The 40,389-nt window shown below is 66.1% G+C and carries 43 protein-coding genes and 1 rRNA gene; 10 read left to right on the top strand and 34 right to left on the bottom strand.

From position 1 onward, the window contains the following. Positions 1–52: 52 nt before the first annotated feature. From ACQCVD_RS14180 to ACQCVD_RS14225, 10 genes are all read right to left on the bottom strand, one after another. On the bottom strand, positions 53–295 hold the full coding sequence (locus ACQCVD_RS14180; RefSeq protein WP_426824432.1) for a hypothetical protein: 243 nt from the start codon (positions 293–295) through the stop codon (positions 53–55). Beyond that, positions 292–696 carry a hypothetical protein gene (locus tag ACQCVD_RS14185; protein WP_426824433.1) on the bottom strand — a complete coding sequence of 135 codons (405 nt, stop codon included), beginning with the start codon at positions 694–696 and terminating at the stop codon, positions 292–294. The genes ACQCVD_RS14180 and ACQCVD_RS14185 overlap by 4 nt, the downstream gene beginning before the upstream one ends. A gap of 324 nt (positions 697–1,020) precedes the next feature. After that, positions 1,021–1,746, bottom strand: a complete 726-nt coding sequence (locus ACQCVD_RS14190; protein WP_426824434.1) for a hypothetical protein — start codon at positions 1,744–1,746, stop codon at positions 1,021–1,023. Positions 1,747–2,440: 694 nt separating this feature from the next. Beyond that, positions 2,441–2,947, bottom strand: a complete 507-nt coding sequence (locus ACQCVD_RS14195; protein WP_426824435.1) for a hypothetical protein — start codon at positions 2,945–2,947, stop codon at positions 2,441–2,443. After that, complete coding sequence (locus ACQCVD_RS14200) at positions 2,944–3,753, bottom strand: hypothetical protein (RefSeq protein WP_426824436.1); 810 nt, start codon at positions 3,751–3,753, stop codon at positions 2,944–2,946. Before ACQCVD_RS14200 ends, ACQCVD_RS14195 begins: the two co-directional genes overlap by 4 nt. 65 nt (positions 3,754–3,818) lie before the next feature. Next, positions 3,819–4,043 carry a hypothetical protein gene (locus ACQCVD_RS14205; RefSeq protein ID WP_426824437.1) on the bottom strand — a complete coding sequence of 75 codons (225 nt, stop codon included), beginning with the start codon at positions 4,041–4,043 and terminating at the stop codon, positions 3,819–3,821. Positions 4,044–4,127: 84 nt separating this feature from the next. After that, positions 4,128–4,343, bottom strand: coding sequence for a hypothetical protein (locus ACQCVD_RS14210; RefSeq protein ID WP_426824438.1), 216 nt, complete (start codon positions 4,341–4,343; stop codon positions 4,128–4,130). A gap of 903 nt (positions 4,344–5,246) precedes the next feature. Then, the gene (locus ACQCVD_RS14215) at positions 5,247–6,035 is read right to left on the bottom strand and encodes a BRO-N domain-containing protein (RefSeq protein ID WP_426824470.1); all 789 of its coding nucleotides are present in this window, start codon (positions 6,033–6,035) and stop codon (positions 5,247–5,249) included. A gap of 583 nt (positions 6,036–6,618) precedes the next feature. Further along, the gene (locus ACQCVD_RS14220; RefSeq protein ID WP_426824439.1) at positions 6,619–6,993 is read right to left on the bottom strand and encodes a hypothetical protein; all 375 of its coding nucleotides are present in this window, start codon (positions 6,991–6,993) and stop codon (positions 6,619–6,621) included. Between the two features lie 236 nt (positions 6,994–7,229). After that, complete coding sequence (locus tag ACQCVD_RS14225) at positions 7,230–7,730, bottom strand: hypothetical protein (RefSeq protein ID WP_426824440.1); 501 nt, start codon at positions 7,728–7,730, stop codon at positions 7,230–7,232. A 525-nt stretch (positions 7,731–8,255) separates the two neighbouring features. On the opposite strand from ACQCVD_RS14225, the gene ACQCVD_RS14230 reads away from it, so the two are divergent. The 4 genes from ACQCVD_RS14230 (at position 8,256) to ACQCVD_RS14245 (ending at position 10,825) form a co-directional block, all read left to right on the top strand. Beyond that, positions 8,256–8,648, top strand: coding sequence for a VOC family protein (locus ACQCVD_RS14230; protein ID WP_426824441.1), 393 nt, complete (start codon positions 8,256–8,258; stop codon positions 8,646–8,648). A 115-nt stretch (positions 8,649–8,763) separates the two neighbouring features. Next, on the top strand, positions 8,764–9,381 hold the full coding sequence (locus ACQCVD_RS14235) for a GNAT family N-acetyltransferase (protein WP_426824442.1): 618 nt from the start codon (positions 8,764–8,766) through the stop codon (positions 9,379–9,381). A gap of 47 nt (positions 9,382–9,428) precedes the next feature. Next, positions 9,429–10,415, top strand: coding sequence for a DNA topoisomerase IB (locus ACQCVD_RS14240; RefSeq protein WP_426824443.1), 987 nt, complete (start codon positions 9,429–9,431; stop codon positions 10,413–10,415). A gap of 56 nt (positions 10,416–10,471) precedes the next feature. Beyond that, on the top strand, positions 10,472–10,825 hold the full coding sequence (locus ACQCVD_RS14245) for a hypothetical protein (protein WP_426824444.1): 354 nt from the start codon (positions 10,472–10,474) through the stop codon (positions 10,823–10,825). Between the two features lie 52 nt (positions 10,826–10,877). Here the strand turns inward: ACQCVD_RS14245 and ACQCVD_RS14250 are convergent, their stop codons facing one another. Further along, complete coding sequence (locus ACQCVD_RS14250; RefSeq protein ID WP_426824445.1) at positions 10,878–11,339, bottom strand: hypothetical protein; 462 nt, start codon at positions 11,337–11,339, stop codon at positions 10,878–10,880. Positions 11,340–11,697: 358 nt separating this feature from the next. Between ACQCVD_RS14250 and ACQCVD_RS14255 the strand changes: the two genes are divergently transcribed. Further along, positions 11,698–12,477 (top strand): hypothetical protein, encoded by a 780-nt coding sequence (locus ACQCVD_RS14255; RefSeq protein WP_426824446.1) that lies wholly within the window; start codon positions 11,698–11,700, stop codon positions 12,475–12,477. A 13-nt stretch (positions 12,478–12,490) separates the two neighbouring features. On the opposite strand, the gene ACQCVD_RS14260 is transcribed toward ACQCVD_RS14255, so the two are convergent. The 5 genes from ACQCVD_RS14260 to ACQCVD_RS14280 all read right to left on the bottom strand — a co-directional run bounded on the left by ACQCVD_RS14260 (position 12,491) and on the right by ACQCVD_RS14280 (position 17,945). Beyond that, entirely contained in the window at positions 12,491–13,138 is a 648-nt protein-coding gene (locus ACQCVD_RS14260; RefSeq protein WP_426824447.1) for an MOSC domain-containing protein, read from the bottom strand. A 39-nt stretch (positions 13,139–13,177) separates the two neighbouring features. Continuing rightward, the gene (locus ACQCVD_RS14265) at positions 13,178–13,663 is read right to left on the bottom strand and encodes a GNAT family N-acetyltransferase (RefSeq protein WP_426824448.1); all 486 of its coding nucleotides are present in this window, start codon (positions 13,661–13,663) and stop codon (positions 13,178–13,180) included. 75 nt (positions 13,664–13,738) lie between these two features. After that, positions 13,739–14,695 (bottom strand): alpha/beta hydrolase family esterase, encoded by a 957-nt coding sequence (locus ACQCVD_RS14270; RefSeq protein ID WP_426824471.1) that lies wholly within the window; start codon positions 14,693–14,695, stop codon positions 13,739–13,741. A 32-nt stretch (positions 14,696–14,727) separates the two neighbouring features. After that, on the bottom strand, positions 14,728–16,494 hold the full coding sequence (locus tag ACQCVD_RS14275; RefSeq protein ID WP_426824449.1) for an ABC transporter ATP-binding protein: 1,767 nt from the start codon (positions 16,492–16,494) through the stop codon (positions 14,728–14,730). Continuing rightward, positions 16,491–17,945, bottom strand: a complete 1,455-nt coding sequence (locus tag ACQCVD_RS14280) for an ABC transporter transmembrane domain-containing protein (RefSeq protein WP_426824450.1) — start codon at positions 17,943–17,945, stop codon at positions 16,491–16,493. Before ACQCVD_RS14280 ends, ACQCVD_RS14275 begins: the two co-directional genes overlap by 4 nt. Positions 17,946–17,980: 35 nt before the next feature. On the opposite strand from ACQCVD_RS14280, the gene ACQCVD_RS14285 reads away from it, so the two are divergent. Next, the gene (locus tag ACQCVD_RS14285; protein WP_426824451.1) at positions 17,981–18,754 is read left to right on the top strand and encodes a class I SAM-dependent methyltransferase; all 774 of its coding nucleotides are present in this window, start codon (positions 17,981–17,983) and stop codon (positions 18,752–18,754) included. 178 nt (positions 18,755–18,932) lie between these two features. After that, a complete protein-coding gene (locus tag ACQCVD_RS14290; RefSeq protein ID WP_426824452.1) occupies positions 18,933–19,565 on the top strand; it encodes a vitamin K epoxide reductase family protein in 633 nt (210 codons plus the stop codon). A 171-nt stretch (positions 19,566–19,736) separates the two neighbouring features. Here the strand turns inward: ACQCVD_RS14290 and der are convergent, their stop codons facing one another. The 4 genes from der to scpB form a co-directional block, all read right to left on the bottom strand. Further along, positions 19,737–21,344, bottom strand: coding sequence for a ribosome biogenesis GTPase Der (der, locus tag ACQCVD_RS14295; RefSeq protein WP_426824453.1), 1,608 nt, complete (start codon positions 21,342–21,344; stop codon positions 19,737–19,739). Beyond that, positions 21,341–22,078 (bottom strand): (d)CMP kinase, encoded by a 738-nt coding sequence (cmk, locus tag ACQCVD_RS14300; protein WP_426824454.1) that lies wholly within the window; start codon positions 22,076–22,078, stop codon positions 21,341–21,343. Before cmk ends, der begins: the two co-directional genes overlap by 4 nt. Beyond that, on the bottom strand, positions 22,075–23,028 hold the full coding sequence (locus ACQCVD_RS14305; RefSeq protein ID WP_426824455.1) for a pseudouridine synthase: 954 nt from the start codon (positions 23,026–23,028) through the stop codon (positions 22,075–22,077). The genes cmk and ACQCVD_RS14305 overlap by 4 nt, the downstream gene beginning before the upstream one ends. A 69-nt stretch (positions 23,029–23,097) precedes the next feature. Then, on the bottom strand, positions 23,098–23,652 hold the full coding sequence (gene scpB / locus ACQCVD_RS14310) for an SMC-Scp complex subunit ScpB (protein ID WP_426824456.1): 555 nt from the start codon (positions 23,650–23,652) through the stop codon (positions 23,098–23,100). A 76-nt stretch (positions 23,653–23,728) separates the two neighbouring features. Between scpB and ACQCVD_RS14315 the strand changes: the two genes are divergently transcribed. Together ACQCVD_RS14315 and ACQCVD_RS14320 are read left to right on the top strand one after the other, a co-directional pair. Continuing rightward, the gene (locus ACQCVD_RS14315; protein WP_426824457.1) at positions 23,729–24,886 is read left to right on the top strand and encodes an ATP-binding protein; all 1,158 of its coding nucleotides are present in this window, start codon (positions 23,729–23,731) and stop codon (positions 24,884–24,886) included. A gap of 114 nt (positions 24,887–25,000) precedes the next feature. Then, a complete protein-coding gene (locus ACQCVD_RS14320; protein WP_426824458.1) occupies positions 25,001–25,564 on the top strand; it encodes a GNAT family N-acetyltransferase in 564 nt (187 codons plus the stop codon). Between the two features lie 116 nt (positions 25,565–25,680). On the opposite strand, the gene ACQCVD_RS14325 is transcribed toward ACQCVD_RS14320, so the two are convergent. Together ACQCVD_RS14325 and ACQCVD_RS14330 are read right to left on the bottom strand one after the other, a co-directional pair. Continuing rightward, the gene (locus ACQCVD_RS14325) at positions 25,681–26,448 is read right to left on the bottom strand and encodes a segregation and condensation protein A (RefSeq protein WP_426824472.1); all 768 of its coding nucleotides are present in this window, start codon (positions 26,446–26,448) and stop codon (positions 25,681–25,683) included. Between the two features lie 106 nt (positions 26,449–26,554). Then, positions 26,555–27,427 (bottom strand): ParA family protein, encoded by an 873-nt coding sequence (locus ACQCVD_RS14330; RefSeq protein WP_426824473.1) that lies wholly within the window; start codon positions 27,425–27,427, stop codon positions 26,555–26,557. A 369-nt stretch (positions 27,428–27,796) separates the two neighbouring features. Between ACQCVD_RS14330 and ACQCVD_RS14335 the strand changes: the two genes are divergently transcribed. Continuing rightward, positions 27,797–29,344, top strand: coding sequence for an ATP-binding cassette domain-containing protein (locus ACQCVD_RS14335; protein ID WP_426824459.1), 1,548 nt, complete (start codon positions 27,797–27,799; stop codon positions 29,342–29,344). A 32-nt stretch (positions 29,345–29,376) separates the two neighbouring features. Here the strand turns inward: ACQCVD_RS14335 and ACQCVD_RS14340 are convergent, their stop codons facing one another. The 12 genes from ACQCVD_RS14340 to rrf all read right to left on the bottom strand — a co-directional run. Beyond that, entirely contained in the window at positions 29,377–30,114 is a 738-nt protein-coding gene (locus ACQCVD_RS14340; RefSeq protein WP_426824460.1) for a helix-turn-helix domain-containing protein, read from the bottom strand. Between the two features lie 55 nt (positions 30,115–30,169). Then, positions 30,170–31,093 carry a site-specific tyrosine recombinase XerD gene (locus ACQCVD_RS14345; RefSeq protein WP_426824461.1) on the bottom strand — a complete coding sequence of 308 codons (924 nt, stop codon included), beginning with the start codon at positions 31,091–31,093 and terminating at the stop codon, positions 30,170–30,172. Beyond that, positions 31,090–31,746, bottom strand: a complete 657-nt coding sequence (locus ACQCVD_RS14350; RefSeq protein WP_426824462.1) for an NUDIX domain-containing protein — start codon at positions 31,744–31,746, stop codon at positions 31,090–31,092. Before ACQCVD_RS14350 ends, ACQCVD_RS14345 begins: the two co-directional genes overlap by 4 nt. Positions 31,747–31,823: 77 nt before the next feature. Next, the gene (locus ACQCVD_RS14355; RefSeq protein WP_426824463.1) at positions 31,824–32,768 is read right to left on the bottom strand and encodes a copper transporter; all 945 of its coding nucleotides are present in this window, start codon (positions 32,766–32,768) and stop codon (positions 31,824–31,826) included. Positions 32,769–32,787: 19 nt separating this feature from the next. Further along, the gene (steA, locus tag ACQCVD_RS14360) at positions 32,788–33,981 is read right to left on the bottom strand and encodes a putative cytokinetic ring protein SteA (protein ID WP_426824474.1); all 1,194 of its coding nucleotides are present in this window, start codon (positions 33,979–33,981) and stop codon (positions 32,788–32,790) included. A gap of 92 nt (positions 33,982–34,073) precedes the next feature. Next, on the bottom strand, positions 34,074–35,807 hold the full coding sequence (gene recN / locus ACQCVD_RS14365; RefSeq protein WP_426824464.1) for a DNA repair protein RecN: 1,734 nt from the start codon (positions 35,805–35,807) through the stop codon (positions 34,074–34,076). 65 nt (positions 35,808–35,872) lie between these two features. After that, a complete protein-coding gene (locus ACQCVD_RS14370; RefSeq protein WP_426824465.1) occupies positions 35,873–36,808 on the bottom strand; it encodes an NAD kinase in 936 nt (311 codons plus the stop codon). Further along, on the bottom strand, positions 36,805–37,626 hold the full coding sequence (locus ACQCVD_RS14375) for a TlyA family RNA methyltransferase (RefSeq protein ID WP_426824466.1): 822 nt from the start codon (positions 37,624–37,626) through the stop codon (positions 36,805–36,807). The genes ACQCVD_RS14370 and ACQCVD_RS14375 overlap by 4 nt, the downstream gene beginning before the upstream one ends. Positions 37,627–37,639: 13 nt before the next feature. Next, positions 37,640–37,804 carry a hypothetical protein gene (locus ACQCVD_RS14380; protein WP_426824467.1) on the bottom strand — a complete coding sequence of 55 codons (165 nt, stop codon included), beginning with the start codon at positions 37,802–37,804 and terminating at the stop codon, positions 37,640–37,642. Beyond that, the gene (locus ACQCVD_RS14385) at positions 37,795–38,778 is read right to left on the bottom strand and encodes an HAD-IIA family hydrolase (protein WP_426824468.1); all 984 of its coding nucleotides are present in this window, start codon (positions 38,776–38,778) and stop codon (positions 37,795–37,797) included. Before ACQCVD_RS14385 ends, ACQCVD_RS14380 begins: the two co-directional genes overlap by 10 nt. A 72-nt stretch (positions 38,779–38,850) precedes the next feature. Continuing rightward, on the bottom strand, positions 38,851–39,954 hold the full coding sequence (locus tag ACQCVD_RS14390; RefSeq protein WP_426824469.1) for a hypothetical protein: 1,104 nt from the start codon (positions 39,952–39,954) through the stop codon (positions 38,851–38,853). A gap of 359 nt (positions 39,955–40,313) precedes the next feature. Beyond that, positions 40,314–40,389: ribosomal RNA gene (gene rrf, locus ACQCVD_RS14395) — 5S ribosomal RNA — on the bottom strand; the annotation flags it as partial.

Consider the following 40,389-nt stretch of genomic DNA (forward strand, 5'->3'; position numbering starts at 1 on the left):
CTGGTGTGTGCAGATGGTTGTGTAGGAACTTTCATCTTCACACCGGGGACCCCTATATGTTGTGGTGACCCGCTGAACCTGCCGTGGCCTCCTTCACCCCGCTACGCACTCCGAAACCGGAAGAGCCCGTTATCCCGTGGTCATGCTGCCCGGTGATCTCCTCCACCTCCTCGGTCAATGCCCCGAAGTAGGACCGGTAATCCTCCGGCGGGAACATCTCCAGGGCTACAGCCGGAACAGCGGCTGCAATCCTCTCCGGACTGGTGGGAACCTTGCGGGTGCGTCGAACGGTCACTGCCGACCCCACCGTCCGGCAGCACCAGCCTTACCTGCCTTGGAACGGCGCTCCGCCTTTGCCGCCGTCTCCTCGTCAGACTCGGGAAGCCCCAGCGACTTCATGAGGCTGTTCAGGGAACCCCGCTGCTGTCTCAGCTCCTGGATGAACGGGTGAATAACTGCCTGCCCCATGCTGCCCTTGGCAGTCAGGGGTGCATCTTTCTTGGCTTCCTCCAGTGCCTCGATCTGGTCCACGGTGCGAGCTGCCTGCTCCAGGATCGCCAGCTTGCCGGGCTCGTCTGCGAAGTCGAACGTCGTGTTAATCCGCGTCCATAGCTCCAGGCCGGCATCTCCGAGATCTTCGGGCGATGCTGGAATCGTGTCCGGGGTGATGTCGGGGACACTCTCTAGATTGGTCATTGATTGGTTCCTCTTCTTGGTTTTATTGAAAAATGGGCAAAACTAATCGCATGCACCCTGGAGTACGCAGTCACCTCCGGTCTCACGGGTCGGGGCGGGGGCATACCCCCTGGGATGCACACACTCGCAGGAAAGTCAAATCCCACCCTCACCAGAGGGTGTTCAGCGGCCTCCAGTGGCCCTGTGCCGGCCTAGCAGGGACCACCTGGAGCAGAGGGTGGGCAAGCGTTCCCAAGCCCTCAGGAGGACACACAGAGCGCCCTGCCACCCCGCAGGGCTACCCCGAGAACCTCCTCTGCCCGGCAACCCCTCCCAGTGCAGGGGCTACTGGACCCAGGAGGTGGATGCCTCCCGGTTACGCTGGGTTGCTTCTTCCGGGGTGGACAGCTCGAACTCAGCGCCGTGCTCCAGGGCGTACCGAATCTCCGGAGCGATAGACACAAACGCTGCATCGGCCTCCTTGAAGTCCGGGGTGTACTGGACCGCGTTCCATGACTGGGCATCGCTGGATGCCAGGATCAGGTGGTTCAGGTTCCAGGTCTTGGAGTCGTACCGGATTCCCTGGATCAGGTTGGGCAGGTTCACGCTCCAGCCCCGGGAATCCTTGAGATCAAACACAGCTGCTCGCACATCCTGGAGCGCCTTGAACTCGGTCGGGGTGAAGTTCAGTACGTCCTCGTTGGTGAACTCGTCCGGCAGCTTGGCGACTGCGGCGGTGTACTTCTTAGCAGCCTGCTCGAACACGGTGCGCTGGAACCCGAGGTAGTGGTCCAGGTTGTTCCTGACAGCGTGGGTCAGCTTCCCCCGGATGCTGTTAGCCCCGGTCTCCTTGGCCTTGGCGGTAGCTTCCCCGGTGGTGGCGTTGAAGCGAACAAGCTCTTCCATCACCCGGTGGGTGTGCTCCGGGTTGGAGAGATTGGCAAGGCTCGGCGGCTGGTGATCGAAGCTGAGCAGCTGCTCGTACGCCTCCAGCAACGTGACAACCTCCTCCGGGTGGTCGCCGGACAGGTTACGGATCAGGTCGATGGTGAAGTGGGCATCGAAGTTCATGGTGTATTCCTCCTGGAATAAGTAGTGCCCGGTACCCCTAGGACCGGAACCTCTGTGAGGACCGGGTTGCTGGGTCCGGGCTGGTGAATGAAATGAGGCCGGCTGATGGGCCGGCTCTCGGTGAGTGGAAAGGGGGCTTAGAACCGGGAGCGGCTGTTCATGCTCCGGAGCCCCATGATCTGTTCCAACAGCGGATCTCGGTTCCGGCGTTTACGGGCCGGCCCTCCCGCTCCTTGCGATGGATCGGTTGCGGTTGCCCCTCGGGGAAAGGACTTGGTGGCCCCGTTGGTCCCGTCGGGAGCGGGGCGCTGAACCTGTTCGGTGCTGCCGGCCTCTCCTGCCAGGGCAGCACTCAGGGCTCCAGCAGCAGAGGGGCGGTGCTGGGCAGATTGCCCGCTGAGTGCCCGACTGACTGCGTTGGTCACCTGACGACCGTTAAGCGGCGTGTGATTGGTCATGGTTGATCTCCTTGCTGGTGTTGTGGGCCTCGGCGTTTCCGAGCCCCTCTCGGTGGGGGTGGGTATCGCGCCCGCTCAGGGCTAAATTCCCCAGAATTGGACGGGGGTGGAGCGAACACGATCCCTGTTGCATGATGGATGGTGGTGTGCATCTACCCCGGATGGTTGGTGATGGTGCTGTTCATCGAGTTGCACCGTGTTTGGGTTGACTTCTCGTGATGAAGCTGCATTACCCTTTACGTCACCCCCGCCAACTGTGGTGTTTGGCACTCGTACTCTTCTGGGCCTAGCTGCTCTGCGGTGATGGGTTCCAGGTTGTCCAGACAGAAACCCCGGGCCGGATCAACGAGATCCACCCCGATGACTTCGGGGCGGTTGCCCCAGTGCTCCCGGATCTCCTGGGCAGTGATGCGGTGTACCGGGACACCGGCTCGGCGGGCAGCACGGCGAGCACGGGATACAGCGCTGGGAAAGCCTCGCAGGCTCCCGCTCTTCGGCGGCGTTGCCCCGATCAGCTCAGACCAGGAATCGACCGGAGCAGTCTCCTCGGTACCCTCCCGGAGCCCTCGGGCCTCCAGACTCTCGCAGGCGAAGCATTCCCTGGACCAGTGCCGGGGCACTGCCGGCCCCTGGAGCGAGATCCTCCGGAACTGCCAGACCGGGCGCTCTGTCAGACACCCGGCACACAACAGCCGACCCTCGGTTAATCGCCGGATCTGGTGGTCAGCTTCTTCTACGCTCATTCTTCCTCCTTGTACTCGGCAACCGTGCGGGTGCTCTTGTCCAGGTTCGCTGCCACCGTGCAAGGAAACAGGTTGTCCAGGACGTGACCACCTCCCCGGCTGATCGGGGTGCCGTGGTCGATGCTGATGGTGGAACTGTTCAGCTCCTCTCCGGTGAAGTAGCACCGGGTGCTGTCGATGCCCACCGATTCCCAGTAGCTCAGGATCTCCTCGGTGGTGATGGACTCAGCCGGGTTGCCGGCCTTGATCGCTCGTTGATAGCCGGCGTACAACTTCTTCACCAGAGGCCGGCGCTCTCTGTGATCGCGGTGGTACTCCTGGACATACTCGGGGTGCTCAGCTGCCCAGGCCCGGGACCGCTCCCGGTGCTTCTCGGGATCTTCGGCGTACGCCTCCCGGCGACGCTGGAGGATCTCTTCCCGGTTGGCCTCCCGGTACTCGGCACCGCGCTTGGCAACGCACTCCTTGCAGTAGGAATCCCCGGAGTAGAACCCGGTCTCCCGGCTTAGTACCTCCAGGCAGTCGGGACAGGCTTTCGCCCCGTAGGTGCCCAGCATGGTCTGAACCCGCAGCGGCGGTTTCTGCTCACCCTGCTCAGTGAGTACGTCTTTCAGGTGCCGGGTGAACTGCTGGAGCTGTTCCGGCGTAGCCGGCTCCTGGGGCAGCTTGTTCTCTCGGTCCAGCTGCTTGATGCGGTCGTGTTCTACCTCCCGGCGAACCTTGGCGACCCAGCCGGGACGCTGGGACCAGGGGGTGATCCTGCTTCTCATGTCTTTGAGATCTGCGAGATCTTGCTTGATGGTCACGGTCTCTCCTTAGTGCGGGCATGAAAAAAGCCCCGGCCAATGTCGGGGCTGTGCTTCGGCGGTGGTTAGGTCAGCTGGTAGTTCTCGGCGTGATCGACGGCATCCACCAGATCCGCTGCCAGCTGTCGGATGCCTGCAAGGCTCAGCGTGTCTGCTCCCTCGACTCGGACAGCCTCTCGGTCGCCGTAGGCGTACACGGTGAATCGTCCACCGGCATCTTCTCGCTTGATCGTGAGAGTGGGGTCAGCGGCGGTGAGGGTCTCGGTAACGCTGCGGTCAAATTCGTTCATGGTGTGTTCTCCTTCTGGAATGTGAAACCCCGGCAACTTTCTGCTCCGGGGTGATGATTGATGTGTCTCGATAGGGTCATTGGTTCAGGGATCCGGCTGATCCCGGAGGATGGTGGCAACGAGATCAGCAGCCGGCGTAGCAGTAAGCTCCTCCCGGGTGATTCCGAGGAGGCCGGCTAGTTCGTCGCTCCAGTCCCGGAGGCGGGCCTGCCGTCGCCGGTAAGCGCGGGTTGCCTGCTGCTGGCTGGCTTTGAGCTTGCCGCTGTCGTACCGCTCCGGCTCGTGGTTGTGCATGGTCATAGTCAATCCTTATGAGTATGGCGTTATATGTGATAGGCAAATGAAAAGCCCTCCCAGCCAAGTCTTTTGGACTCGACCGGGAGGACTTCAGCACAAGGAGGAGGATCAGCAGATCCGGGGTTGCCGTATCGCTGTCTCATGAGACCACTTTCCGTTAACCCCTGCCCCGCGTGGTGAGCGCGTGGCAGTACCAGGAACCACCCTGGAGAGGTCTGCCAGAGCAGACCGCACAACGCACCTAGATCGAGGATGTTAAACCTAGATGCGCTCTGCTGGCCTGTTCCAGCTCAGTAGCTCATGCTCCTTGGTAAAGCTTGGACCACCACCAGGAGATCAACCGGAGCTTGGAGTGCTCCGGGATCTGCAACCGGTGGTAGTCGGTCTGTCGTGGGAGACCTGGAGGGGTCTCCTCGTACGTCGGGCTCACTACCCCGAGGCAACCGGTTAGCTTCATCTGGCAACGCCAGCTGTCTCTTCGGAGGATCGAGAGCCTCAGAACGTTCCAGTTCTGTGGCAGTCTCTGCCTCCGGTCGGATGTCTCCCACAAGGGAGACCTCCTTTCTTCGGAGGTTGAATCCTGTTAAGGACAGAACTAGACACCCGATCCCTCTTCGGGGATCGAGTTCTAGGACTGCCCTGTAGTGAGTGACCGAACTGGTGAGGTCACGAACAACCTTCACTCAGTGGCGGGCTTGGTGCCCGCCTACTCAATAACTCAGTAGGCCGGCTTGGGGCCGGCCTCTTAGTGAGAACGGAGTGAGCCGTTCGAGGCTCTCTTCGTTCGCCTCTCATATACTAGATACGTGTAACATGTCCACTTTTGTTACATCACCCCCTTCTTTTGTGTCATGGCTCACTGGTAAATACCCCTTACTGGGGGTGGCTCCTTCGATTCATCGACTTCTAACCCGTACACAGGAGGGTGGCGCGGGCCGTGAGCCTGCCACCGTAGCCGGTGATCCGGAGGAGGAAGTCCCTCACCCCCTCCCGGAACTTCGGATCTCCGGAGCAACGGCAAGGGGCAGGCGAACGAACAGAGCAGCCCGAGCAGAGCGAGGCCCTTTCGTGAGCCGCTGCAACCTCTGCCGTATTCATGTCTACTCCCAGACCATTCAGGATCTGGGACATACGAGTCAGGGTGATGAAGTCTTCTGAAGCCTCCACAGCTTCTGCCATGCGAACCTTCGGAGCGTCCAACTCTCGCTGCTGCTCCAGCTGCTTCCGCTTGGTCTGTTCATCCTTCAGGTTCTGGGCCAGGTTAATCAGAAGATCAGGATCAAACAGAACCTCTTCCAGCTTCTGCTCGGTCAGGTATCCGCCGTGCTTGCGGATGGTCGGGATCACCTCGGAGGTGACCCAGCGACGGAACCTCTTTGCCTGCGGCTTGCGGCTGTCCAGGATCACATCGTAGAGACCGGACTCGTTGACGACAGTCTTGTTCGGGTTGCCAATACCCCCTGCCATATAGTGGGTATCCACATCGTCGCTGTTCATCCTGGGTTTTACGTTATCGGTTCGCAGTCCCAGAACCTTGCACACATCTGCGAGGACGAACCAAATCTCATTGTCGATAGTGACGGTGCGGACGTTCTGCCCCTCGAAATCGAAGGGGATGGTCTGGTCGTTCGCATCCTCTTCTCGTACAGGGAGATCAACGCTCTTAGCGCTCTCCAGAGCGTCGTATGCGTCGATGTGTACCGGCTTGGTGTAGGTGTAGACCTCTTCCCGGAGGAAGTTAGCGAACTCCTGGCTCTTCCGCTTCCGGGTCTTGGGAGTTGGGAACCTTTCCTACCTCCTCGGTATCAGAGCCATTGCACCTCCCCCGATTCGTCACTGTGACTCTTTGCTTCGGAGTCCCTCCCTGCCCCACGGTGGAGGGTGGTAACCCTGGGCAAGGACATAAGGAACAAAGATCTCCCTGCTTGGTGACCCCCCACTGCGGTTTCCCACTTTTGTCCGCTTTCCGTCGTCACCCCACGGCGAGTAGCCCCGTGTCCCTTGAGCGGACGCGGGGCTCCCACTATGCACCTAGTCAAAGTTGATCGGACTTCGGTAGGTGGCTCCAGACCGGTCTACTGGAGCGCTTGAATTGCATTGAAAGCACTGTCACCGGGCACCGTTTGGGAATCGTATTGTGGCTGGAACTGGTGCGACTAAACAGCCGGGGTGGTTAATGGTTGTGGGAGGAGTACGTTCCTCCCGTGGCGTATCAGCGAAGCAGAACACCATCACGCCCCACGACGCGGAAACGGTCATGGGACACGAAAGTGCGCTGCTACAGCCGCGCGTAAACCTCGACCCTTGAACCGTTGTCCAGCTCGTCCAACACCTCGGCGTAGTAGTCACCGGCAGTGAGGAACTCGTCCAGTTCCGGTGTCCGCTGCTCGTCAAACACGAGTACGCGATCCTTGGTCATGGTGATCCCTGGCGTGGCAGCAATCTCCCACTCGTCCGAGGAACCGGGTGCCTGAACCCAGAGGGCACCGTCAACAACACGGACGGGGCGGCTGTCGCCAGAATCGAACACCGCCACGGCCTCACCGTTGCGGGTTTCGAGCACTGCGGACGCCCTCAATCCGGGTTCCACGCTCACGACGTAGAGCCGGGCTCCGGAGAGGGAATCAGCAGGGGTAGAAACGGGGGTAAACACTTCGGAATCTTCCTGTGGCACGTATGTGGCACGTGCCGGTGTAGGATCACATCCAGAGCTAAGTGTTTTGCATATCCCCTGGTAGTGGATCTGAACTTCTCCGGAATCGGGGGTTCGTTCAAATCCTGTCAGTCCGACCGGTAATCAAGGCCAGAAGGTTTCTCTTTCTGGTCTTTTATTTTTTGGCCAGGCAGGGTCCAGGCGCACACACGTCGTGCTCTCCAATCTTCTCTTGTTTAACGGGAGCACTGCTTGAACTCGTCCATCGGGACAACTTTACTGTCGCTCGTGATAATCACCATGCCAGGTTGAAGCTGTTGAATGTCTCCGATAGTTGCCGAGACCTGAGATGCTTCAGCATCCTCACCTTGAACGCGGGTGCCGGCTATTAAGAGATGATTGGGATCGTCAGGAATCTCGTACTGCGATTCAATCTGCCAGTCCTCTTCAACGTGCTCAAGATCAACGGAGAATAAGTCTGGGTGCCCCTGCTGAGAAGTAAGGCTTAGGTACACCGGGTTTTCCGAGTAATCACCGCGGTCTTCCAGCGGTCCTACTACATAGACTTGATCTATCGGGAGCCCGCAGGGCTGAACCAGAACTGAAATATCCCCGGCTTCCGAGAGGCTGAACGCCGTGTGTCCGCGAAGATCGGTCTGGATATTATTCCCACACCCCACCAGCACACCCGCGCTCAAATACGCGCAGCCGAGGGCCAGGAAGAAGCGACTAATCATGTGGCCAGCATAAGCTGCTGGGCCCGGAGTTTTAACGCTGCAGGATCTTCCGGAGCATCTGCGGGCCCCAGAGATCCGGGTCTTTGCCGGCACGGTTTTCCGGGTACACGACCCACGCTGCGGTCGCCCCGGAGGTGGGGCGCATGGTCGGACGTACAGGCCCATAAAAGATTAAACCAGCGGTTCACCCCATCCGGCGCTCCCAGGGCCGCGGAAAACATCCCCTGAACAACGCGAACTTCCTGGTCTAAGTGTCAAGAGCCAGTTTCCTTCTTCACTCCCTTCACAAGAAGATTGTTGTCCGCTGGGGAAGACAACAACCGGGCCGGGCGGGGTTTTCGCGGAGGGCGCAGTCGCTAAAATGAGGACGTGAGGACGGAAGAACCCCTACCGTGAGGAGATTTCCTCCGGCCAGGGGAAACAACCGCTTTTTCCTGCGTCACTGCAGCAGCTGGAAAAAGCCCTTCAGACGACCGAGGCCTGACTCTCAGTAGACTGACTACCTGAAAGCGAGAGGTTGACAACATGGACAACTGGAAGCCTGCCTCCTACCCGTCGATGAGCCCGTACTTAATTTGCCGCGACGCGGAAAGACTCATTTCTTTCCTTGAGGCCGCATTCGACGGGGAGGTGCAGCGGCGATTCGAACGGCCTGATGGATCGCTGATGCACGCCGAAGTAAAGATCGACGACAGCATCGTGATGATCGGCGGCGGTGCCACCGAGACCACAGCTGCACTCACCCACATACATCTCTACGTCGAGGACGCTGTGGCGGTCTTCACACGGGCGGTCGAGGCTGGGGCAAAGATAATCCAGGAACCTATGCGCAAAACCGAGGATGACGATCTGCGCGGCGGCGTGCAAGACCCCTGGGGCACGATCTGGTGGATCGCAACGCAGTATCAGGTGCAATAACCACGAGGAAATGACCACCCGTGAGGACCTCCCGATATGTGAGGTGATCTTAGGAAAGAGCTATCCCCTAGTCCAGAAAACACTGACCCCGCCCGTCGCGCCTATCCTGGGCACGGTGAGCATTTCCATCAGAGCGGCAACACAACAGGACATTGCGCCGGTGACCGAGATCCTCGTCGAGGCCTTCCGCCAGGATCCGGCCTTCTGGCGCATCGTCGGCAACCAACCGAACTCCAGTGAACTCCTGCGTAAGCTTTTCACGCTGCAGATCGAGAAGTTCTATCTGTCGTCCGGGGTCGTGGATCTCGCCGTATCAGACGATGCCGGCATCGTGGCGGCCGCGCTCTGGGAGAAGCCTGATGCGATTGTCCCCCTGTCGCAGCGGGTCTCGAAGGCTGCCGGCTTGGTGCGGTTACTGGGCGCCTCGACGGCCCGTGCCCTACGGCGGGAACTGCAGGTTGACGCCTATCATCCAAAGTTTGCGCACTGGTACCTCTACGCCATCGGCACCGGCTCCAGTGCACGCGGGAAGGGGGCGGGATCGGCGCTCCTGCGTCACGGTATCGCCAGGGCCGGGGATGACCCCATCTATCTGGAGTCCTCCGCTCCGCGGTCGGCCTCGCTCTATGAGCGCCACGGCTTTGTTCCACTGGGTCGCATACCGAACAATGATGATCTGCCGGCGGAGCTGGCGATGTGGCGGCCCGGGGTGTTTGCTGCCCAGGGCCGGTGAAACCTTAGCTCCGGCACGACCGCCCAGAGACGCATAAGCTTTTAGCCATGTCTGCTTCTCGAGTTCGACTCCGCCGCAGCGATACCGCCAAGCCCGGTATCACCCGGCGTCGCCGCGGCAAAGGTTTTTCTTACCACCTCCCCGATGGCACGAAGATTGACGACGCCGAAGAGGTTGAGCGGTTGAAGAGCCTGGCCATTCCACCGGCCTGGCAGGAGGTCTGGATCTGCCAGTATCCGAACGGGCACATCCAGGCCACCGGCGTCGACGATGCGGGGCGCAAGCAGTACATCTATCACGCGCAATGGAAAGAGAAGCAGGCGGACGAGAAGTTCGACCACATCCTCGACGTCGGTGACGCCCTGCCTTCCGCTCGCCCCAAAGTCACCCATCTGCTGCGTAGCGGGGAAACGGGTCCGGACAAGGCTTGCGCCATTGCCTTCCGGCTGCTGGACTCCACGGGTGTGCGGGTGGGCAATGAAGAGTATGCGACCGAGAACGGCTCCTATGGGCTGACCACGATGCTGGTCCGCCACATCGAGCCCGTCGGGGACTCACTGCACCTGGAGTTTCCGGCAAAGTCCGGCCAGTACGCGAGCGTCCAGACCCGGGACGCTGATCTGGCCGCGGCGATGGCACCGCTGCTGCAACGCCCGAAATCCCATACGGCGCTCGCATACCGGAGTAACGGCACCTGGCACACCCTGAGTTCCGGGGACGTCAACGACTTTCTCCGCGAGATCAGCGGCATCGACATGACTGCCAAGGACTTCCGCACCTGGCACGCCACGGTGATCGCGGCGCGGGCCCTGGCGAAACACGATCCCGCCGCAATGACCACGAAGAAGGACCACCAGCAGGCGATCCGTGCAGCCGTGGACGAGGTGGCCGAACACCTGCAGAATACCCCGACGATCGCCCGGAACTCCTACATAGATCCGCGCGTGATCGAGAAGTTCGAGGCCGGCGAAGTGCTGCAGACCAGGACCTACCGCCAGGCGGAACGCGGACTGCGGGAGTTTCTGACTGCCTGATCCGCCCGGCGGTGCCATACTTCAGGGACGGTTTCCGTCACGGGAGGAAGAGGTTCATGGCGCGCGATCAGACACGTCCCCGGAAGACCCTACGGATCATCGCCTGGGTGGTGCTCGGCTATTTCTGGGCCGTTCAGCTGCTTCTGGGGCCTTTCGAGCAGACCCGCGACACCTGGATCATCAGCCTTTCCGTGGCGGTATTCGGTCTGCTGGTCGCCCTGTGGGTCCGGGACCTCTGGCTGGGCGTGTTGGCGGTGGCTGCCCCGCTGGCCGAGTATGTGCTGCTCTTCGCCACCAGCGTCGCCACGGTCATTCTGCAGTGGCTGCAGGCCGGGGTGAATCTGGTCGCCGCCCAGATCGGCGGCGAGATGGTCTTCCCCGACCCCCTCAGCTTCTCCATCCCCTTCTGACGGCGGGCCAGCCCGGCTGACCCGCCGTCGCGGCCCCCTTCACCCGGCGGGGTCAGCTCACGACAACACCGTCCGCAAATCTCCGGACAGCGACATGGCACTCCTCGGGCTCGCCCCAGCAGACGCTGAGGTTTCCCCTGGTTCCGTCACCGTGATTGACGGCCAGTGATCCCCCGCCGGCCTTGTGCCAGATGATCTGGCCCCGGTAGGTGTCGTTGTGGTGGAGTTCCAGGAACTCCTCCCGTCCCCTGGCGGCGGCCTCGGCGGGATCGGGGAATTCCGGGAGTCCCCCGGCCCCCTCTCCGACCCCAGCCGCGAAGAACTCCCTGACGTGCGCGGCGTCGTGGTTCCAACCGCGGTGTCGTCGACCACCGATCAGGACGTCGAACCAGTGTCCGTGAATGGCAATCAACTCCACCGCCGCCACCTCGGAGGGGTTTTCCCAGCAGTGCCGCGCCTGGATGAAGTGGACGTTGTGGCCGGGACTGTAACTGGTGCACGAGATGTCAGACATCGTGCTGCTCCTTCTGCTTGTCGCTGTTTCCCGCGCTGCAGGTTGACAGGCGGGCAGATCTTCCCTCGGGGGCACCGAAATCAAACGAGCATACGGTTGCCAGCCAGCCGGCCGAAGGGCCTGTGGACTTCAGATGCAGCATCTGCGGGCTGAGCTTCTGGATCTACGGCACATGCTAGCCCACTCCCCGGACACCGGTGAACCCCCGCCCACTTCCGTCTAGCACGTACGTTCGCCAGAAAATCTGTATCCATCGCACGTCTGGGTGACCCCGCGGGACAGCTGGACGCGACAAGTTTCTCGCGGCAAAGTACACTACCCGCAAGTTGTCACGAAAATATAACAGAATGGAAACGAAATGGTAATACGAAAGGCAGGCGTTTTCGCCGTTGCCCTCCTCACCATCTTCTCGGTCCTCGTCATGACCCCACAACCAGCTTCCGCAACGCAGCTGCACGCCCCCTTCTCCGCCAGCAACGGCATGTCCGGCAATTACCACGTGATCGATGACCACGTCGACTACTCCCGCCCCGTGGGTCTGATCGTCCAACTTCACGGCGACGGTGCCGGCGAATTCCAGAACTACCCCAACGGGCACGGAAAACTGACTCAGATCCAGCCGGTGGCACAGCGGCACAACATGGTGCTGCTTTCCGCGCGCACCCCCTCCTTCGAGGAAGGCGACCACACCTGGTGGGCCGGCAACGGCACCGCGAAGAGTGACTATCTGGCCGAGCTCATCAACGTCGTCGCCTACGGAAACTACCCCGTCGACCGTTCCCGCGTCTGGTTCAGCGGCTATTCCGGCGGTGCCGAACAGCTGACCTACCACTTCCTCTCCCGTCATCTCGGCCTGGTCTCTGGTGGCGGCGCGCTGATGACCGGGGGCGGCGGAGCCCGCGGCCTGCTCAATTCCCCGCTCCAGACCCGGCCGAACTTCCGTCTCCACTGGCTGACCGGCACTGATGACCGCACTGCGAGCTTCTGCGGCACCTGCGCCGCCGCAACCGGGATCGCCCACTACGTGCCCCAGGGCTTCATCCGCAGCACCATCGACGTCCGCCAGGGCTACGACCACTACGAACTCCAGGGCCTTGAGGCTGGAGTCCTGGACCAGCTGATCAGCGGGGCCATCTAGTCACCTCTCCCCCTCAGCCGGCGATCCTCACGAGTTCCTCGTGATACCGCCCTGGGAGGCAGCCCGCCGCCACCACGCGGCGGGCTGCCGTTTTGTCCCCCATCTTGGCACGGAAGGCGGTGGCCATGTCGATGTTGTGGTCGGGTGCGGCCAGAAGTTCCAGCCGGTCCCCGGGCGCGATCACCCCGGGCTCGATGACCCGGAAGTAGGCGCCGGGCTGATACCGGTTGGTGAAGGTCTTCATCCAGCCGCGCTCCTCCAGCCAGCCACCGAAGGTGCGGCACGGCCGCCGCGGGACCGAGACCTCCAGCAGTGCCGTACCGGCGCGCACCCGTTGATTGATCAGCACTGTGCCCAGATCAATCCCGGTGGTGGTCAGATTCTCGCCGAAGCTGCCGTTGCCCAGTTCCCGGCCGAGTTGGGCCTGCCAGTAGTCCAGTTCCTCCCGGGCGAAGGCATAGACCGCCTTCTGGGCGCCGCCGTGGTGCCTGCTGTCTCCCACCACGTCCCCCACCACCCCGGGGCCGTCCCCGTAATCTGGGCCGGGCTCGAAGACCTCGATGCGCGGGACCGGACGCTTGTCGATGCCGCTGACCCGGTCCTGTCCACCGGGATCCGGCCGGGGCCGCGCGAGGTTGGTCGAAAGGACTTGGGCTGTCATGGCGACCAGCTTATCCGGCTCCGGCTCGTCCGCCACGGATCACTTCGGCCCAGCGGCCCAGGTGTAGCAGTTGTGCCCGCCGGAACGGGAGAGGAGACGGAACCCACGCCGGACCAGGGCCCGGGCCGAGGTGGTGTTGTCCGGCGCCACCTCGGCCAGCAGGACGGAGCAGCGGAAAATCACCGGAAGCAGTTCCTGCGCCTGTGTGATCACGGCTCCCGCGATACCCCGACCCCACTGTGCCGGTGTCACCCAGTAGCCGATCTCCACCCCGGCTTTCCGCCTGGTGGCCGTCAGCAGTCCCACGGCCTGCTGACCGTCGTCGGCCAGGAACCACCGTCGTCCCCCGACCCGGCACACCGAAGCATCTTCCAGCGCCGTGGTGACCCGCGGAGAAATCTGGGCTGCAGACCACGGCTGGCCGTCCCCGATATGACGGGTGACCCGCTCATCGGTGGCCAGGCCGGTGAAGAATGCCCGGTCGCGGTCAGTGAAGGGACGCAGGGAGAGAACGGGGCTGGGCATCGGTGGCCTTTCCTCCGGAAGGTCGGTTTCACCACAGCATAGGGCCGGAGCCTGGCCCGTGCCCTGCCGGGGCTGCTACCCGGTTGCAATGCCGAAGAACCGCAGGATCTCCTGGCTGGCGTAGTCCTTCGGCACGTAGCCGTAGGTGTCCTCGCGGGCGCCGGGCCACACGTGTCCGCCGCCGCCGATCCGGATGTGGGTCAAGGGGTGGCTGCAGCCGGTCCAGTCCTGGCGCAGCGCCCAGGCGTTGACCCGGCTCGTGTGAACCTGTCCGGAGCAGGTGTTGCGCTCCGCGGCCGCCCCCACCACCTGTTCCACGGAGGCGTAGTCCGCGCCGTGTCGCACGCCGCCGTAGTAGCCGATCACCGGGTCGGTGGTGCCGTGGATGTCGAGCAGCGCGATCGGGGTGTCATCGCAGTCGCGGAAGATGGTGTCGTAGTAGGCGGCCGCCACGGACGCCACCCCGGCGAACTCCTCATTCATCCGGCAGCCCAGCAGGGCGGAGAAACCACCGCCGTTGGAGAAGCCCGCGGCGAAGACCCGGGAGTCATCCACCCGGTAGGTCGCGCGCAGCGCAGCCAGGATGTCGGAGACGAACTGCTGGTCCTCCCCCGGCTTCACCTCGGCGTAGGGCGCACCCTCCCAGGCGTTGTCCACACCCTGCGGGTACACCACCAGGGCACGGGCCGCGTCGAAGCCGGTGTAGGAACGCGTGTTGTTGGCGCCCTCTCCCCAGCCATGGAACGCGAAGAGCACCGGCCACTGCCCGCCCGCGCGGTAGTTCTCCGGTACCGAGAGCACAAACTCCCGCTGCCTATCCGAGGACTCCAGCTTGATGGTGGCGGAATCCCCGGGGTTCGGGCCGTCGATGCTCGGGGCGTCGGAGGGCACGCGCTCCGGCAGGGTGACCGTCGGCGGGGCCGGGGCCTTCTCCGAGTGCTCGGATCCGCCGCTGGCATAGGTCTGCAGCACGATCCCGCTCAACAGCAGGAGGACCGCCAGCACTGCCAGAATCAACGCCGTTCTGCGCATCCGCACTTTTCCGTCCTCGGTGTCACGTTCCGCTACCTGCCCTGCGACCAGGCCGCCCACAACCGGTGGTAGCGGCCGCCGGTGGCCAGCAGTTCCTCATGGGTGCCGGACTCCACGATCCTCCCCGCGTCCATCACCAGCACCTGGTCCGCCCGGGCGGCCTGGTCCAGACGGTGGGCCACCACGAGCGCGGCCCGGCCCCGCGTCACCTCATCCGCCCCGGCCTCGAGTGCCCCGGCACCCGCAGAGCCGGCCTCCGCGGTCGCCTCATCCATGACCACGACCTTGGGATCCAACAGCAGAATTCTAGCCAGCGCCAGCTGTTGCGCCGCAATCGGCTCCAGGACGACGCCCCGTGCCCCGACCTCGGTGTCCAGGCCGTCGGGCAGATCCGCCAGCCAGTCCGCCCGCACCCGCTCGAGCGCGGCCAACAGCTCCTCATCAGTGGCACCGGGTTTGGCGAGGGTGAGATCTTCTCGCAGCGTACCCGAGAAAACGTGGACATCCTGGGAGATCATCGCCAACCGCGCCACCCGGTCGGTGTCGGACAGGGAACTGACCTCCACCCCGTCGATGGTGACCCGTCCTTCATCGGGGATCCGCAGGCCGGCCAGCAGAGCGGCGACGGTGGTCTTCCCCGCGCCGGAGGCCCCCACCAGGGCGATGGTCTCCCCGGGACGGATCCGCAGGCTGACGTCCGCCACCGCCCAGGAGTCGCCGTAGCTGAAGCTGACGTGGTCCATGTCCACGTTGCCGGCCCGCGCCGGCGCCCCGGAATCCGGGACCGGTTTCGGCGGGTCGACCACCACGCCGACGATCCTCGCCAGCGAGGCATAGCCGGACTGGATGGTGTCCAACACCCGCATGACCCCCATCAACGGCCCGCGCACGCGGATCAGCATCAGGGCCGCGGCGGTGACCGCCCCGACGGTCAGGGCTCCCTGCCCGACCAGCCAGGCACCGACCAACAGCGCAACGAACAGCATGAGGAACTCGCTGAAGGTGATCCAGTTCTGCAGCACCAGCATGGTCACCCGGGCCTGCAGTCCGTTCTCCACCACACCCGTGGAAGCGTGCCGGATACGTTCGTGCATCATCGGCTCCATCCGGAAGGCCCGCACCGTGGCGCGCCCCCGGATGGCCTCGAGCACGCGCCGGGCCCGTTCCGCCATGGAGCTGCGTTCGGCGGCATAGCGCTGCGGGGCCTTGCGCAGGTACTGCCTGGCGGCGAAGTAGTACACCGGCGCGCAGAGCACCGGGATGAGCATGAACTGCCAGTCGATGGTGAACAGGGCCACCGTGGTGGCGGCGATGGAGAACACCGAGCTGGACAGGATCGGCACGGTCTCGGTCACTGCGGTGGACAGTTCGGCGACGTCGTCGGTGGAGCGACTGACCAGGTCGCCGGTGCCGGCGTCCTCCACACGGTGGACCGGCAGACCGAGCGCCGTGCCCACCATGTCTTCACGCAGGTTCGCGATCAACCGCTCGCACAGCCGGGCCAGCAGGTAGAAGCCGGAGGCACTCAGCATCGCCGAGAGCGCGGCGGCGATGACCAGGCCGACACCGACACTGCCCAGTCCCGCATCAGCATTGCCGGCCACGATGTCGATGATGCGGCCGAGCAGGCGCGGCACGGTGACATTGGCCGCCGCCCCCAGCCCGAGCAGCACCACCGCGAGGATGAACTGCCGGCCGGCCCCAGGCACGGAACGGATGTGGTGGACCAGCTCCCGGCGGACCTCCGGCCACCGGGCGATCGGGAACCTGAGTTCCGCCTCGGTTTTCAGGTTGCTCATAGCGCCACCTCCACGGCGTCGGCGACGGCCAGCCAGGCCGGCGCATTGGTGAAGACCAGGGTTTTTCCGGTGCGGTGCGCGGCCACGCGTTGCGCGATGGCCTGTTCGGTCACGGAATCCACCGCGGTGGTCGGGTCCTGCAGGATCAGCACCTCGGGATCCGCGGCGATCGCCCGGGCCAGGGCCACGCGCTGGCGTTGCCCGCCGGAGAGCATCCGGCCGGACTCCCCGACCTCGCGGTCCACCCCGCCCGGGATGTCGTCGCAGGAGGCCGTGAACAACGCCCGCTCGGCCCGTCCGCGGTCCGGGTGGACGTTGTCGATCACGCTGCCGTCGAACAGGTCAGCGGCGTGCGGGGCCACCACGGCGCGGTGCCGCGGCAGCAGCTCCAGTTCCTCCGGCATCGCCCCGCGCACGACGGTGAGCCCGTCCGGAAGGGCGGCGACGGCGGCGTCGTCGAGCTCCTCGGCCCGGGCCGGGGCGGCGGTGAGCACGTCGACGATGCGCCCGGCGCTCGCCGAGGCGGAGGCCCAGCGGGAGGCGAGGTTCTTACCCAGCATGGTCATCGGGTGGATGATGAACTGGGTCAGCCCGACCGCGGTGATGAGCTCGCCGATGCTCATCGCACCGGTGCGGGCCATGGCACCGGCCGCCAGGGCGATGCCGATGACGTAGATCGCGCCGGTGGCCTCCGTGGTGGCGTTCAGCCGCGCCTCGGCGGCGTTGGCGTTGACGGTCTTTTCGTAGGCGGCGTCGGAGACCCGCTTGTAGCGGCTGCGGACGGTGACCACCGCGCCCAGTCCCTTGAGGATGCGCAGTCCCTCCACGACGTCGGTGGCCGTCGCGGCGGCCCGGGCGAGTGCCCGTTGGCGTTTGCCGGAGCGTTCCCGCAGCGGTGTTGCGGCCTTCAGCGCGATCCAGACCACCAGCGGCCCGCCGACCAGCACGGCGACCCCCAGCGGCACGGAGATGCCCAGCATCACGATGCCGACGTAGATCACGGCGGTGATCTCGGCGACGGGGAAAACCGTCATCATCACGACGTCGGCCACCCGCTGGGTGTCGGCGCTGGCGATGGACAGCAGTCCGCCGGCGGTGCGCTTCTGCCCGGCCATCCCGCGCGGATCCTGGATCCGGTCGGTCACCGCCATGCGCAGGTCATGACCGACCAGGAGGGCGGAGCGGTTGAGGAACCACCGCCCGCACCAGCCGGCCACCCCGTTGATCAGGAAAATCCCGGCGAGCAGTCCGCACCACAGCCACACCCGGTCGAGATCGTCGATCGCACGGCCGATGAGGATCGGGGTGGTGGCGTTGCACACGAACACCAGGGACATCAGGATCGCCGAGTAGATCGTCCAGGGCCGCTGGGAGAGCGCCGTCTTGATCAGCCACCGGCGATCAGCTGGGCCAGGAAGCTTGGAGACCGGTCGGTCGGAGGCGATGCGCATGGCTGCTGATTCTAGCCCGGATATGGTTTAACACGATGAACAGCTACTCCCCCCGTTCCCGCCGCGATCTCCCGCGCTTTCCGGCCGAAGCCGAACGCATCCGCGCCGGCCGTGCCTTCGACACCGGTGCCCGCCGCTACGACGCCGTCCGCCCAGGATATCCGCCCGAGGTGCTCACGCTGCTCGCCGGGCACCGCCAGATCGCGGACGTCGGTGCCGGCACCGGAAAACTCACCGCCCAGTTGCGCGACGCGGGCCACGAGCTTGTCGCGCTCGACCCGAGCCCCGACATGGCCCGGGTGCTGCGGGAGCGGGTGGGCGTGCCGGTCTGGCGCGCCACGGCCGAGGCGACCGCGCTGGCCGACGCCGCCGTCGACGCCCTCGCCTGCGCCCAGACCTGGCACTGGGTGGACGTGGACCGGGCCAGCACCGAGTTCGACCGCGTGGTCCGGCCCGGCGGCGCGGTCCTGCTGGTCTGGAACAATCTGGACGTCTCCCAACCGTGGATCCTGCGGCTGAGCCGGATCATGCACGCCGGTGACATCCACAAGGAGGGTTTTCTGCCGTGGGTTTCCGCCCCCTGGCGTATCGACGAAGTCCTGCGCACGACGTGGACGCAGTACCTCACCCCCGAGCAGCTCTACCTGCTGACGCAGACCCGCTCCTACTGGTTGAAGTCCTCCGCGGCGGTCCGGGAGAAGGTGACCGCCAATCTGCGCTGGTACCTCTACGACCGGCTGGGATTCCAGCCCGGCCAGCTGCTGGCCGTCCCTTACCGCTGTGACGCCTTCGTGCTGCGGCGTCCCTGACGTTGCCCGGGATCGGCCCGCGGCTGTCCCGTGGCACTGCGGTTGTGAGCAAGACAACGTCCCCCACCGTCGTGGAGCTCTCCGGTGCCGTCCCAGCGGCGGCTACCATGCGTGATAGACCCCGGTCGCCCGCCGTTGTTCCGACTATCGGGCGGCCACCGTTCTGAAGAAGGACCGTATGACGACCGCACCCACGAACCGCAGCCCGGAGAGATTCCGCCGCCCCCTCGGAGACCGCTCCTACGGGATCCTGATGGTCCTCCTCGGCACGATCGGCCTGATCTTCTCCACCGTGCTGATCATGGAAAAGTTCACCATGGCGGTGGATCCGGATTATGTCCCCACCTGCACCTTCAACTCAGTGCTGTCCTGTGGTTCCATTCTGGACTCCGCCCAGGCCGCGGTCTTCGTGATCCCCAACCCGTTACTCGGGATCTTCGGGTTCACCTGTGTGATCGTGGTCGGCATGGCGGTGCTGGCCGGCGCCAGGTTCGCCCCCTGGTTCTGGATCCTGTTCCTGGCCGGCACGTTCCTGGCGCTGCTCTTCATCCACTGGCTCGCCTTTGAGAGCCTGTGGTCCATCAACGCCCTGTGCCCGTGGTGCATCGTGGTGTGGGCGGCGACCATCCCGATCTTCTGGCTCACCTTCCTCAACGTCCTGGCACCGGAGCACCCGGCTGAGGCCACCACCGGCGGCGAGAAACTCCTGGTCTTCCTGAACCAGTACCGGGAGGTCATCTGGGCTCTGTGGTACCTGCTCTTCTTCGCGGCCATGTACTTCCGTTTCGGCAACGCGTTGTTCGGCCTCTAGTCAACCGGTCTCCTTGCCTCCGCCCCTGAGCTACTTCGCTCCGGGGCGGTTTTTCTCGCCTGCAGCCCCTCGGGTGCCTCCGGGAAAGCCCCACCAATGCGAAAGCCCGCCGTACCGACCTCCCACGGGGTAGGACACGGCGGGCGCAGCGGCCGGGGTAAAAGCCTGCGGCTACTTCCGCTGACGCCGCTCCCGGACGCGGACCGCGATGCGGACCGGCGAGCCATGGAAGCCGAACTCCTCCCGCAGTTTGCGCTCCAGGTAGCGGCGGTAGCCGGCATCCAGGAAACCCGTGGTGAACAGGACGAACACCGGCGGACGGGTGGAAGCCTGGGTGGCGAACAGCACCTTCGGCAGCCGCCCGGCCTGCATGGGCGGCGGATTCTGGGCGATGGTGGCGCGCAGCCAGTTGTTGAGCTGCCCGGTCGAGACCCGCTTGTCCCAGCTCTCCAGGGCAGTTTTCATCGCCGGTTCCAGCTTCTGCAGGGCGCGGCCGGTCTTGGCGGAGATGTTGACCCGCTGGACCCAGGGCAGGTGCGCCAGCTGGAGGTCGAATTCCCGCTCCAGGTCATCACGGCGGTCCTCGTCCATCAGGTCCCACTTGTTGAAGGCCAGGACCAGAGCCCTGCCGGAATCCAGCACCATGTTGAGCACGCGCTGATCCTGCTCGGTGATGGACTCGGAGGCGTCAATGAGCATGACGCAGACTTCAGCGGCGTCGATGGCACCGCGGGTGCGCAGCGACGCGTAGTACTCGTGCCCGGAGGCATTCTTGACCTTCTTGCGCAGCCCGGCGGTGTCGATGAACTTCCACAGGGCGTCATCCAGCTGCACCAGGGAATCCACCGGGTCGACGGTGGTCCCGGCGACATCGTCCACCACGGCACGTTCCTCACCGGCGAACTTGTTCATCAGCGAGGACTTGCCCACGTTCGGCTTGCCCACCAGGGCCACCCGTCGCGGTCCCTCCGTGATCGAGGTGGCACGCGGGGTCTCCGGGAATTTGGCCAGCACCTCATCGAGGACATCGGCGCCGCCGCGGCCGTGCTGGGCGGAGACCGGCCAGGGATCGCCGAGGCCGAGCGCGTAGAACTCGGTCATGTCCGCCAGCTGGGAATCGGAGTCGAACTTGTTGGCCACCAGGAGGACCGGGACCTCCGAACGCTGCAACTTGCGCGCCATGATCTCATCGGTCTCGGTGATGCCGACCTTGGTGTCCACCACCATGACGATCACGTCGGCCGTGGCCATCGCCACCTCCGCCTGACGGGCGATGGCGCCGTGGATGCCCTTGACGTTGGGATCCCAGCCGCCGGTGTCCTGCACCCAGAAACGCTGCCCGCCCCAGTCGGACAGGTAGGAGATCCGGTCCCGGGTCACGCCGGGGAAATCCTCCACCACGGCCTCACGTCGGCCGATGAAGCGGTTGACCAGGGTGGACTTGCCAACATTGGGCCGACCGACGATGGCGACGGTGCACAGCGACTCCTCGACGACGCTGGGACGCTCCACGCCGAAGACGCGCTCCACGTCCTCCCAGTCCTCGTCGCTGAAGTCGTCGCCGTAGTCCGCCTCACCGAACTCGGACTCGTCCAGGTCCTCATCGAACTCGAACGCGAAGTCGGACTCCTCGAAGTCGCCGGTGGCGTAACCGCCGCCGGGCGCGAGTTCCGACTCCTCGATAAACACCCCTTCGGCGGCCATCTCGCCGCCGTCGGTGTGGAAGACGAACTCGGTTTCCGGTTCGTCGTGGGACTGATCGTTGCGCTTGTCGCTCACGATGTACTTCCTTCCCGGTACTGGGCGTGGGTGAGATCCGAATCCCGGACCAGGCCCACGAGGTGGTCGAGCACCGCGTCGATGCTCATCTCGGAGGTGTCGACGATCTCGGCGTCGTCGGCCGGACGCAGCGGGGAGGTCGCCCGCGAGGAGTCCGCGGCGTCCCGACGCTTGACATCAGCCAGCACCTTCCCAAAATCGGACTCCCGGCCGGCGGCCAGATCCTGGTCGTGGCGGCGGTGGGCGCGCACCTCCGCAGAGGCCGTCAGATAGGCCTTCACAGGTGCGTTGACCAGTACGGTGGTCCCGATGTCCCGGCCCTCCACGATGGCGCGGTGGGCGCGCCGCGCCAGGTCCCGCTGAAGAGCCACGAGATTCTCGCGCACCTCCGGGATCGCGGAAACGGCGGAGACGTGTCGGGTGACCTCCGGGCCGCGGATCTCGCCGGAGACGTCCTCGCCGTCGAGGAGCACCTCGGTAGAGTCCGGGTCGTCGGAAAGCCCGAGCGGCAGATCGCGCGTGGCGGCGATGACGGCTGCGGCGTCGGCGGGGTCGATGCCGGCGCGCAAGACGGCGAGGGTGGCCACCCGGTACATCGCCCCGGTGTCCACGTAGCGGGCGTCCAGGCGCTTGGCCAGGGCCCGGCAGGTGGTGGACTTGCCGGTGCCGGACGGGCCGTCCACGGCGACGATCAGGCCGCCGTCGACGGTGTTGCTCAACTGCTGGTCAATCACATTCCCACCGCCTTGTACAGGCTCGTCAGCTCGGATTCGTTCAGGGCCCGCAGCGTGCCCGGCTTCTGCTCGCCGAGCTGGACGGTGTGCAGTTTGGTGCGCACGAGCCGCTCGACCGGATAACCTGATTCCTTGAGCATGCGGCGCACGATGTGCTTGCGGCCCTCATGCAGCTCCAGCCGGATCAGGGACTTGCCGTTGTGGGCGTCGATGACCTGGACGAAATCCGCCTTGGCCGGACCATCGTCGAGTTCGATCCCGTCGCGCAGCAGCCGGGTCAGGGACTTGTCCGCCTCCCCGACCACCGTGGCCAGATAGGTCTTGGAGACCTCGTAGCGCGGGTGCATCAACCGGTTGGCGAGTTCGCCGTCGTTGGTCAGGAGCAGCAGCCCCTCGGTGTCGGCGTCCAGACGGCCGACGTGGAACAGCCGCTGGCCGGAGAGGACCTTTTCACTGATCAGGTCACCGACGCAGGGACGGCCGAGTTCGTCGGACATGGTGGACTGCACGCCGTGGGGCTTGTTGAGGATGAAGTACTCCAGATCCTCGTTGACCTTCACGCGCACGCCGTCGACGCGGATGACGTCACTCTCCGGGTTGACCCGGGTGCCCTGGGTGGTGACGATTTTTCCGTTGACCTCGACGCGGCCACGGTCGATCAGGATCTCGGCGTGGCGGCGGGACGCCACCCCGGCGCGGGCGAGGACCTTCTGCAGGCGGATGCCCTCGTCGGCGGGGTCCGCCCCCTGCTTCGGGGCGGCGACGTGCTGGCGCCGGGCCGGTTTGGCGTTGGAGAGCAGGTCCTCGTCGCGGCGCTGGGCCTTGGGCTGCGGTGTGGCGGGGGGACGGCCGGAGTGGGTGCTACTGCGACGGCCGTGGGAGCCGCCGCGGCCGTTGCCGCGGGAGCCCTTCTTGTCCGGTGTGCCGTCTCGGCGAGCGGGTGGAGTCACGAATCGTGTCCTAACTTGAGGTATGAAATTGAAGTGCTGCGCGCAATCCTACGCCACACAGCAGGTTTTCTAATAGTCGTCGATGCTGTCGATGTCCGGTAGCAGGGGCGCCAGGTCGGGCAGGCGCGCCAGGGAGTCGATCCCCATCAGTTCCAGGAAGAGCTCGGTGGTGGCGTAACGGTTGGCGCCGGAGGATTCCTCCACGTCCACCTCGCGGATCAGGCCACGCAGGGCCAGCGTGCGCATCACGCCGTCCACATTGACCCCCCGGACCGCTGAAACCTGCGAACGGGTGCACGGCTGCCGGTAGGCGACCACGGCGAGGGTCTCCAACGCCGCCCGGGAGAGCTTGGACTGGGCCCCGTCGAGCAGGAACTGTTCCACCGCCGGGGCGTTGGTCGGGCGGGTGTAGAGCCGCCAGCCGTCGCCAGTCTCCCGCAGGTCCATGCCGGAGCCCCGGGCGTCGAGTTCCTCCGCCAGCTCGGTGAGGATCTCGGCGACCAGGGTGAGGTCCAGATCCAGGGCGCGGGCCAGTTGCTCGGCGGGCACCGGGGTGTCCACCACCAGCAGCACGGACTCGATGCGGGAGCGTTGCTGGGAGATCAGGGGAAGGTCAGCACTCACGTTCGCTGACTTTACACCCTTCCGAAAGTTATTTAAACAGTTTAAAATAGTTATTTAACGTATTTAAAAACGCAGATTGGAGACCGTCATCGCCGTCCCGACGTCCCGCAGCACCAACCCCTTCACGCCCACCTTCGGCACCTCCCCCGCCCTGCTCGTCGGGCGCGGCCCGGTGATCCAGGAGTTCGCCGACGCGCTTGACGACGGCCCCGGCGCCCCCGGCCGTGCGCTGCTGCTGTCCGGCCAGCGCGGGGTGGGCAAGACCGCCCTGCTCAATGCCCTGGAAGATGAGGCGAAGCAGCGTGGCTGGCTGACGATCTCCGAGACCGCCCTGTCCGGGCTGGTGGACCGGATGACCACTGACCACCTCCCCCGTCTGCTCGCCGAACACGATCCGCGCGGCAATGTGGAACGCCGCTTCTCCGGCTTCGCCGCCCCCGCCCGGCTGGGTGGAGTCAACTTCGACACCGGCAAGCGCCACCAGCCGGCTCCGAGCCTACGTTCACAGCTCACGGAACTGACCGGCCACCTGGCGCGCAACGGCACGGGCGTGGTGGTCACCATCGATGAGATCGCGCCGGAGACCCTGGCGGATCTGCGGGCCATCGCGGCCACCGTGCAGCACCTGTTCCGGGAGGACCGGCCCATCGCTGTGATCATGGCGGGGCTGCCGCAGAGCGTGGAGGCGCTGCTGGACGCCTCCGGCATCACGTTCCTGCGGCGGGCCATGCACCGTCCGCTCGGCGCGGTCTCACGCGCCGCCGCCGCCCGCGGGCTGGCCGTCCCCGTCGAGGAGGCGGGCCGGTCCTGGGAGGACGCGGCCCTGTCCCAGGCGGTGGAGGCCACCCGTGGTTACCCCTACATGCTGCAGCTGGTCGGCTTCCACGCCTACCGCGCGGCGGGGCAGGTCATCGGCGTCACTGAGGTGGCCGCGGCCGTCTCGCGGGCCACGCGGGATGTCAGCTCCCTGGTGCACCGGCCGACCATCTCCTCCCTCACCGCGGTGGAGGTGGCGTTCCTGGAGGCGATGGCGCAGGACGAGGGGCCGAGCCTGACCGCCGAGATCGCCCAGCGCATGGGAAAGACCACGGTCTACGTGGGCCAGTACCGCAGGCGCCTGTTGGACAAGCACATCATCACCGCGCCTGAGCGGGGCGTTGTATCACTTGCAATGCCCGGCATGCGGGAGCATCTGCGTGGTGAAATCTCCGCCGGGGAGCTGGACTTCTGGTGACAACCTGCAGATAAGACAGGGATTGCTGCCTTTTCGGGGGTGGCGGGCGCCGCCAAAATAACGATTTTGTGAAGTGGGCTACATTTTCCGGGTACTTGGGATTAACCTCTTGTCATGGCTACAGCAACGAGAACCGACCGATTGATCCTCATGCCCCTGACGTCGGACCAGGCCGACGAGGCATTCCGGGTCTACAGCGATGACCGCGTGTGGGGGCACCGTCCCCAGGCACGCCACGAGACGGTGCGGGAAACCCTCAAGGTCATCGAACGCACCGCGCACAGCTGGGAGGCCAAGAACCTGGGGCCATGGGGCGTCTACCTGCGTGACCACCCCTCCGACTTCGTCGGGGTGGGCGGCCTGGAGCTGGTCGACGACAAGGTGTGGGACCTGAAGTACCGGCTGCGCCCGGACAAGTGGGGTTCCGGCTACGCCACGGAGATCTCCGAGGCCGCCCTGGCCGCCGTGAAGCGGACTGACCCGGACACCCCCATCACCGCCCGGGTGACCACCAACCACCCCGCTTCCTTCCGCGTACTGGAGAAGCTGGGCTTCCGGGCGGTCTGGGAGGGGCGCCGGGTGGGCACCGAGGACAACCCCGCGGAGCCCGACGTGCGGATCTATGCGGACCGCGAGCTGCCGCCGGACATCCTGGAAACCCTCATCAACCGCCCCTGACCGGCCCCGGGGCGGCAGCCTCCCCTGCCGCCCCGACCCCGAGGGAGACCGGCCCTCACAGGGCCCCTCCACCCCTGAACTGTTCCGGTGCCGGGCTGGCGTCCGTGGGTGGGTGGTCAGTCCCAGTTGCTGGCGGCGACCACGGCAGGGTCCACGTCCAGCCCGGTCCAGGCGACCTTGAGCTCGCCGAGCGGATCCGGCTGCTCCGTGTCCACGGCGTGCGCCTTGTACAGCTCCAGCAGCGCGAGGAACCTCCCGACCACCTCCATGGAGACAGTGGTGTCGCGGGTCAGCACCGCAAAGGAGGTCCACGTCTGTTGCCCGATCAACCGGAGAGTATCCAGGATCTTGCCCGCCTGCTCGGGCACGGAGACCGCCACCCGGTGGATGTGATCGGTGGCGACCTGCTCCGGCGGGCGCGGGCGAAACACCCCGGCCGCCAACTCGGCGAAGGGGCCCGGGGATTTCCCGATGGTCACCGGGGGAAGCAACGTGGCGAACCGGTCCTCCAGCCCGACGGCCCGCGGGTAACGCCGCTGCGCACTGCGCTGCCAGTCAGCGAACAGGTCGGCGACCTGTTTGTAGGCACGGTACTGCAGCAGGCGGGCGAACAGCAGGTCGCGTGACTCCAGCAGTGCCAGGTCTTCATCATCGTCGACCTCCCCGCGGGGCAGCAGGCGGGCGGTCTTCAGGTCCAGGAGGGTCGCGGCCACCACCAGGAACTCCGTGATCTCGTCCAGATCCGCAGTTTCCCCGAGTGCCCGGGCGTAGGCGATGAACTCGTCGGTCACCTCCGCCAAGGCGACGTCGGTGATGTCCATCTTCTTGCCCGTGATGAGTTGGAGCAGGAGGTCGAACGGGCCCTCGAAGTTCTCCAGGGCCACCTGGAAACCGGCCGGTTCCGGGGCCCCCGGCTGCCCGGTGCCCCGGGCGGCGACAGGGTTCTCCCCGGGCGACGTCGAAGCAGCACTCACAGCGTTATCCGCGCCCCTACCGGGCGGTTCGTTCCAGTACCTCGAGGGCGAGGCTGCGGTACTGGTCCGCGCCCTGGGACTTCGGCGCCCACGTGGTGATCGGCTCCCCGGCGACCGAGGTCTCCGGGAACCGGACGGTGCGGGTGATGACGGTGTCGAAGACCCGGTCCCCGAACACCTCCACCACGCGGGACATCACCTCGCGGGCGTGGGAGGTCCGGCGGTCGAACATCGTCACCAGGATGCCCATGATCTCCAGATCGAAATTGATGCGGTCGCTGACCTTTTCCACGGTGTCGGTCAACAGCGCCAGGCCGCGCAACGCGAAGTACTCGCATTCCATCGGGATGATCACGTCCTGCGCACAAGCCAGGGCGTTGACGGTCAGCAGACCCAGCGAAGGCTGGCAGTCCAGGATGATGAAGTCATAGTCCTTCATCACCGGCCGCAACGCGCGCGCCAGCGCCTGTTCCCGGCCGACCTCGTTGACCAACTGGATCTCCGCGGCGGACAGGTCGATATTCGCCGGCACCAGATCCAGGTTCGGCACGGCGGTGGAGTGGACGGCGTCGTGTACATCAGCCTTGCGGTCCACGAGCAGATCGTAGATCGTGACGTCGACGTCATTGTGCGGCACCCCCAGTCCCGCGGACAGTGCGCCCTGCGGGTCCAGATCCACCAGCAGCACCTTGCGCCCCAGCTCCGCGATGCAGGCACCCATGTTGATCGTCGACGTGGTCTTTCCCACCCCGCCCTTCTGGTTGCACATGGCGATGATGTGGGCCGGTCCGTGCTCCGACAGCGGCTCGGGCTCGGTCAGTTCACGGACCGGCCGTCCGGTCAGACCCCGCTCGACCTCCGAAGAGTCGAACTTCCCCGAATCGCTCACAGTCAAACCCTCTTCCTTGACTCTCTCGCTGCCCTGCTGGTTACGCGGTTGCTATCAGCCAGATTACATGTCTGTTGTCCTGAGCCGACGCATTGACGACACTCTGCTACCGCCATAACTGCCCTCTCGACCAAAGTACCGGACACATGCTTGACTAGGCCGCCGCCACACGCTCCGGACACAGGGCCCGAAGCGGGATGCCGGTCGCGGGCGCGGCACCACGCGCGGAGGGCTTGACCCTGCCACACCCGTGCCCCTAGTCTCAGACCCATGCATCTCTACTTCCTCTAATTCAGTGTCGAAGCTCCTCGGCCCGCGCAGGCAACGCCGCCGGGCCGGTTCGCCACTTTTCAAAGAGGAAGTTTTTTCATGCCCACCTCCCCCATCACCCATGCCCAGTTGTCCGCCCGCCAGTTGTGTATCCGCCGCGGGGGCCGGACCCTGATCGAAGGCCTCAGCTTCACCGCCGCCCCAGGCTCCGTGACCGCCGTGGTCGGCGAGAACGGCCGCGGAAAGACCTCCCTACTACACACCTTGGCCGGCCGGTTCGACCCCCAGGGCGGGGAAATCATCCGCCAGGGCAGTCTCGCCCTCGCCGAACAAGAAATGTCCGTGGCCACCGGGAGTACCGTCGGCGACGCCGTCGACGTCGCCGCCGCACCCGCCAGGGCGGCCCTCTCCGCCCTCGAGCTGGCCGGGGCGGCGCTCACCGAGGAACGGCCCGGCGCCGAGTCCGAGTTCGCCGCCGCCCTCGATCGCGTCGAAAGGATCGACGCCTGGGGCGTGGAGCGCCGCATCCAGGTCGCACTGGAGGCGCTCGCGGCGGAAACGGATTTCCGGGTCCCGCTGGCGGGGCTGTCCGTCGGTCAGCGTTACCGCGTGCGCCTCGCCTGCCTGCTCGGCGGTAGTGATCCCCTCCTGCTGCTCGATGAACCGACGAATCATCTCGACCGGGACAGCCTGGATTTCCTGACCGGGTCCCTGCTCGGCCGCCGGGGCGCCACTGTGCTGGTCAGCCATGACCGGGCTCTCCTCGCCGATGTCGCCGACACCGTCATCGACCTCGACCCGACCCCGGACGGCCGTCCCCGCGTGTACGGCGACGGTTACGCGGGCTACCGGTCCGGGCGGGCCGCGATGCTAGCCCGCTGGGAACAAGAGTACCGCTCCGAACAGGCCCGGCGCGGGGAACTCGAACATTCGCGGGAACAGGCCCGTTCCCGGCTCCACACCGGCTGGCGGCCGCCGAAGGGCACCGGAAAACACACCCGGGCCATGCGCACCGAGGGCGTGGTCCAGGCCGTGCGCCGGCGCCAGGCTCAACTGGAGGAGTGTGCGGTGGACGTTCCGGAGCCGCCCCGGCAGCTGAGATTCCCTGACCTCGCCGCCCCGGCGGGCGTGCCCCTGCTCGACGCCTGCGAGGTCACGGTGGCAGGCCGCCTGGACACCCCGGTCTCGCTGACGGTGCGGGGCGGCGAGAAATGGGTGGTCACCGGCGCCAACGGTGCCGGGAAGTCGACGCTGCTACAACTGCTCGCCGGTACGCTGCTCCCGGACCGCGGACAGATCACCCGTACGGCCGCCGCCGGCGTGCTGGCACAGGAGTCGGAACGGCCGCCAGCCGGGACCGACCGCGCCCTGGCATTAGGCCTGCTCAGCTCCGCGGAGGCCCGTCGACCGCTCCGCGATATGTCCCTGGGTCAACTGCGCAGACTTGATCTCGCGGATGCACTCAGTGGTGCGCCGCAGGTGCTGCTGCTGGATGAGCCGACCAACCACCTCTCGGCCCGACTGGTCGATGAGCTCACCGCGGCCCTGCGGGTGACCTCGGCGGCGGTGGTCGTGGTCACCCACGACCGGCAGCTGCTGAACGACACCGCCGACTGGCACCGGCTGGAACTGGGCGGCCGCCAATAGTCGCGGTGCCGCGCCTGGCGCAGGGGTGGGCGTCAGTCCACCGGGGACATGACGGGACAGGGCCGGAAATCTCCGGGGGTACGGCCGGTGACCCGGCGGAAGGCGGCACCGAAGGCGCTGGCGGAGTGGTATCCGCTCCGGCTCGCCACGTCGGCGGGATCCATTCCCGCCGCGAGCCACTCGACTGCCGCTCGGGCACGTACCGCAGAACGCCAACCCGTGAATCCCAGGCCGGTCTCCCGCTGGAAGGCCCGCGTGATCGTCTTGGTGCTCACCTGCAGTTCCCGGGCCCACTGGTCCAGCGTCAGCGTGTGGCCGGGCTCCGCGAGCAGGGCGGTGACGATGGGCTCGAGCACTGACGCCGCCGGCACCTCAACCACGAGGGCGTCCTCCGCTGATTCGAGCAGGTCCGCGATCATCGCCGTAGTCAGGGAACGGGACTCGTCGGTCACCGCCGGGTCGTCGAGCCGGCTCAGCAGCAGGCGCAGAAGCGGAGTGACCCGGACCACGGTGATGTCGGCGGACAGCGCGGCGCTGCCGGATTGGAGGCAGAGCTCCCGGCACTGCACGCCTTCGTGGTTCAACTGCGCCGGTGCCGTACCGGCCGGCAGCCACAGCCCCCACTCCCGGGTGAGCGTGTAGATGGTCCGGCCACAGGCTATTTCCGCGGCGCCGCTGCCGAGCCAGAGCAGGCGGTGACCGGTTTCGTGGCCGAACGTCCGCTTCTGGAGCGCCCCGGTGGTTCCGCCCTGAGTTTTTTGCCCGTTCATGACCGGAATATTAGGTGAGGTTTACCTACCTTTCCAATCGCGGGGGGTTGACGCCTCATGCCCGCGGGTGGGAACTCGCCCAAACCTGCCGGAGGTTCTCCGCTGTCACGTGGGTGTAGATCTGAGTGGTGGTCACCGAGGAATGGCCCAGCAGTTCCTGGACCACCCGCACGTCCGCCCCGCCTTCAAGCAGGTGGGTGGCATAGCTGTGCCGCAGTGTGTGCGGGGAGATGTTCTTGGTGACGCCGGCGCGTTCCGCCCGCGACTTCAGCGCCGCCCACGCGCTCTGGCGCGACAATGACCCCCCGCGGGTGTTCAGCAAGGCGGCGTGGGATTTTCCGTTCGCGAAGACCGGCCGCGCCCGCACCAGATAATCATTGCTGGCCTCCAGCGCAGCGGCGCCGACCGGCACGATGCGTTCCTTGTCCCCCTTGCCGGTGATCCGCAACAACCCCTCACACCCGACGAGGTCGTCGACGTCCAGCGAGGTGACCTCCGAGATGCGCGCGCCTGTGCCGTAGAGGAGCTCCAGCAGGGCCCGGTCCCGCAGATCCACCGCAGTGGCGGTCTCCCCCGTGGGCACGGACTCCAACAGGGCCTCCACTTCTCCGATGCTCAGGGTGTCCGGCAGGTGCCGCCCCGTCGACGGCGGCGACACGTCCACGGCCACGTCCACGGCCAGTGCCCCCTCCGCCACCCCGAAGCGGTGCAGACCGCGGGCGACAACCAGGGCCCGACCCGTGGAGGACGGCGCCAACGGGGCGCGGCCGCGCTCCGGATCGCCGCGGCGCAGGTCCGCCACATAAGCCTCCAGGTCGGTGACCTGCACCCGGTTCAGGTCGGTGACCCCCGCCGCCGCCAACCAGTCCAGGTAACGGTCGATGTCGCGCCGGTAGTTGCTCAGCGTGTTCGGGGACAGGCCCCGCTCCACCGCGAGATGGTTGAGCCAGGTCGCGGCCAGTTCCTTCGGGTCGCTCACGGCTGCTTCATGTCCGGTGTCCGGCCAGCGGCGATCCTCCGGTTCGCCAACGCGTTCGGCCGGTCCGTGAAGGGCGTGCCGACGTCGCGGGGCTTGGCCCGGCCGGCCAGTACTTCCGCCGCGGTCATGATGCCTGCGACGGCGATGGCGTTGTTGATCTCCCCGGCCATCACCTTCCCCCGGGCCTCATCCAGCGGAATCCAGGCGAACTCCATGTCCGCTTCCTCGTGTTCGGCCACTGGCCGGTCCACCTCGGAGAGATCGCGGGCCAGGTAGATGCGCACAGCCTCGTCGAAGACCCCCGGGCTGGTGAACATGTCCACCAGTAGGCTCCAGTCCGCGGCCGCTAACCCGGCTTCCTCCGCCAGTTCCCGACGGGCACAGTCCAACGGATCTTCCTCCGCGATGTCCAGAAGGCCGGCGGGCAGTTCCCAGAGCCGGCGGCCGGCGCTGCGCCGGTACTGGCGCACCATGGCGATCTCGGTGCCGCGCACGGCCACCACGGCGACGGCTCCGAAATGCTCGACGATCTCCCGGTCGGCGGTCTCCCCGCCGGGCATCACCACCTGATCACGGCGTAGCGCGAGGATCGGGGCGTCGACCAGCAGTTCTGATCCGGTGACGGTGAACTCGTGACTTCCGGGATGTGTCATATACCTTTCCAATCTATGTTCGGGCAGCCCTCCGCGGCAGGTGCCCCGGGACTGCCGGCGAAAATGACGGATGTGTCTCAGGAAATGGTCGGTGCCGGGCCCCCGGTCGCGGAGGCGGCGGAACCATAGGCCCCGGCACCGCCGTCGATCTGCTCCCGGACCGCGAGCACCGTGGCCATCCGGCCCCAGGTGCGGCTGAGGGAGTCGACCGTGGAGACCCGGTCGCCCGCCTGGTCCCGGATGAGCGCGATCGGCCCGGTATCACTGGCCGCGGTGATCCGCCCGGCCACGACCGTGCCGTTGGCGTTGTCGTCCAGACTGGCGGCGAATTGCGCGAGCGTGTTGGCGCCGAATCCATTATCCCCGGTGCCGTCGTTGCCGCCGGTGACGATGACGACCGCCTGGGCCGGCAGGATGGTCCCGCGTTCATAGCTGAGGTAGCCGGCGTCGGCGAGCGACTCCAGCAGCAGGGCCCGTTCCTCCGGGCTGGCCGTCGGTTCCGCCGTCTCCGGATCCAGCAGCAGCGCCGCCCCCAATGCGTCCCCGGCGTGCGTGCCGGGATCCAGGGACGCCTCAGATAACTGCGCTCCGGCGGGCAGCGTGTTGGCCACGATCGACTTGAGCCGATCCGCGCCGTCCTGGGACAGGAACGGCTCCTCCAGGGTGATCCGCCCCGCGTCCACGGCACCGGCCTGCCGCAGCAGCCAGGCGACGTTGCCGACGTCCTCGTCATCGGCGTCGGGGGTGCGCATCAGTAGCACGGGACGCTGCTCCAGAGTGCCCGCGACAGCCTCCTCGGCCTGGTTGCCGATCCAGGCGTCCGCCGAATCCGCCTGGGCGGCGTTGATCTCCGACTCCTGTCGGACCTGTTCCACCTCACCCCGGTCACCCGGGCCCGCCGCACCGTCCCCCGCCAGGTTCGGACCGATCACCAGCATCCCGAGGGCGACACCGGCCGCCACGCCGAAGCCGAGTCCGGCGATAAGCACTCCGCCCCGCCCGCTGCGGTTCCTTCCGGCCATGTTCCGTACGCTCCTTCGGTTAGTTGAACCAGCTCTGGAACTTCAACGCGATGTTGTTCCAGGTGTCGATCAGATTATCCGTGAAGGACCCGTCGCCGCCGGTCCCGACAATCAGCACGATGGCCGCCAACGCGACCAGGATCCCCAGGACGGCCCAGAGCCATGCCAGGCCGCCGCCGCTGCGCACGGTGTAGAGATTGGCGATCAGATCGGCGTCGACGAGCTTGCCACCCACCTTCGCGCGCGTCAGCAGCGCCGCCGGGGTGGCCTGGGGGGCATCGGCGAACATCGCCTCCAGGTCCAGGACTGGTCCGGCGTTGATGATCATCTCTGCGCCGTGGTACTCGGCGAGCAACAGCGCCAGATCAGTGGCGGAATCGGTCGCCGCCGGGAAGGTCATGGCACCGATCCCCAGGTCCTGGATGCGCTCCAGCCCGGCGGCGTGCCCGTCCGGCTCCGCCGGGAGCACCACCCGGGCTCCGCTGCGCAGGGTGTCCGCTCCGATATGGGCGGGGTTGCCCACGATGAGATCCGGAGCGTGCCCGAGTTCCACCAGGGTGTCGGCGGCCCCGTCAACCCCGATGATGACCGGCTCATACTCCCGGATGAAGTTGCGCAGCAGCGTGACCTGGTTCCGCAGTCCCGTCCCCGGCGAGGCCACCAGCACCTTGCGCCCGGTGATCTCGGCTCCGGTGTCCGGGACACCCACCCCGTCGATCAACAGTGGTGCCTCGGAGTGGATGAACTGGATGGTGTTGCCGAAGTAGGCTTCCATGTGGTCCACCAGGCCCTGCTGGGCCTCCGTGAAGCGGTGCTCTGCCGCCGCCCGGTCGAGCACGGTGCCCGCCCCGATGGCCCTCTCCGCGTGGAAGATGGTGCCGTCCTCCATCACCCGCGCCTTTTTGCCGTCCCGCATGCCGGCCTTGAGGTCCTCACCGACCCCTTCAACGAGCAGAATGTCGGAGTCGAGCAGCAACAACGGACCAAAGTTGGGAACGGATCCCGTGGTGAAGCGGGCGAGGTTGATCACCGCCACCGGTTTCGCCTCAATCAGTCGTTGGGCCAGCTGGCGGGTGATGTCAGGGGCGTCAACGACCGCGATGTCACCTTCGCGCAGGCGTTTGGAGCTCTTACCGGCAGGCGTGCAGTCGCGCAGGACACCGTGGAGACCGGGCAGTTCGGTGTTGCGGGAGAACAGACTCATGGGCGCTATTGTCGCCGAAAGTCTCAAGTAATGGTGGAGGCGCGCCTGAAAACCCGGCCCTCCACCCATGACGTGGCGGAACCCGGCGGTGGGGACTGCGGCTAAGCCGCAGCGGCGTCGCCGGTCCGCTCCTGCTGCGCGCGGTGCAGCAGCTCGGCGGCGTGCGCCCGGCCGGTGTCCGTGTCATCGAGACCGGCGAGCATCCGGGACAGCTCCTCGATCCGGCGTTCGTGGGTCAGCGACTCCACTCCGGAGGTCACCGCAGTGTCCCCGACATTCTTCGACACGTGCAGATGGGTGTCCGCGTAGGCGGCGACCTGTGGCAGATGGGTGACCACGATGACCTGGTTGTTCTCCGACAACCGTGCCAACCGACGGCCGATCTCGACCGCCGCACGACCCCCCACGCCTGCATCCACCTCGTCAAAGACCAAGGTGGCGCCGGCACTACCGCCCGCGAGGATCACCTCCAGTGCCAGCATCACGCGGGACAGTTCACCGCCGGAGGCGGAGGAGGCCAGCGGCCGGGGCTCGGCCTGGGCATTGGCCGCCAGCAACAGCTCCACCTCATCGATGCCGTCCCGCCCCGGGGCCACCTCGCGCACGGCGACCTCCAGCCGGGTCTTCGGCATGGCCAGCCCCTGCAGCTCCGTGGTGACCTGCGCTCCCAGTCGCTCCGCGGCCTTCAGACGGGCCTTCCGGAGTTTCTTCGCCGCGGCCCGCATGGCCTTTTCGGCCGTGGCAACCTGCTTCTTCAGGGCGTCGACCGCCTCCGATGAGATGTCGATCCGGGACAGCTTCGCCTCTGCCTTGTCCCGCCAGGCGAGCACCCCGTCAATCTCCGGGGCGTACTTCCTGGTCAACTGCTTGAGGGCCTGCTGCCGCTGCAGATACTGCTCCAGCTGGTCGGGATCCACCGGCAGCCCTGAGAGGAAACCCCCCAGTTCCGCGGAGACGTCCGTGAGGATGGCGGTGGCCTCCCCCAGCTTCGAGCCCAACTCCTTGAGCTTGGGATCTTCACTGCCGCTCAGCACGGACTCGGCCTGGCCGATCAGACTGGAACCGGCCTCCGCCTCAGTCTCCGAGTACCCGAAGGCCTCAGGGCCGTCGATGGCGGTCAGCGCCGTGCTGGCGGCCTCGCGGAGACCGTCCACATCCTGCAGCCGACGGATCTGTTCCACCAGCTCGGCATCCTCGCCCGGCTGCGGATCCGCGTCATTGATCTCATTCAGGGCGAACTGGAGCCGGTCCACCTCCTGCGCCAACTCCCGGCGGGACTCGGTGCGCTTGCGCAGATCACGGGCCAGCTCCCGCCAGGTGCCGTACTTCGCGCGATAGTCCTCCGCCAACGGCGCCACGGCCGGATCGAAGCGGTCCAATGCAGCCAACTGGCGTTCCGGAGCCAGCAGGCGCAACTGATCGTTCTGCCCGTGGATGGTCAACAGCTCCGAGGTGAACTCCTGCAGGGTTCCCGCGGGCACCGAACGGCCTCCCAGGTGCGCCCGGGACCGCCCCGTGGCGTTGACCACCCGGGAGGAGATGAACTCTCCGTTCTCGTCCGCGAGCCCGCCGGCGGCCTCCACCGTTTCGCGCACACGTTCGGCCAGGCCGGATGGGAGCGAATCAGTGGTGAAAGTACCCTCGACCACCGCCTGCCCCTGGCCGCTGCGGACCCGGGACGCGTCCGCCCGACCCCCGCAGAGTAGACGCAGACCGGTCACGACCATGGTCTTTCCGGCACCGGTCTCGCCGGTCAGCACCGTCAGACCGGGGGACAGCGGCACTGTCGCCCGGGGGATGACACCGAGATTTTCGATGGCGATATCTGCAAGCATGGGGATGAGCTTACCCCACACCCCGCCCACTTTTGCGAACAGACGTACGAAAATTCGCCGGAATGTTACCTCGTGTTGGTGTTTCCGGGGCCGCGCCATCCCTCTACCGGCAGCCGGAATTTCGTCACCAGGCGATCAGTGAAGGTGGCGTCATCCAGGCGGACCCACCGCACGGGCGTGGCTCCACGAACTACCTCCACACGGGATCCCGGGGGCAGCGGAATCGGCCGGAAGCCGTCCATCACCGCCATGGCCGGGTAGGCGTCGGGGTTGGATTCCACCGCCACGGTGGAATAGGGGCTCACCACCAACGGCTTGGTGAACAGCGCGTGCGCGTTGTTCGGCACCACCAGAATGGCGTCGAGTTCCGGCCACAGCACCGGGCCACCCGCGGAAAATGCGTAGGCGGTGGAACCGGTCGGCGTCGAGATCAGTACCCCGTCACAGCCGAAGGAGCTCACCGGACGGGAGTCCACCTCCAGGACGGCATCCAGCACACCGCGGCGGTTGAGGTTTTCCACGCTGACCTCATTGAGCGCCCAGCCCCGACCGATGACCTCGTGGCCCTGGTCGCGCACGGTGACGTCGATGGTCATTCGGTCTTCCACGCGGTAGTCGCGTTCGATGACGCGCTGGATCGCCTCATCCAGGGACTCTCCCTCCCACTCCGCGAGGAAACCGACGTGCCCCAGATTGATGCCGAGCACCGGCACATCCACTGAGCGTGCCAGATCCGCGGCACGGAGGAAGGTGCCGTCACCGCCGAGCACCAACACGAGCTCGACGCCGGCAGCGGCTTCCTCGGAGTGCGGGTAACGGTCGAGCTTCGCCAGGACCGGGCCCTCCGCAACCGGGATCTCATCCTGCGGCATGAGCACGCGCACCCGGATCCCCGCGCCATCCAGCAGTTCGGCGGCGCGGGCTGCGGATTCAATGTTGCTGCGGCGCCCGGTGTGCGGCACGAGCAGGATCTCCCGCCCGGATTCAGTCGTCTCAGTCACTGCGGTCCCTCTTCCACTGCGGTCGCGATCATCTCGGTGAGTTGGTCTTGCCCGGGGTGGCTCACCCCACCGTCCTTGACCAGCCACAGGAAATACTCTACGTTGCCGCTGGGCCCCGGGAGCGGCGAGGCGGTGACCGCCTTCACGCTCAGCCCCAGCGTCCGGGCGAACTCGGCGATCTCTTGGGTCACCTCCGCCCGCAATTCCGGGCTGCGCACCACCCCGCCGTGACCGAGCCGGTCCTTGCCGACCTCGAACTGTGGCTTGATCATGGGCAGCAGGTCCGCTCCCTCCGACATCGCGGCGGCGATGGCCGGCAGTGTGAGCTTCAGCGAGATGAACGACAGATCGCCGACCATCAGCTCGCAGGGCCCCTCGGTGAGCTCGGTGGTCAGGTGGCGGATGTTGGTGCGGTCGAGAATCTTCACCCTGGGGTCATTCTGCAGGCGCCAGATGAGCTGTCCGTAACCCACGTCCACGGCCACCACCTCCGCGGCGTCGCGCCGCAGGAGAACGTCGGTGAACCCGCCAGTGGAGGCACCTGCGTCCAACGCGCGTCGGCCCGCCACCTGCAGACCCAGGGGCTCAAAGGCGGCGAGCGCCCCCAAGAGTTTGTGGGCGCCCCGGGAAGCCCAGTCATCGCCCTCGGTCTGCTCCACCCGAATTGACGCCCCGGGATTTACGACGCTGGCCGGTTTGGCCGCCTTGAAGCCGCCGACATAGACCCGCCCCTCTTTGATCATGTCCACGGCCTGCTCCCGGGACCGGGCTATCTTACGTCTGACGAGTTCCGCGTCCAGCCGCCTGCGTGCCACCATAAGGGAAACCTTCCTAACCTTCCTGCAGTGCCTCGTAGAGGACGTCGTGAGCTCTGCCGAGTTGCCGCGCTTCCGCCGGTAGATCCTCCGGCTGCTCACCGAGGATGTCCTGCAACATCTGCTTCACGTGTTCCGGGGTGACCCGCGGTTGCCGGGGATCATGCGGTTTCACCACCATGCGGCCACCGCCTCTTCTGCGGCTTCCCCTTCGCCCCGGATGGTGGTCACTTCCCCACCGGAGTCCCATGTCACGGCAAGAGCGGTGCGCAAGGCATGGATTGAAGTGGCTTCGGGGCCGCCGCCGCTGAGCACCAGTTCTGCACCGTCAATCCGGGCTGTAAAACCGCCCTGGGGTCCCACGCGAAGCTCCGCACCCTCCCGGGAGAGATCCGTCATGGACTCCCCGATGAAGACGGGACGCTGGTGAAGCGGAGCCGCCAACAACGCCTTCGGACCGCTGACTCCGGTGAGCACCTGAAAGGTGTCCATCCCGGCGGTGACACCTCCCTCGATATCGGTGTCCAGGCGGTCGCCGACAACCAACGGACGTTTCGAGTCCAGCTTCCCTGCTGCCGAGTGAAACATCGCCGGGCCGGGTTTTCCGGCGGACAACGGGGTGACCCCGGTGGCGCTGACCACTGCAGCAACCATCGAGCCATTACCCACCAGCAGACCCCGCTCGGAGGGCAGCGAACTGTCCAGGTTCGACGCGATATACCGCGCACCGGCCCGGATCGCCAGTGCCGCCTCCGACAATTGGGCCCAGCCGGTCTCCGGATTGTGTCCCTGCAGGACGGCCACGGGCTCATCGTCCGCGCTCTCGACGACGCGGAATCCCGCCTGCTCCGCCAACTGCCGGAAAGAATCGGTGCCCAGCACCAGCACGGCTGATTCCGCGGGGACGTCGGCGACTGCCAGTTCCACGGCTGCCTGGGCCGACGTCAATACGTCGGCGGCACTGGCCGGCAACCCGATCCCCTGCAGCCGGGAAGCGACTACTTCGGCAGCCCGGGCGGCGTTGTTCGTGACATAGACCGTTGGGAGATCTGCGGTGTTGATGACGTCGACGGCACCCGGAATGGCCCGGCCGCCTTCCCAGACCGTGCCGTCCAGGTCCAGCAGCATCGCATCGTAATCGGTCAACAGGCTCATGGTGACGATTCTAGTTCACGGCCTGACACCGTCAGCCTCCGGCAGGCACTGCCGGGGGCTGACCGTACGGAATTACTCGGTATCGAGGGCAGCCAACCGGTCCTTGGCGTCCGTGATCTCGTCCTCATCGATCTCCCCGGCGTGGGAGAACCACTGCCGGGCCTCATCCTTGCGGCCCGCCAGTTCCAGAGCATTGGCGTAGGCATAGGACAGCCGCAACGTCGGGAAGCCACTGGCCTGGAGATCCGGGTTCTGTCGCTGGAGAACCACCACCGCGCTATCGAACTGCTCGAGATCCTGTCGGGCACCGGCGAGGACAATGGCCAGCTCAATCGCAGCCTCCCGGTTCAGTGACTTGGCCTCGGGGGAGGACCCGAGTTCGAGGGCCTTTTCCGGCCTGCCGAGCCCACGCTCCGCATCGGCCATCACAGCGAGCAGACCCGGGCCACCGCTCATCCGACGAGCGGCCCGCAGCTCCGAGAGAGCCTCCTTCCACTCACCGGCCCGGTAGGCGGCGATGCCACAGGTTTCCCGGGCCACGGCTACCCGCCCCGCGCGATCTTTCGCTGCTCGGGCATGGCGCAGCGCCAACTGCGGATCATCGTCCATCAGCACCGCAGCCATGATCATGTGCTTGGCCACCGCTTCGGCGTTGTCCTTGGAGAGCACGCGCAGATCCTGCAGGACCATGGGGTCCAGATCGTGGATATCGATATCGCCCGGGAGATCCGGCTCAGCCATCCGCTTATTCAGCCGCTCCTCGCGGAAACCCGAACGCTGCGGGCCGGAACGGGCTCCGCCGCTACGCTCGGCACCGCCACGCTGCGCATGACGACGCTGGCCATCTCGACCACCGCGATCACCGTCCCCGTGCCGCTGCGGACGGCCGGGACGATCGTCCCGACGCCCCGATCGACGGTCACCGCGATCCTCGCCGTACCCTCCCCGACGGTCATCACGCCGTTCGTTCCGGTTTCCCCCACGCTCCGAACTGCGCTGGGTGTCGCGGCCGTAACCCCGGCCGCCTTCCCTACGATCCTCCTGATCACGTCGGGGGCTGTCTCCATGCCTGGGCCGGCCGCCGCCCGAACGAGAATCTCCGGAGGGGCGGCGACGTGGACCACGATCACCTCGGGAGTCATCGAAACGGCGGTTGGGAGAAGAGCCTTCAGACATTCAGACAGTTCTTTCTGGATCGGGAACAACACGTCGCCTGAATGCGACGCAGAGATATGCGGATGATTCTACCTGCTATCGAGACTGAGTCGGCAATTCCCGGCTTGTAGCCGGAAACTACGAGTACCGGGGCGCCGGCAGCACACCAGTCTCCTGTTGCCCTTCGGCACGACCACTTGTAACCCCGCCCCCGGGTCTCACTTCCGGGGAACGGGGTCACCTTCTGTAACGCACCCAGACACGCAAAAAGAGGTGCACGCAGTCGCCTACCGCGACCACGCACACCCCCAACAGCAGTCTGGCCCCCGGGGCCCCCACCACAACGCGGGGCCACGAGGGCCAGACACATGAAGTTAAAAGGTTGGCGGCAACCTACTCTCCCACACCCTCCCAGGTGCAGTACCATCAGCGCAAACAGGCTTAGCTTCCGGGTTC

The sequence above is a fragment of the Corynebacterium halotolerans genome, assembly GCF_050107895.1.
In the GTDB taxonomy this organism is placed as follows: Bacteria; Actinomycetota; Actinomycetes; order Mycobacteriales; family Mycobacteriaceae; genus Corynebacterium; species Corynebacterium halotolerans_B.

What these genes read in the sequence shown, in the direction of transcription:
- ACQCVD_RS14185 (WP_426824433.1), bottom strand. Translation starts at nt 696, where the DNA reads ATGACCAATCTAGAGAGTGTCCCCGACATCACCCCGGACACGATTCCA.
- ACQCVD_RS14190 (WP_426824434.1), bottom strand. Translation starts at nt 1,746, where the DNA reads ATGAACTTCGATGCCCACTTCACCATCGACCTGATCCGTAACCTGTCC.
- ACQCVD_RS14195 (WP_426824435.1), bottom strand. Translation starts at nt 2,947, where the DNA reads ATGAGCGTAGAAGAAGCTGACCACCAGATCCGGCGATTAACCGAGGGT.
- ACQCVD_RS14205 (WP_426824437.1), bottom strand. Translation starts at nt 4,043, where the DNA reads ATGAACGAATTTGACCGCAGCGTTACCGAGACCCTCACCGCCGCTGAC.
- ACQCVD_RS14210 (WP_426824438.1), bottom strand. Translation starts at nt 4,343, where the DNA reads ATGACCATGCACAACCACGAGCCGGAGCGGTACGACAGCGGCAAGCTC.
- ACQCVD_RS14225 (WP_426824440.1), bottom strand. Translation starts at nt 7,730, where the DNA reads ATGATTAGTCGCTTCTTCCTGGCCCTCGGCTGCGCGTATTTGAGCGCG.
- ACQCVD_RS14230 (WP_426824441.1), top strand. Translation starts at nt 8,256, where the DNA reads ATGGACAACTGGAAGCCTGCCTCCTACCCGTCGATGAGCCCGTACTTA.
- ACQCVD_RS14240 (WP_426824443.1), top strand. Translation starts at nt 9,429, where the DNA reads ATGTCTGCTTCTCGAGTTCGACTCCGCCGCAGCGATACCGCCAAGCCC.
- ACQCVD_RS14245 (WP_426824444.1), top strand. Translation starts at nt 10,472, where the DNA reads ATGGCGCGCGATCAGACACGTCCCCGGAAGACCCTACGGATCATCGCC.
- ACQCVD_RS14250 (WP_426824445.1), bottom strand. Translation starts at nt 11,339, where the DNA reads ATGTCTGACATCTCGTGCACCAGTTACAGTCCCGGCCACAACGTCCAC.
- ACQCVD_RS14255 (WP_426824446.1), top strand. Translation starts at nt 11,698, where the DNA reads ATGGTAATACGAAAGGCAGGCGTTTTCGCCGTTGCCCTCCTCACCATC.
- ACQCVD_RS14260 (WP_426824447.1), bottom strand. Translation starts at nt 13,138, where the DNA reads ATGACAGCCCAAGTCCTTTCGACCAACCTCGCGCGGCCCCGGCCGGAT.
- ACQCVD_RS14265 (WP_426824448.1), bottom strand. Translation starts at nt 13,663, where the DNA reads ATGCCCAGCCCCGTTCTCTCCCTGCGTCCCTTCACTGACCGCGACCGG.
- ACQCVD_RS14270 (WP_426824471.1), bottom strand. Translation starts at nt 14,695, where the DNA reads ATGCGCAGAACGGCGTTGATTCTGGCAGTGCTGGCGGTCCTCCTGCTG.
- ACQCVD_RS14275 (WP_426824449.1), bottom strand. Translation starts at nt 16,494, where the DNA reads ATGAGCAACCTGAAAACCGAGGCGGAACTCAGGTTCCCGATCGCCCGG.
- ACQCVD_RS14280 (WP_426824450.1), bottom strand. Translation starts at nt 17,945, where the DNA reads ATGCGCATCGCCTCCGACCGACCGGTCTCCAAGCTTCCTGGCCCAGCT.
- ACQCVD_RS14285 (WP_426824451.1), top strand. Translation starts at nt 17,981, where the DNA reads ATGAACAGCTACTCCCCCCGTTCCCGCCGCGATCTCCCGCGCTTTCCG.
- ACQCVD_RS14290 (WP_426824452.1), top strand. Translation starts at nt 18,933, where the DNA reads ATGACGACCGCACCCACGAACCGCAGCCCGGAGAGATTCCGCCGCCCC.
- ACQCVD_RS14320 (WP_426824458.1), top strand. Translation starts at nt 25,001, where the DNA reads ATGGCTACAGCAACGAGAACCGACCGATTGATCCTCATGCCCCTGACG.
- ACQCVD_RS14335 (WP_426824459.1), top strand. Translation starts at nt 27,797, where the DNA reads ATGCCCACCTCCCCCATCACCCATGCCCAGTTGTCCGCCCGCCAGTTG.
- ACQCVD_RS14340 (WP_426824460.1), bottom strand. Translation starts at nt 30,114, where the DNA reads ATGAACGGGCAAAAAACTCAGGGCGGAACCACCGGGGCGCTCCAGAAG.
- ACQCVD_RS14350 (WP_426824462.1), bottom strand. Translation starts at nt 31,746, where the DNA reads ATGACACATCCCGGAAGTCACGAGTTCACCGTCACCGGATCAGAACTG.
- ACQCVD_RS14355 (WP_426824463.1), bottom strand. Translation starts at nt 32,768, where the DNA reads ATGGCCGGAAGGAACCGCAGCGGGCGGGGCGGAGTGCTTATCGCCGGA.
- recN (WP_426824464.1), bottom strand. Translation starts at nt 35,807, where the DNA reads ATGCTTGCAGATATCGCCATCGAAAATCTCGGTGTCATCCCCCGGGCG.
- ACQCVD_RS14375 (WP_426824466.1), bottom strand. Translation starts at nt 37,626, where the DNA reads ATGGTGGCACGCAGGCGGCTGGACGCGGAACTCGTCAGACGTAAGATA.
- ACQCVD_RS14380 (WP_426824467.1), bottom strand. Translation starts at nt 37,804, where the DNA reads ATGGTGGTGAAACCGCATGATCCCCGGCAACCGCGGGTCACCCCGGAA.
- ACQCVD_RS14385 (WP_426824468.1), bottom strand. Translation starts at nt 38,778, where the DNA reads ATGAGCCTGTTGACCGATTACGATGCGATGCTGCTGGACCTGGACGGC.
- ACQCVD_RS14390 (WP_426824469.1), bottom strand. Translation starts at nt 39,954, where the DNA reads ATGTCTGAAGGCTCTTCTCCCAACCGCCGTTTCGATGACTCCCGAGGT.